The 57,671-nt window shown below is 70.3% G+C and carries 49 protein-coding genes (1 of these 49 running past the window's edge); 24 read left to right on the forward strand and 25 right to left on the reverse strand.

Features of this window, described 5'->3' with window-relative positions; genetic code table 11:
* Both GWK61_RS56280 and GWK61_RS12165 read right to left on the reverse strand, forming a co-directional pair.
* The coding region (locus GWK61_RS56280; RefSeq protein WP_228562183.1) for a hypothetical protein at nt 1-245 on the reverse strand (245 nt) is incomplete at its 3' end.
* A gap of 158 nt (nt 246-403) precedes the next feature.
* Nucleotides 404-1,105 carry a flavodoxin family protein gene (locus tag GWK61_RS12165; RefSeq protein ID WP_194908442.1) on the reverse strand — a complete coding sequence of 234 codons (702 nt, stop codon included), beginning with the start codon at nt 1,103-1,105 and terminating at the stop codon, nt 404-406.
* 73 nt (nt 1,106-1,178) lie between these two features.
* On the opposite strand from GWK61_RS12165, the gene GWK61_RS12170 reads away from it, so the two are divergent.
* Complete coding sequence (locus GWK61_RS12170; RefSeq protein WP_194908443.1) at nt 1,179-2,111, forward strand: hypothetical protein; 933 nt, start codon at nt 1,179-1,181, stop codon at nt 2,109-2,111.
* Between the two features lie 13 nt (nt 2,112-2,124).
* Here the strand turns inward: GWK61_RS12170 and GWK61_RS12175 are convergent, their stop codons facing one another.
* Nucleotides 2,125-6,702: an HAD-IC family P-type ATPase gene (locus GWK61_RS12175; RefSeq protein WP_194908444.1), complete on the reverse strand. Its 4,578-nt coding sequence runs from the start codon at nt 6,700-6,702 to the stop codon at nt 2,125-2,127.
* Between the two features lie 122 nt (nt 6,703-6,824).
* Here GWK61_RS12175 and GWK61_RS12180 point away from each other — a divergent pair, with 122 nt between their 5' ends.
* The gene (locus GWK61_RS12180) at nt 6,825-7,367 is read left to right on the forward strand and encodes a hypothetical protein (RefSeq protein WP_194908445.1); all 543 of its coding nucleotides are present in this window, start codon (nt 6,825-6,827) and stop codon (nt 7,365-7,367) included.
* A 227-nt stretch (nt 7,368-7,594) separates the two neighbouring features.
* Complete coding sequence (locus tag GWK61_RS12185) at nt 7,595-7,798, forward strand: hypothetical protein (RefSeq protein WP_194908446.1); 204 nt, start codon at nt 7,595-7,597, stop codon at nt 7,796-7,798.
* 196 nt (nt 7,799-7,994) lie between these two features.
* Here GWK61_RS12185 and GWK61_RS12190 read toward each other — a convergent pair whose 3' ends face one another.
* Nucleotides 7,995-8,837 (reverse strand): DsbA family protein, encoded by an 843-nt coding sequence (locus GWK61_RS12190; protein ID WP_194908447.1) that lies wholly within the window; start codon nt 8,835-8,837, stop codon nt 7,995-7,997.
* A gap of 644 nt (nt 8,838-9,481) precedes the next feature.
* On the reverse strand, nt 9,482-9,829 hold the full coding sequence (locus tag GWK61_RS12195) for a VOC family protein (RefSeq protein ID WP_194908448.1): 348 nt from the start codon (nt 9,827-9,829) through the stop codon (nt 9,482-9,484).
* A gap of 191 nt (nt 9,830-10,020) precedes the next feature.
* On the opposite strand from GWK61_RS12195, the gene GWK61_RS12200 reads away from it, so the two are divergent.
* The 3 genes from GWK61_RS12200 to GWK61_RS12210 are packed head-to-tail and all read left to right on the forward strand — an operon-like array spanning nt 10,021 to nt 13,364.
* Nucleotides 10,021-11,427: a glycosyltransferase family 4 protein gene (locus GWK61_RS12200; protein ID WP_323747529.1), complete on the forward strand. Its 1,407-nt coding sequence runs from the start codon at nt 10,021-10,023 to the stop codon at nt 11,425-11,427.
* Nucleotides 11,428-12,180 (forward strand): DUF2334 domain-containing protein, encoded by a 753-nt coding sequence (locus tag GWK61_RS12205; protein WP_194908449.1) that lies wholly within the window; start codon nt 11,428-11,430, stop codon nt 12,178-12,180.
* Nucleotides 12,177-13,364, forward strand: coding sequence for a glycosyltransferase (locus GWK61_RS12210; protein ID WP_194908450.1), 1,188 nt, complete (start codon nt 12,177-12,179; stop codon nt 13,362-13,364). The genes GWK61_RS12205 and GWK61_RS12210 overlap by 4 nt, the downstream gene beginning before the upstream one ends.
* A gap of 19 nt (nt 13,365-13,383) precedes the next feature.
* On the opposite strand, the gene GWK61_RS12215 is transcribed toward GWK61_RS12210, so the two are convergent.
* Complete coding sequence (locus GWK61_RS12215; RefSeq protein WP_194908451.1) at nt 13,384-13,962, reverse strand: TetR/AcrR family transcriptional regulator; 579 nt, start codon at nt 13,960-13,962, stop codon at nt 13,384-13,386.
* Nucleotides 13,963-14,168: 206 nt separating this feature from the next.
* Here GWK61_RS12215 and GWK61_RS12220 point away from each other — a divergent pair, with 206 nt between their 5' ends.
* The gene (locus GWK61_RS12220) at nt 14,169-15,095 is read left to right on the forward strand and encodes an alpha/beta hydrolase family protein (RefSeq protein WP_194908452.1); all 927 of its coding nucleotides are present in this window, start codon (nt 14,169-14,171) and stop codon (nt 15,093-15,095) included.
* A 38-nt stretch (nt 15,096-15,133) separates the two neighbouring features.
* Complete coding sequence (locus GWK61_RS12225; RefSeq protein WP_194908453.1) at nt 15,134-16,078, forward strand: alpha/beta hydrolase family protein; 945 nt, start codon at nt 15,134-15,136, stop codon at nt 16,076-16,078.
* 143 nt (nt 16,079-16,221) lie between these two features.
* On the opposite strand, the gene GWK61_RS12230 is transcribed toward GWK61_RS12225, so the two are convergent.
* From GWK61_RS12230 to GWK61_RS12255, 6 genes are all read right to left on the reverse strand, one after another.
* Complete coding sequence (locus GWK61_RS12230; protein ID WP_194908454.1) at nt 16,222-17,448, reverse strand: YncE family protein; 1,227 nt, start codon at nt 17,446-17,448, stop codon at nt 16,222-16,224.
* 114 nt (nt 17,449-17,562) lie between these two features.
* Entirely contained in the window at nt 17,563-18,885 is a 1,323-nt protein-coding gene (locus GWK61_RS12235; protein ID WP_228562184.1) for an extracellular catalytic domain type 1 short-chain-length polyhydroxyalkanoate depolymerase, read from the reverse strand.
* A 104-nt stretch (nt 18,886-18,989) separates the two neighbouring features.
* Entirely contained in the window at nt 18,990-19,682 is a 693-nt protein-coding gene (locus GWK61_RS12240; RefSeq protein ID WP_194908455.1) for an alpha/beta fold hydrolase, read from the reverse strand.
* Between the two features lie 55 nt (nt 19,683-19,737).
* On the reverse strand, nt 19,738-20,577 hold the full coding sequence (locus GWK61_RS12245; protein WP_194908456.1) for an SAM-dependent methyltransferase: 840 nt from the start codon (nt 20,575-20,577) through the stop codon (nt 19,738-19,740).
* Nucleotides 20,578-20,669: 92 nt separating this feature from the next.
* Nucleotides 20,670-21,185: a hypothetical protein gene (locus tag GWK61_RS12250; RefSeq protein WP_194908457.1), complete on the reverse strand. Its 516-nt coding sequence runs from the start codon at nt 21,183-21,185 to the stop codon at nt 20,670-20,672.
* 122 nt (nt 21,186-21,307) lie between these two features.
* Entirely contained in the window at nt 21,308-21,736 is a 429-nt protein-coding gene (locus GWK61_RS12255) for a VOC family protein (protein WP_194908458.1), read from the reverse strand.
* Nucleotides 21,737-21,799: 63 nt separating this feature from the next.
* Here GWK61_RS12255 and GWK61_RS12260 point away from each other — a divergent pair, with 63 nt between their 5' ends.
* Nucleotides 21,800-22,774: a helix-turn-helix transcriptional regulator gene (locus tag GWK61_RS12260; RefSeq protein ID WP_194908459.1), complete on the forward strand. Its 975-nt coding sequence runs from the start codon at nt 21,800-21,802 to the stop codon at nt 22,772-22,774.
* Nucleotides 22,775-22,863: 89 nt separating this feature from the next.
* On the opposite strand, the gene GWK61_RS12265 is transcribed toward GWK61_RS12260, so the two are convergent.
* Entirely contained in the window at nt 22,864-26,184 is a 3,321-nt protein-coding gene (locus GWK61_RS12265) for a discoidin domain-containing protein (protein ID WP_194908460.1), read from the reverse strand.
* 431 nt (nt 26,185-26,615) lie between these two features.
* On the opposite strand from GWK61_RS12265, the gene GWK61_RS12270 reads away from it, so the two are divergent.
* Nucleotides 26,616-28,097, forward strand: coding sequence for an APC family permease (locus tag GWK61_RS12270; protein ID WP_194908461.1), 1,482 nt, complete (start codon nt 26,616-26,618; stop codon nt 28,095-28,097).
* A gap of 55 nt (nt 28,098-28,152) precedes the next feature.
* Nucleotides 28,153-28,878, forward strand: coding sequence for a FadR/GntR family transcriptional regulator (locus GWK61_RS12275; protein ID WP_194908462.1), 726 nt, complete (start codon nt 28,153-28,155; stop codon nt 28,876-28,878).
* On the opposite strand, the gene GWK61_RS12280 is transcribed toward GWK61_RS12275, so the two are convergent.
* Nucleotides 28,875-31,280, reverse strand: coding sequence for a WD40 repeat domain-containing protein (locus GWK61_RS12280; protein ID WP_194908463.1), 2,406 nt, complete (start codon nt 31,278-31,280; stop codon nt 28,875-28,877). The two genes, GWK61_RS12275 and GWK61_RS12280, sit on opposite strands and share 4 nt — an antisense overlap.
* Nucleotides 31,281-31,291: 11 nt before the next feature.
* The gene (locus GWK61_RS12285) at nt 31,292-32,230 is read right to left on the reverse strand and encodes a hypothetical protein (RefSeq protein WP_194908464.1); all 939 of its coding nucleotides are present in this window, start codon (nt 32,228-32,230) and stop codon (nt 31,292-31,294) included.
* A 613-nt stretch (nt 32,231-32,843) separates the two neighbouring features.
* On the opposite strand from GWK61_RS12285, the gene GWK61_RS12290 reads away from it, so the two are divergent.
* Nucleotides 32,844-34,310, forward strand: a complete 1,467-nt coding sequence (locus GWK61_RS12290) for an APC family permease (protein ID WP_369125580.1) — start codon at nt 32,844-32,846, stop codon at nt 34,308-34,310.
* An 89-nt stretch (nt 34,311-34,399) separates the two neighbouring features.
* Here GWK61_RS12290 and GWK61_RS12295 read toward each other — a convergent pair whose 3' ends face one another.
* The 7 genes from GWK61_RS12295 to GWK61_RS12320 form a co-directional block, all read right to left on the reverse strand.
* Entirely contained in the window at nt 34,400-34,903 is a 504-nt protein-coding gene (locus GWK61_RS12295; RefSeq protein ID WP_194908466.1) for a flavin reductase family protein, read from the reverse strand.
* A complete protein-coding gene (locus GWK61_RS12300; protein ID WP_194908467.1) occupies nt 34,900-36,042 on the reverse strand; it encodes an LLM class flavin-dependent oxidoreductase in 1,143 nt (380 codons plus the stop codon). Before GWK61_RS12300 ends, GWK61_RS12295 begins: the two co-directional genes overlap by 4 nt.
* Before the next feature lie 5 nt (nt 36,043-36,047).
* On the reverse strand, nt 36,048-37,274 hold the full coding sequence (locus GWK61_RS12305) for an LLM class flavin-dependent oxidoreductase (protein ID WP_194908468.1): 1,227 nt from the start codon (nt 37,272-37,274) through the stop codon (nt 36,048-36,050).
* Nucleotides 37,271-38,710, reverse strand: coding sequence for an NtaA/DmoA family FMN-dependent monooxygenase (locus GWK61_RS12310; protein WP_194908469.1), 1,440 nt, complete (start codon nt 38,708-38,710; stop codon nt 37,271-37,273). Before GWK61_RS12310 ends, GWK61_RS12305 begins: the two co-directional genes overlap by 4 nt.
* Nucleotides 38,711-38,733: 23 nt before the next feature.
* Nucleotides 38,734-39,969 carry an LLM class flavin-dependent oxidoreductase gene (locus GWK61_RS12315; RefSeq protein ID WP_194908470.1) on the reverse strand — a complete coding sequence of 412 codons (1,236 nt, stop codon included), beginning with the start codon at nt 39,967-39,969 and terminating at the stop codon, nt 38,734-38,736.
* A 171-nt stretch (nt 39,970-40,140) separates the two neighbouring features.
* Nucleotides 40,141-40,335: a putative leader peptide gene (locus GWK61_RS60680; RefSeq protein WP_369125579.1), complete on the reverse strand. Its 195-nt coding sequence runs from the start codon at nt 40,333-40,335 to the stop codon at nt 40,141-40,143.
* Nucleotides 40,325-41,044 carry a GNAT family N-acetyltransferase gene (locus GWK61_RS12320; RefSeq protein ID WP_194908471.1) on the reverse strand — a complete coding sequence of 240 codons (720 nt, stop codon included), beginning with the start codon at nt 41,042-41,044 and terminating at the stop codon, nt 40,325-40,327. Before GWK61_RS12320 ends, GWK61_RS60680 begins: the two co-directional genes overlap by 11 nt.
* A gap of 211 nt (nt 41,045-41,255) precedes the next feature.
* Here GWK61_RS12320 and GWK61_RS12325 point away from each other — a divergent pair, with 211 nt between their 5' ends.
* The 8 genes from GWK61_RS12325 (at nt 41,256) to GWK61_RS12360 (ending at nt 50,073) form a co-directional block, all read left to right on the forward strand.
* On the forward strand, nt 41,256-42,272 hold the full coding sequence (locus GWK61_RS12325; protein WP_194908472.1) for an amino acid ABC transporter permease: 1,017 nt from the start codon (nt 41,256-41,258) through the stop codon (nt 42,270-42,272).
* The gene (locus GWK61_RS12330) at nt 42,269-43,045 is read left to right on the forward strand and encodes an amino acid ABC transporter ATP-binding protein (RefSeq protein ID WP_323747530.1); all 777 of its coding nucleotides are present in this window, start codon (nt 42,269-42,271) and stop codon (nt 43,043-43,045) included. Before GWK61_RS12325 ends, GWK61_RS12330 begins: the two co-directional genes overlap by 4 nt.
* A gap of 75 nt (nt 43,046-43,120) precedes the next feature.
* Complete coding sequence (locus GWK61_RS12335; RefSeq protein ID WP_323747531.1) at nt 43,121-44,101, forward strand: transporter substrate-binding domain-containing protein; 981 nt, start codon at nt 43,121-43,123, stop codon at nt 44,099-44,101.
* Nucleotides 44,101-44,988, forward strand: coding sequence for an amino acid ABC transporter permease (locus tag GWK61_RS12340; protein ID WP_194908473.1), 888 nt, complete (start codon nt 44,101-44,103; stop codon nt 44,986-44,988). The genes GWK61_RS12335 and GWK61_RS12340 overlap by 1 nt, the downstream gene beginning before the upstream one ends.
* On the forward strand, nt 44,985-45,755 hold the full coding sequence (locus GWK61_RS12345; RefSeq protein ID WP_194908474.1) for an amino acid ABC transporter ATP-binding protein: 771 nt from the start codon (nt 44,985-44,987) through the stop codon (nt 45,753-45,755). The genes GWK61_RS12340 and GWK61_RS12345 overlap by 4 nt, the downstream gene beginning before the upstream one ends.
* Nucleotides 45,756-45,781: 26 nt before the next feature.
* Nucleotides 45,782-46,792, forward strand: a complete 1,011-nt coding sequence (locus GWK61_RS12350; protein ID WP_194908475.1) for a transporter substrate-binding domain-containing protein — start codon at nt 45,782-45,784, stop codon at nt 46,790-46,792.
* Nucleotides 46,793-46,808: 16 nt separating this feature from the next.
* Nucleotides 46,809-47,936, forward strand: coding sequence for an LLM class flavin-dependent oxidoreductase (locus GWK61_RS12355; protein WP_194908476.1), 1,128 nt, complete (start codon nt 46,809-46,811; stop codon nt 47,934-47,936).
* A 115-nt stretch (nt 47,937-48,051) separates the two neighbouring features.
* Nucleotides 48,052-50,073 carry a LamG-like jellyroll fold domain-containing protein gene (locus GWK61_RS12360; protein WP_194908477.1) on the forward strand — a complete coding sequence of 674 codons (2,022 nt, stop codon included), beginning with the start codon at nt 48,052-48,054 and terminating at the stop codon, nt 50,071-50,073.
* A 65-nt stretch (nt 50,074-50,138) separates the two neighbouring features.
* Here GWK61_RS12360 and GWK61_RS12365 read toward each other — a convergent pair whose 3' ends face one another.
* Complete coding sequence (locus GWK61_RS12365) at nt 50,139-51,125, reverse strand: AraC family transcriptional regulator (RefSeq protein WP_194908478.1); 987 nt, start codon at nt 51,123-51,125, stop codon at nt 50,139-50,141.
* Between the two features lie 69 nt (nt 51,126-51,194).
* Between GWK61_RS12365 and GWK61_RS12370 the strand changes: the two genes are divergently transcribed.
* Entirely contained in the window at nt 51,195-52,202 is a 1,008-nt protein-coding gene (locus GWK61_RS12370; protein WP_194908479.1) for an oxidoreductase, read from the forward strand.
* 37 nt (nt 52,203-52,239) lie between these two features.
* Nucleotides 52,240-52,845 (forward strand): hypothetical protein, encoded by a 606-nt coding sequence (locus GWK61_RS12375; protein WP_228562185.1) that lies wholly within the window; start codon nt 52,240-52,242, stop codon nt 52,843-52,845.
* A gap of 122 nt (nt 52,846-52,967) precedes the next feature.
* Here the strand turns inward: GWK61_RS12375 and GWK61_RS12380 are convergent, their stop codons facing one another.
* Both GWK61_RS12380 and GWK61_RS12385 read right to left on the reverse strand, forming a co-directional pair.
* Nucleotides 52,968-54,575, reverse strand: coding sequence for a Na+/H+ antiporter (locus GWK61_RS12380; protein ID WP_194908481.1), 1,608 nt, complete (start codon nt 54,573-54,575; stop codon nt 52,968-52,970).
* A gap of 101 nt (nt 54,576-54,676) precedes the next feature.
* Entirely contained in the window at nt 54,677-55,594 is a 918-nt protein-coding gene (locus GWK61_RS12385; protein ID WP_194908482.1) for an MBL fold metallo-hydrolase, read from the reverse strand.
* Nucleotides 55,595-55,682: 88 nt separating this feature from the next.
* Between GWK61_RS12385 and GWK61_RS12390 the strand changes: the two genes are divergently transcribed.
* On the forward strand, nt 55,683-56,558 hold the full coding sequence (locus tag GWK61_RS12390; RefSeq protein WP_194908490.1) for a LysR family transcriptional regulator: 876 nt from the start codon (nt 55,683-55,685) through the stop codon (nt 56,556-56,558).
* Between the two features lie 21 nt (nt 56,559-56,579).
* Nucleotides 56,580-57,671: the 5' portion of a hypothetical protein gene (locus GWK61_RS12395; protein WP_194908483.1), read on the forward strand. The gene runs 36 nt beyond the window's last position; only the first 1,092 of its 1,128 coding nucleotides appear in the window; the start codon lies at nt 56,580-56,582; its stop codon lies off the right edge, out of view.

Raw genomic sequence — 57,671 nt, forward strand, 5'->3', positions numbered from 1 at the left:
ATGGGTGCGCTGCGCCTGTACCTGCTGGTCTCGATGGTCATGTGCGTGTGGAAGCTCGTCGAGATGATGCTCGGACACTGACCGTCCGACCCTTCCCAGAGCTGTCCTTCGCACCATAAGGAGGCGACTGATTCTACTTCGGCCGACTCTGCCACCTCAGATTCCGTCGTCTCGGGCGGGGTCTTCTCAGACGCGGTCGGATCGGGCACGGTCGTCGGCTGCCCCGGCTCGGGGTCGGCGTTCATAACAGTTCCCTTACTTCCCCCGCCGCACACGGGCACATGGTCGACGAACAGATCGGAGCGGATCTGAGCTCATGGCACTGGCAACCCTATCGCCCATCGGGGGGTTTCGGGTTCGCGGTCCGTTTGCGCGCCGGGCGCCCGGCCGACCACGTCGCGTCCTACCGGTACTCGGGGTTCTCGAAGTCGAACCGCGCCCCGGCGTCCCACGCCGAGCGCTGGTTCCCGTACGCCGGGACCCCGCCGCCGTCCTTCAGCATGCGCGCCAGGTGCATCAGGTTCCACGTCATGAACGTGGTGTTCCGGTTGGTGAAGTCGTTCCGCGGCCCGCCGGAGTCGGGGTCCAGGTAGGAGGGTCCGGGACCGGCCTCGCCGATCCAGCCGGCGTCGGCCTGCGGGGGGATGGTGTAGCCGAGGTGTTGCAGGCTGTAGAGGATGTTCATGGCGCAGTGCTTGACCCCGTCCTCGTTGCCGGTGATCAGACAGCCCCCGACGCGTCCGTAGTACGCATACTGCCCGGCGGGGTTGAGGATCCCGGAACTGCCGTAGAGGCGCTCGATGACGCGCTTGGTGACCGAGCTGTTGTCACCGAGCCAGATCGGACCCGCGAGCACCAGGATGTCGGCGGCCATCACCTGCTCCTGGATGCCCGGCCAGGCGTCCGACGCCCAGCCGTGCGCGGTCATGTCGGGCCACACACCGGTGGCGATGTCGTGGTCGACGGCGCGCACGTGGGAGACGGCCACGCCGTGCTTCTCCATAATGCGCGCGCTGACGTCGATCAGCCCCTGAGTGTGACTGAGTTCGGGGGAGCGCTTGAGCGTGCAGTTGATGAACAGGGCCCGGAGGTCGTCGAATCGCATGCGGTTCCGTGTCGCCGTACCCTCCTGGCGTTACACGGGACCTCCTCGATGACCAGGCCCATATCATCTGCTGGTGCGGAATATCGAGGAAGCCCTGAACGAGTACGCCGACGACCGGACCGTCGTCACCGAGCTGGTCGTGCTCGCCGCTTCGCCATGGGCTCACAAGGGTCCGCTCGGTCGCGCAGGTATGGACGCGCTGGTCGAGCGCTACGGCCTGGAGCAGATCCTCGCCGACGTCGGTGAGCAGAGTCCTGAGGCGCGCATCGCTCGGGTGCGCTTGCAGGCCGCCGCCTGGCTGGACGTCAGCTATGCACTGGCCGACGAGGACCGCGCTGTCGCGCACACGGCCCAGGCGCTGATCGACGACGTCGCCCGACTCCGCTCCTACCGCGACGAGGCGCCGACGGACGAAGCGAAGCTCTGGGCCGCCTACCGCCTCCACCAGCTGACGGAGGATCTGGATGAGGTCCGCGCGCTCTACGAGGAGCTGGGCCGTCCCCGCGTTGAGGTTCCGGGGCTGGACGAGGACATGCGCCGCGTGATCGTGCGCGAGTACGTCGGCCGCTCCCAGCGCCACACCGACCCGCGGTGGCGCGTCGAGTTGATCTGCGCTGAGGCGCCGCCGAAACTCGACGAGGCCGAGGAAGCCGAGGAAGCCGAGGATCTGAGCCGCGCCCTCGCAGCGCTGACGGCGGCCGGTCTCGACCCGCAGCCGCTGGTCAGCGCCGGTCAGCACCATCACCAGGGCGAGGGGACGTACCACGTCGTCACCGTCGGCAACGGTGACAGCAGCGGCAACCTGGCCATCAGCACCCTGGGCCCCTACGCGACCGAGTACTCGGGCGATCCCGATCCGACGGCCCAGACAGCCCTGGAAGCCGCGGGCTTCCAGTGGATCGACGCCGACGTCGCCTCGATCCGGGTCACGGACCTGTGCGTGTACTACTTCGGCCAGCGCAGCGATCTGACAGTGAACGACCTGCTGTTCTACTGGCAGGACTAGCTTTCCGCTCGCCCTACGCCTTCCACCCCACCCGCTCCAGCACCCGCGGCGCCACGACACCGGCAGCCGTCGCGGTAGCAGCCGAAGCCAGCACCGTCCCCCAGGCCACCGGCCCGAGCGGCGTGCAGCCGAAGAACTGGCTCACGCCTGGCGTCTCCACTACTGCGACCAGCGCCACCGCCGAGACCGCCGCCGTGGCGATCACCAGCGGGCTGTGCCGGGCCGCCAGCAGTGTCTGCCCCAGCTGCGTCCCGACCAGCGCGCCGAGCCCCATCGTCTCCGCGCGGCGCGGACGCCCCGACGCGCGGCCGATGCCCCAGGCCAGTCCGGCTCCGAGCGCGGTCGCGCCGCCGCGGACCGCCAGCGTGCGCTGGAAGTCCGAGTCCCACAGGTTGCTCACCGGGCCCGAGGCCAGCGGGTCCTCGCCGTTGTTCGGGCGGGCCGGCGCCAGCGCGACGGCCAGCGCCGGGAGCATGTCCGTCAGCATGTTGACCAGCAGCAGTTGCCTGGTGCCCAGCGGCGCGCGGCCCGAGATCGCGGTGCCCAGGACGGTGAACGCCACCTCGCCGGCGTTGCCGCCGACCAGGATCGACGCCGCGTCGCGCACGTTCCCCCACAGCGTGCGCCCCTCGCGCAGCGCGTCGGTGATGCGCGCCGGGTCCGGTTCGGCCAGGACCAGGTCGGCGGCGGCGCGGGCGGCGGCCGAGCCGTGGCCCGCGATGGCGATGCCGACGTCGGCCAGCCGGATCGCCGCGGCGTCGTTGGCGCCGTCGCCGGTCATCGCCACGATGCGGCCGGCTTCGCGCAGCGCCTGGACCACGCGCACCTTCTGCTCCGGCGACACCCGCGCGAACACCGTGGTGTGCGCGACGCGCTCGGCGCGTTCGCGCTTGCTCAGCCGGTCGAACTCCGGGCCGGTGAGGACCAGGTGCGCGTCCGGGATGCCCAGCTGCTCGGCGATGGCGGTCGCGGTGTTCGGGTGGTCGCCGGTGATCATGGTGATGCGCACGCCGGCCGCGGTCAGGTCCGTGATCGCCTGCGCCGAGGTGGGACGCGGGGTGTCGGCGATGGCCACGAAGCCGATCAGCGTCAGCTCGGTGACCAGGGCCGCGACGTCGAGCTCGGCCAGGTCCTCGACCACCGGGTGTGCTTCGGCGACGGCCAGCACGCGCAGCCCCTTGCCGGTCAGCCGCGCGGTCGCCGCCACCGCGTCGCGACGGCGCGCGGCAGTCAGGGGGCTGATACCGCCGTCCCGCGAGCGTACCTGCGTGCAGACGTCCAGGATCGTCTCCGGCGCGCCCTTGACCGCCAGCGTCAGCCGCGTGCTGTTGGTCCCGATCGAGGCCGCATAGCCGCGCGTGGTCTCGAACGGCAGCTCCGAGATGAGGTTCCACTGCTCGTCCCGGCCTATGTACTGGTGCGCGGCCTCCACGACCGCGCCGTCGGTGGCGTGCGCGAGCCGGCGCGCCGCACCCTCCTCGACCGCCGGGCAGGCGCGCGCCGCGTAGCGCAGCAGCCGGCCGCCCTCCTCGCCGGCCAGCGGCAGGTCGCCGTCGAGGTCCGCGAGCCGCGTGACCGACAGCCGGCCCTGCGTCAGGGTCCCGGTCTTGTCGAAGCAGACCGTGTCCACGCGGCCCAGCGCCTCCAGCGTGCGCGACGAGCGCACCAGCACCCCGCGCTGCGACAGCCGGCGCGCGGCGGCCAGCTGCGCCACCGTCGCCACCAGCGGGAGGCCCTCGGGCACCGCCGCGACCGCGACCGCCACCCCGGAGGCCACGGCGCGCGGCAGCGGCACGCCGCGCAGCGCGGACAGCCCGGTCACCGCGATCCCGCCGATCCCGGCCGCCGGCAACGCGATCCGCGTCAGCTCGGCCAACCGGGCCTGGATGCCGGCCGGCGGCGGGGCCGAGCCCGCGACGGCCGCCGCGCGCCCCGCCTCAGTGTCCTGACCCACGGCTACGACCAGCGCGAAGCAGCTGCCGGCCAGGATCGTGCAGCCCTCGTAGAGCATGCACGCGCGCTCGTCGAGGTCCGCGCCCGGCGTCGCGGCCGGGAGCTTGGCGACCGGCAGCGACTCGCCGTTGAGGCTGGACTCGTCGGCTTCCAGGTCCTGGGACGTCAACAGGCGCACGTCGGCCGGTACGACGTCGGTCGGGCCGAGCCGGATGATGTCGCCGACCCGGAGTCCGTCGGCTGGCACGTCGAGGATCGGGGCGTCGTCGAGGCCTGCGAGCCACAGGTCGGAAGCAGTGGTATCAGAAGGCTGCCACTCGACGCGGTGTGCCACGATCTGCTCACCGATCAACAGCCGCCGTAGCGCCTGCTCGGCGCGCATCCGCTGCCCTCCGCTGATCACCGCGTTCCCGGCCATCACGCCGGTCACCAGCAGCGCGTCCACGCCGGACCCGACTATCGCCGAGGCCGCAGCGCCCAGCGCCAGCACTGGGGTCAGCGGGTCGCGCAACTCCTCGGCGACCGCGCCAACCAATTGAGTGGTCTGCGATGCCAGCGGCAGGCTGCCGAGCAGGCGCACTGTTTCGCGTCCGGCGTCGGTGAGTGCGGTGACGCGTCCGCGTGGTACCAACTCGGTCGACTGGTGTGATCGGGCTTGCTCTATGCGGTCGAACGCCTCGCGCCCCGTCAGATCGTGCCAGTTTCCGCGCACCGACGGCTCGGGCGGCGAGAGACGCGCCACGCGCAGCGCACTCAACGTCCCGCCGAATATCGCCGCCGCCATCGCGCTGTGCACCGGGCTCAGCGTCAGCGGGCGCGTCGGGCGCCGCCGTCCGGTCACCGCCAGCAGCGCGCCGAGCGCGGACCCGCCGACCGCCAGGCGCGCCGAGCGTTCGCTGACCTGCCGCGCGGTCTGCACCGAGCGCAGCACGCGCCACGGCTGGCTCAGACCCGGTCCGCACAACAACTCCGCCGACCAGCACACCGGCCGGCCTTCGGCGACGACCGCGACGCCGATGTCGGCGGCGTGCAGGGCGTCGTCGTCGTGCCCTGATATCACCAGCACGCCGCTGCCGCCGAGCTGCATCAGCCGGATGTAGTCCACCAGCGGCGCGCCGGGCGCCACGACCTCGTCGGCCCAGGGGAGCAGGTCCCCGACGCTGTCGTGGTCGGTGAGCACCACGTGCGTGGCGGCGTCGCGTGCGGCGGCCAGCAGCGCGTCGGCGAGCGGGTCGGTCTCGACGCCGACGCGGACCCGGCCGCGGCGCGCGCCGTCGGGGGTCAGGACGTCCAGGGTCAGCGCGACCGGGCCGCCGATGGCGCCGTCGAGGGCGTCGTGCGGCTTCTCGAAGCGCCACTCGCCGATGCTCCACGGGCCGGCGCCGGTGAAGCGCGGCGCGTCGGGGGAGGTGAAATCGGGGGAAGTGAGGTCGGGGGAGGTGAGGGCCTGTTCGGCGGCGGCCCAGATCTGCCGGTCGGTGGTCGCCGGGTCGGTCGCCACGGCGCTCAGGATGCGCGGGCGGTCGGTGCACAGGGCCGAGGAATCGATGGCCACCAACGAGATCCGGTCCAGGCGGCGCAGGCTGGAGACGTCCATCGGGACCACGCCGTGCCGGGACAGCTCCCAGTCCAGCATCGAGGCGAACGCCTCGCGGCCCAGGCGGGCCGCCTTCGGCATCGTGGCCAGCATCAGGTCCCCGGCGCGGCCCGGGTCGCGGGTGGCGGCCAGGACGCCGGCGGCGCCCATCAGCGAGGCCAGGGCCGCGCGGTCGCCGAGCTTCTCGACGGGGCCCTCGGGGTAGGGCGCGGGGCGCTCGGAGCGGCGGCGGACCTCGGTCGGCAGGCCGGAGCCGTCGCCGACCAGCTCGCGTTCGCGGCGGCGCCAGACCGCCTGCCGGGCGCGGGCCTCGGCGAAGCGCAGGGCGTGGTGCGTGCTGTCGATGAGGATCGGCTCAGGGCCCTGGGTCAGCGCGTTGAGGGTGCTGTTGCTGACCGCGAAGAGGGCCTCGGTATGGGTGCGGCCGATGCGCTCCTCGACGGCGTGCCGGATGCGCGGCGTGGTCTCGGCGATGAGCAGCGGCACGCGCAGCGCCTGCGGGACGGCCGGCAGGCGCATGACGCGGCCGGCGACGGCGACGGTCAGGCCGACGGCGTCTGCCGCCAGGGAGATGATCGCGAGGTTGACCGGCGCGTCGGCCGAGGGGTGCTCGGGCTTGGTGCGGGAGAAGGTCTCCTCGTCGGTGTCGTGCGCTTCCTCGGCCGCTTCGATGACCTCGATGATGCCCTCGACGTCGAGCTCCTGCTCGTCGAAGTCGATCAGGATGTGCTGGGTCACCGCGTTGATCTCGGCCCAGCGCACGCCCTTGAGCTCGCGCAGGGTGCCGGTGAGATGCTCGCGCAGGCGGTGGTGCTGGTCGCCGGCGCCGGTCAGGCCCTTGACCTCGATGTGGGCCCGGCCGTCCTCGGCCCAGATCCGGCGGCGTGCGCGGCGCGGACCGGTCTCGGCCAGCCCGCGGACGGCCTCGACCGCCCCGCGCGGCCCGCCGGCCAGGGACCCGACCGCGTCGACCGCGCCCATGGTGGAGGCGGCGGCTATGCGGGCGGCGCCTGTGGCGACCCGTCCTAGACCGAACAGCATCTCAACTCCCTTTTTCGTCACACGGTTTTCACCCTAACGTTGGGCTGCGTACGAAGTGCCTATAACTTGGTGAGTCTACGGCTCGTTCGGAGCCCGACTGAGAAGGGGTGAATGTAGTGGCGGTGGCGAAGAAGGCGGCTGCGGGGGCGGTTGGGCCGCGTAGCCGGGCGGCTAGGGCGGCTGCGGTTAGCAGCACGAGCGGTGCGACTACCGACAAAGCCGAGGCGGCGACGACCGATACGAGCGACACGAGCACCACGACGGACACGAGCGACACGACAAAGGCGGAGGCCGAAAAGCCCGTGCAGTCCTCACAGAAAACTGAGCAGAAGGCCGAGCAGAAGGACCAGAAGGCCGAGCAGAAGGCCGAAGAGCCTGGCCACCGCATCTCGGTGACGATCCCGCTGGACTCCGCTGCCGTCGGCCTGGCGGTCAAGGCCGCGACGCTGCCGGTGACCGCGGTGAAGAAGGTCGCGCAGAACAGGAACGGTATCCCGGCTTACATTGCCGTCGGCGGCCTGGCGGTTATCGGTGCTGTGGAGTGGCCGGTTGCGGCGGTTGGCGGGTTGAGCCTGGCGGCTTTGCGGCGTTGGGGTCCGTTGAAGCCGGCGCCGGAATCGGGGTCGAAGCCGGAATCGAAGCAGGAGTCGAAGAAGAGCGCTTAGTTCGCCGCTTCCGCACCCCCACGGCGGAAGCGACTCATCGTTTGTGTCATCTGTTCGTCTGCCATTCGCCTGTGTCATCGCCGTTTCCGACATCAAACATCGGCGGCGATGTCGATTTGGTCGATCGGCGCTGGAGATCTGGCCCACCAACGTTCACCCGCAGCTGGTGGCCGCCACGCGCCGGTGCGTCTGTACTGCTTCGTAGAACAGCGAAGCGGAGAGGACGCATGTCGATCACATTCACCTTTCCGGCCACGATCGGTGACGCGACCCGCCTCGTTTCCGCCCTGGCCGAGCCTTGTCTGGTCGCCGCGGCGGCACTGGCCGGTGCCGGCCCGCTGGGGCAGGTGCTCGTCGCGGGCGCGGTCCGGGTGGTGCGTGGTGTGGATGTCGAGATGCGTGATGGGGAGATGCGGATCTCGTTTGGGTGAGTGGTGGGTGCTGGCTGGTGCTGGTGACTGCTGCTGAGTGCTTGCTGGTTGCTGGCTGGTGACTACTTGCTTGCTGATGACTGCTGGCTAGTGATTGCTTGCTGGGTGCTTGGGTGCTTGGGTGCTTGGGTGCTTGGGTGCTTGGGTGCTTGGGTGCTTGGGTGCTGGGTGCTGGGTGCTGCGAGTTGCGGCTTCCCTACGGAAGCCCTGCGGTCTGAAGCACCTGCTTGAGCACTGCGGGATTGGACCCGACCACCTGCGTGCCGTCGGCCGAGAGCTTGTACAGCGAGGCCGGCAGGTTCAGCTGCTTGCCGTCGAGCATCAGGGTCGGCGTGCCGCCGAGTCGCAGGGTGTTGAAGTCCGCCATGTTCTGTTGGACCAGGCCTTTGTAGGTGCCTGACGTGACGCAGGACTCGAAAGCTGGGCTGTCCAGCCCCGGGACCTGCTTCGCGACGGCGATCAGCTTCGCGGGGTCGCGGTAGCCGTCGTTCGATTCGTCGGGCTGGTTGGCGTAGAGGGCGTCGTGGTACTCGTCGAACTTGCCGACGGTCGCCGCGCACACCGAGGCCGCGCCGGACCACAACGAGCCGCTGCCGTTGCTGTTGGCGTCGATCAGCGTCACGGGGTGGAACAGGACGCGCAGGGTGCCGGCGGCGGCGTACGCCTTGTAGACCGATGACGAATCCGTTTCCAGCCCCTTGCAATAGGGACACCGGAAGTCCTCATAGATGGTCAGCGTGTGCGGCGCGGAGGCGGGGCCGAAGGCCAGAGCCGTCGGCTTGTTCGACGGATCGGCGTACTTGTCGACGACCACCGTCCCGTTCGACGGCACGCTGTACGCCTGCGGCTTGCTCGACGACGCGCTGACCGCGACCCCGACCCCGGTCGCGACGCCGAGCACCACCAGCACCGCGGCCAGGATGCCGAGGCGGCGGCGTTGGCGGAGGCGGAGGCGCTGGGCTTGCTGTTCGGCGGCTACGCGTTCGCGTGCGGACTGCTTGTTGGTTGTTTTGTTCTGAGCTGCGCTCTTCTGGCTCATCGCCCACCCTGCTTTGATCGCGGTACGAAACACCTCACAAAACGACAGAACCTACGGTTCGGCTCGGGAGGTTGCATGGCGCGATCAGGCTCGCTGTGGGGGCGCTGGTGTCGGGCTTGGGGTTCAGTGCGCTGCCGGGTGCGGTTGGTTTGTGGGTTTACGGGCGATTATTACGGCTTCGCGCATGGTTGGATGGCCTCGCAGGGGACGCAGTTCGGTTGAGCGCAGCGGGTTGCGCTGGCGGCTGGCGGTTTTCGCGTGCAAGACCGCGCCTCGGTCCGAGTCACTGCGCACGCGTTTGGTCTGGCGGGTGGCGGCCGCGTTTGGTGGGTGCGTTGAGGCCTCTGGCGGGCCTCCTCGACGAGGGGGCGACCCGTGCGTCGGGCTTGATGGCGGCGGTCCGCGACTGTTCGGCTTCTCATCCGCTGTTGCCTGCGCCGCGTTGTTTGGCGGCGGTGCTGCTTGTGGTCGCCGAGGTTCTGGGTCCCTCGCCCGCTGACGCGGCGAGGGACCCAGAACCAAACCCCCGCATGGTCCTTCGGACCCCCTCACCACATGGTCGGCCACGCGCGGCCCGTCACGATCAGCTGCCGCCATGGCAGCGGATCTCATCGGGGGCGCCAGCCTGGCAGCTGCCGCTCCGCTCACTTCTTGTAGAACAGCACCAGCCGGTAGCCGTCCGGGTCGGCCAGCTCGAACTCCAAGCCGCCGCCGGCGCGCTTCGCCGGCTCGCCTGCCGACTTGTATCCCGCTGCGACGACCTCGGCGTGGGCCTCCTGGATGTCGTCGACCTTGATGTGGACTGCTGTGGCCGTGCCCGGGGCGATCGGGCCGTCGGTGGCCGCGAACGTGACCCAGAACCAGTTCACGTACAGCGTTACCTGGTTGTCTTCGCGCTTGCCGATGCGGAATCCGAGGGTTTCGTAGAAGGCGACCGTGCGGTCCAGGTCGGCGGATTGGCAGGTGAGGCCGGAGATGCTGGCGAGCTTCATGGTGGATCCTTGTCGATGTGGTGTCTGTGTTCGGCGCTCCGTTCGGGTCGCTGTCACACTGACGCCGGGCGCGCTGCGGATGTGACAGCGGTGCCGGAGGGTGGGCGCGGCCCCTATCTTTCACCTCAGGTTGTGCGTGTCCTCGCGTTATTAATATCCGCGTTCCATCTGGCGCCCTCATCGTGAGCAGCGTGCGTATAGCCGTCATCACCGAATCGTTCCTGCCCCGGGTGAACGGGGTCACGAACTCGGTCTGCCGCGTCCTGGAACAGTTCGCCGCACGAGGGCACGAAGCGCTCGTCATCGCGGCCAAGCCGGGGCCAGAGCGGTACGCCGGGCATGAGGTCGTCTCCGTTGGGGGGTTCGCGTTGCCGGGGTACCGGTCGTTCGTCGTCGGGATGCCGATGGCGCGGCTGGTCGGGAAGTTGCGCGAGTTCCAGCCCGACGTCGTGTACCTCGCCTCGCCGTTCAGCCTCGGGTCGGCTGGGGCCACTGCTGCGCGGAAGCTGGACATTCCGTGCGTTGCGGTGTTCCAGACCGACATCGCGGGCTTCGTCAAGCGCTATGGGCTGCGCGGTACCGACAAGGTGATCTGGTCGTGGCTGCGGCGGATCCACTCGCAGGCCGACCTCACCCTCGTGCCGTCGACAGCGACACTGAAGGCGTTGGACGAGCACGGGATCCCGCGCCTGGCGCTGTGGCGGCGGGGGGTCGACGCCGAGCGCTTCCATCCGCGCTACCGGGACGAGATGCTGCGGCACGAGGTCGCGCCGGACCGGGAGACCGTCGTCGGGTACGTCGGCCGGCTCGCTCCGGAGAAGCGGGTCGAGTTGCTGGCGAACCTCAGCGGGCTGCCCGGTGTGCGGCTGCTGGTCGTGGGCGACGGGCCGGCCGAGGGCAAGCTGCGGGAGGCGCTGCCGACCGCGACGTTCACCGGGTTCCTGGACGGCCACGAGCTGTCGCGGGCCTACGCGAGCCTGGACGTGTTCATCCACACCGGTGCCGACGAGACGTTCTGCCAGTCGGTGCAGGAGGCGATGGCCAGCGGGGTCCCGGTGGTGGCACCGGCCGCGGGCGGTCCGCTGGACCTGGTCACGCCGGGCCGCACCGGGGTGTTGTACGACCCTGATTCGGTCTCCGAGCTGCGGGCCGCCGTGATGCGGCTGGCTGCGAACCGCGAGCTGCGGAACGAGTACGGGGCCAATGCCCGCGCCGAGGTCGAGTCCCGTACTTGGGACACGGTCAGCGACCAGTTGATGGGGCATCTGGAGTCGGTGGTCAGCAGCCGTAGTCGGGTCGCGGCAGCGCCGGAGGCCGGGATGATCACGACCACGGTCGAGGCCAACGCCGCCGCCGGCAAGCTCGGCGCGCGTAAGGCGGTCGCGGGCAAGCTCGGCATCGGCAGGGCTGCCGCAAGGATGGCGCCTGTTGAGAGCAAGGCTGCCGCAAGTGTGGCTGCCGCAGGCATGGCGCCTGCGGAGAGCAAGGCCGTCGCCGGCAAGGCTGCCGCTGCGAGCAACGTCGGCGCGGGCAACGGCGCCGCCGCCAAGCCCGCCAAGGACTCCGCGTCGCCGGCCGGCCTCGAAACGGCGGCGTGAATGCCCCGCCCGCAATTACTCGTCTCCATCCACGACATCGCCCCGGCCAGCGCTTCGGCCACCGAGCGCTGGCTGGCCGACCTCGACGCCCGCGGCGTCCCGGCCACCCTGCTGGTGATCCCGGGACCGTGGCGCGGCTCCCGGCTGAGCCAGAGTCCTGATCTGGTCGCCGCGCTGCACGACGCCGAGTCCCGGGGCCACGAGCTGGCGCTGCACGGCTGGGCGCACAAGGCCGGGCCGACCGGGCCGCCGCTGCGTCGTGCCGCTGCGCAGCTCCTCGCGCGCGGCGCGGGCGAGTTCGCGGCGCTGGACGTCGTCGATGCCACCGCGCGGCTGTCGGCCGGGTTGGCGGAGCTCGCCGCCCTCGGCATCGAACCGGTGGGCTTCCACCCGCCGGGCTGGCTCGCCTCTCCCGGGGCGTACCAGGCGCTGCGGCGCGTCGGGCTGCGGTATTCGTCGTCGCACCTGTTCGTCCGCGACCTGATCACCGAACGGCGCTACACGCTCCCGGCGCTCTCGCACCGTCCCGGCGGCGCCGGCGAGGTCTTCGGCGCGCGCCTGATGCACAAGTCGGCCGCCGCGATGGCCCGGCGCGGCCGGTCCTTCCGGGTCGCGCTGCACCCGGACGACCTGCTGCACCCCGGGCTGCGCGCGACCACGCTCGCCGTCATCGACGAGGCACTGGCCGCCGGCTATCGGGCCGGCACCTATTCCGGCCTCGTGATGCGCGGTGCGGCGGTTCCGATCCCGTGAGGATCGTCCAGCTCGCCAACGCCTACAGCCCCACGTCGGGCGGCCTGCGTACGGTGGTCGACGCGCTGGGCCGGGGGTACATGGCGGCGGGGCACGAGCGGGTGCTGGTCATCCCGGGCCAGCGCCACTCGCGGGAAGAGGGCGAGTCAGGGCTCGTGGTCACGCTGCCCAGCCTGCCGGTCAGCGGCGGGTACCGGATGATCCCGCGGTTCTCGCCGGTGAAGGACCTGCTGGAGGAACTGCAGCCGGACTCGGTCGAGGTCTCGGACAAGGCGACGCTGTCCGCCGCCGGCCCCTGGGCCCGCAAGCGCGGCGTCGGCGCGGTGCTGATCTCGCACGAGCGGCTGGACGCCGTCGCCGCTGCCCGCTTTCCGCACGCCTGGGCCGCCAGCCACCGCGCGCTGCAACCCGCGTTGCACCGGCGCTCGCGGCGCCTGGCGACCCGGTTCGACGCGATCGTGGTCGCCTCGGCCTTCGCCGGGCGCGAGTTCGACGGCTTCGCCGGACTGCTGCGCGAGATCCCGCTCGGCGTGGATCTGGACACCTTCCGGCCCTGCCGGGTCCCGAGTCCGGAACGCTCCGAGGTGCCCCGGGGCACCGGAGAGCACCCCTGGCAGCTGGTCTACAGCGGACGGTTGTCGACCGAGAAGAACCCGATCGCGGCCATCGCCGCCGTCAAAGCCCTGGTCGCCGACAACCTCGCGGTCCACCTCGACATCTACGGCTCCGGTAGCCAGCGCCAGCAACTGGAACGCTTCGCCGCCGACCTGCCGGTCACGTTCCACGGCCACATGTCCGACCGTGTCGAGCTGGCCGAGCGCATCGCGGCGGCCGACGTCGTCATCGCGCCGGGTCCGGCGGAGACGTTCGGCCTCACCGTCCTGGAGTCGCTGGCCTGCGGCACGCCGGTGGTCACGGCGGATACCGGCGGTGCTGGCGAGCTGCTGGCGGCCGGTGCTGGACTGACGGCTGCGTGCACCGGGGAGGACATGGCGCGTGCCGTGGCGGGGATCCTGGCCTGGCCGGAGGCGGAGCGGCGGGCTGCCGCACGGCGCCGGGCCGAGCAGTTTCCGTGGTCGGCGACTGTTGCCTCGATGCTGGACGTTCACGCTTCGCTGGCCGCGCGGGAGCGGAACCTGAGTCGGTTGAAGCGCCGGGGGCTGCGACGGCGCCGGGGCGTTTGAGGCGGTTCTCGCACTGGAGCTACACAGGCGTCTGCAAACCGTTCAGCAGCACCGCGATCAGCCGTCGCGGCTCGTAACGCGGGTCGAGATCCCGCCCGACGCACAGGTTCCCGACCCCGCGCATCAGCTCGTAGGCGCCGATGTCCGAGCGGATGTCGCCGGCGGCGACGGCGGCCTCGATCAGCGTCGTGGCGACGGGTCCGAGGCGGTCGAGGAAGTACGTGTGCAGCGCGGTGAAGGTGCCGGCGTCCGAGCGCAGGGCGTCGGCCAGGCCGTGCTTGGTGACCAGGAAGTCGGTGAACATGTCGATCCACCGGCGCAGCGCCTCGAAGGGCCTGTCGGCCTCGGCCAGCAGGGTCGGGCCGGCCGCGGCGCACTCCTCGATCTGGTGCCGGTAGACGGCGGTGATGAGGTCGGCGCGGGTCGGGAAGTGCCGGTAGAACGTGCCGACGCCCACGCCGGCCTTGGCCGCGATCTGCCGGATCGGGGCGTCCACGCCCGAGGCGACGAAGACCTCCGCGGCTGCTGCGAGCAGCGTCTGCTCGTTGCGTGCGGCGTCGGAGCGCTTGCTGCGGGGCTCCGGCTGCGTAGGAGTCACCGGCGGCTCAGTGGACTCAGTGGACTCAGTGGACTCAGTGGACTCAGTGGACTCAGTGGACTCACGGGGCACAGCGGGCTCAGTGGGCACAGGGTTCCTTCCGACGCGCGTTGACAAAGCGGAACGCGGTTCCGGATACTAACCGGAGAAGCGTTCCGTTTCAGCTTAGCCGAGCTGAACGGCAGCGCGTAGAAGGGAGTCTTCTCATGAGCGCGTTCCCCGTCCTGTCCTACAGCCCGGTGGCGCTGCCCGTCCCCGGGCGTCCGGTCGATCTCGAACTCCGCGCCTCGGCGCCCGCCGTCGGGACCGGGCTGCCGGTGATCCTGCTGTCCCACGGGCACGGCGGATCCAACAACCTGTCCTCGCTCAACGGCTACGGACCGCTCGCCAACGCCTGGGCGGCGCAGGGCTTCGTAGTCATCCAGCCGACGCACCTCAGTTCCAGGACCCTGAGTCACCGGGTCGCCGACCTGCCCGACGGGCCGCTGTTCTGGCGGTCGCGGGCCGAGGACATGACGCACATCCTCGACCGGCTGGACGTCATCGAGCAGGCCGTGCCCCAGCTGGCCGGGCGGCTCGACGCGGAAAAGGTCGCCGTCGCAGGGCATTCGCTCGGCGGCTTCACGGCCAGTGTGTTGCTGGGGGCTCAGGTCGATCCCGGCACCGGGGAGGTGGTGGATCTTACCGAGCCGCGGATCAAGGCCGGAGTGCTGCTGGCCGCTCCGGGGCGGGGCGGTGACGCGCTGAACGGTCCGCGGGCGTCCATCGTGCCGTTCTTCCGCTCGGTCGACTTCGCGACGATGACCACGCCGGCGCTGGTCGTCGCCGGGGACAAGGACGACTCGCAGCACTTCACGGACATCGGCCCGCAGTGGCACGTCGATCCGTACACCCTTGCCCCCGGTCCGAAGAGCCTGCTCACGCTCTTCGGCGCCGAGCACGGCCTCGGTGGCATCGCCGGCTACGACGCGGCCGAGACCACCGATGAGAACCCTGAGATGGTCGGGGCGGTTGTCCGGCTGACGGGTGCTTACCTGCGTTCGCAGCTGTTCCCGGGCGACGACGCGTGGCGGGTGGCGAGTGAGGCGCTGACGGTCGGTCCGGACGCGTTCGGGCACGTCGACAGCAAGTAATTCAGTCCTGATCAACCCTGAGAAAGGTTTCTATAGCCATGTCAACGACATCAAGCACATCGAATCTGGATTCTGCGATCGGTGCGGCCACTTCCATCGTCTCGGTCAAGCCGGTCGTGCTCGCCGCGCCGGAGCGTGGCGACGACCTCCAGGTGCGGGTGTCCGCGCCGGTGAGTGGCAGCGCGCTGCCGGTCGTGGTGTTCTCGCACGGCTTCGGCGGATCGCTGGACAAGTACGCGCCCTTGGCTGATTTCTGGGCCTCGCACGGCTTCGTGGTCGTGCAGCCTACGCACTTGGACTCCCGGACGCTGGCCGTCACGCCGGACGATCCGCGGTACGCGAACATCTGGCGCGTGCGGATCGACGACCTGACGCGGGTCATTGACGAGCTCGGCACGTTGGTGGCGGCCGTGCCCGGATTGGCGGGTCGTGTTGATATCGATCGCATCGCCGTCGCCGGCCACTCGTGGGGTGCGCAGACGGCAAGCACGCTGCTCGGCGCCGGTGTCCTCGACGCTTCGGGCGTTCCGGGCGAGGACTTCGCCGACAAGCGTGTGACGGCAGGCGTGTTGCTGTCGCTGACCGGAACCGGCGAGAGCCTGTCCCCGTTCGCGGCGGAGAACTTCTCCTTCATGCACCCGGATTTCAGTGATCTGACCACGCCGGCGCTCATCGTCACCGGCGACAGCGACCAGTCGCAGCTGTCCACCCGCGGCCCGGACTGGTTCACGGACGCCTACTTCATGAGCCCCGGCGCCCAGCACCTGCTGACGCTGTTCGGCGGCGAGCACTCGCTCGGCGGCATCGTCGGCTACAGCTCGGCCGAGACCACCGACGAGAACCCCGAGCGCGTCGCGCTCATCCAGCGCATCACGACCGCCTACCTGCGCACGGCGCTCGGCGTGGACGCGGGGAGCTTTGCGGCGGCCAGCGCGGCGACGACTCAGGATGCTGATGCAGTCGGGCGAATCGATTCGAAGTAGCGGGGAAATCGGTGGCGGGACCGGGTGCCACACCCGGTCCCGCCACCGTTGCTGCCTGAGGCGATGCGGATCCTCTTGGGATCCGTCGCCGGTTTCAATCGCTGCTGAGCGAGCGTGGGTTTCTCGTTCAGCAGCGGATGTGTTCAGCCCGCAGCCGGATCCAGCGCGCTGACCGCAGCCGGCGCCATCTGCGAGATCCGCTCACGCTGCGGGAACGTGCCGACCGGCACGCGTGCGACCTCCGTCGCGGTGGCGTAGTCGACCACTGACACCTGGCCGAGGTGGCTCAGCGAGACGAAGCAGTACTGGCCGTCGGCACTGGTCTGGCCCCAGTACGGCAGCGCGCCGCTGGGGTAGTTCACCATGCCGCTGGTGCTCAGGTCCGAGGTGGAGACGATCGCGGTGTAGTCGTCGATGGTGCCGACGTCGCAGAGCTTTGATCCGTCGCCGTTCAGTGCGAGCCCGTGGTGGGCCGAGTTCTTCGGGTAGTCGTCCGGCTTCATCGTCGTTCCGCCGCTGGCGTACGGCATCTGGACCGTGTTCAGGATCTTCGAGGTGTTCAGGTCGTACTTCACGAAGCCGTTCAGGTACGACAGGTCCGCGTAGAACGTGTGGCCGTCGGGCGCGATCTCGTTCGGGCGGATCCCGTGCGGGAACGTCCAGGTCTTCACGACCTGCAGCGTGCTGGCGTCCACCTTGGTCAGCTGGAACGAGCCCTTGGCCCACTCCAGGGACTGCGGCAGCGAGACGGTGCCGATGCTGGAGTTGTAGATGTACTTGCCGTCGGCGCTGTAGTCGTTCTGGTGCGGGTAGGTGCCGGTGGCGAACGTGCCCACGACGGTCCCGGTCGCGGTGTTGAAGACTTCCGCCTCCTGCGCGGTGGTCGCGGACACGACGTAGCGGGTGCCGTCGGGGGAGAGCGCGGCGTGGTCGGCGTGGAAGCCGTCGAGCCGGGTGTGCCAGAGCTCGGCGTGCGTGGTCAGGTCGAAGGCGGCGACGTCGTCCAGGTTGCCGCGCGAGACGTAGAGCGTGCGGCCGTCGGGGGAGACCGTGGCGTCGTCGACGTAGCGGTCGCCGCCCTCGACCGCGCGCACGATTTCGTAGCCGGCCAGCCAGATCGGGTTGATGTAGATCTCGAACATGCGCTGCGACAGGTCCGGGATGACGTTGATCGAGCCGAGGTTGGCGAAGGTGTGGCCGTCGATCACGCTGACCGTGCCGGCCTGGCTGTTGCCGACCACGAGCACGTCGCGCAGGCCGGTGTCGGCGGACGCGCCCGGGGCGGCGGTCAGCGAGGTGGCCGTCAGGCCGGCCGCGGTGAGGCCCGCCGCGGCGAGGATCCGGGTGAGTCGCTGGAGTCTTCGTGGCATGATTTGCTCCCAAGATCGTACTGTGGGGTAATATCGGGGCCTTGAGAACATAGAGTCGTTGCGCGGAAGAGTCCATGGCGACGCCGGATCCTGTCGCGGCGTGGCAAAAAAGCGCTAACAGCCGCTGTCGGCGATGACGTAGTAGCCCGGGCTGGTCTCCTTCAGGGTGTGGGTGACGAAGACGTTCCACAGGCCCATGTTCTGGTTGGAGCCGTCGGCGTAGGTGTAGCCGCCGGATTGGTAGGCGCGGCCGGCGACGGTCTGCGCGTAGTTGTTCGCCGTGAAGCACGCGGCTGGCGCAGAGGATGTCGGTGGCGTGGAAGGCGTAGTCGAAGGCGTGGTCGGCGGTGTCGTCGAGGGCGTGGTCGAAGGCGTCGATGTGGGAGGCGTCCCAGAGTTCAGCCCCCAGAACGTCGCCGTGTAGTACGTCGAGCAGATGTAGCTCAGGAAGTACGCGCCGGTGGACCCGCACTGCGCGGTCCCGGAACCCGGGTCAACCGCCAGCCCGTGTCCCATCCCGCTGATCGAGTACATCTCGACGGCCGGTTTCCCGTTGCCGTCGTTGTACACCGATTCCGTGGTCCCGCCGCTCAAGGTCTGCGTGCTCGACGCGGTCTGGCCGATGCCCCACGCGTTGGTCCACTGGTCGCGCAGCTCGGTGGCGTTGACCGGATAGACCGTGTAGTCCGCGGACCCCTGCCAGATCGCGACGCGCGGCCACGGCCCGTTGTATCCGGGGTCTGAGTTGCGGACCTTGTCGCCCCACTGTGCCGGCGTGAGGTTCTGGCTACTGTTCTGACACGACGAAGCGGCGGACTGCGTCGTCGCGCACTGTGCCGGCAGCCCGGAGTCGATCGCCCCGCCGGCGAACACGTCCGGATAGTCGGCGAGCAGGTCGGCGGTGAGCCCGGCGCCGGCGGACAGTCCGGTGACGTAGATCCGGTGCGGATCCGAGCCGTAGTGGCTCTCGGCGTACGACACCATCGCCGCGACGGACGCGGCTTCGCCGTTGCCGCGCGTGTCCTTCGTCGAGTCGAACCAGCTGAAGCAGGACAGTGAGTTGTTCGCGCTGGAGGTCTGCGGGAACACCACCGTGAAGCCCCACTGGTCGGCGAACTGTGACCAGCCGGAGTGGCCGTAGTAGTCGGTGGCGGTCTGCGTGCAGCCGTGCAGGGCCACGACCAGCGGGGCGCCCTGCGGCAGACTTTGCGGGACGTAGCTGTACATCGCCAGGTTGCCCGGGTTGGACCCGAAGTTCGTGACCTGATTCAGGGATGAGGCGGCGTGCGCGGGCGAGGCGCCGGAGGGGGAGAGGGTCAGGGCTGAGGCGGCCAGGGTCAGGAGTGCGGCTGCGAGCGAGGCCAGGGCGCCGCGGCGGCGGCCGGACGTTCGGGGTGTGGGGGTGCAGAGTGTGCGGGTGCGGGACGTGCGGGGCATTGCGAAACCTCCCGTTCACCGTTGGGGTGACCGGACCGTACTGCCGCTGATGCCTCCGTACGATGTCTGCGGGCCCCATATTCACGGGGCGTGCAGTGGGAACGTCAAAGGGCTGCGTCGAGGAGGATCTGCGCCAGCTCGCGCGGCTTGGAGAACATCGGCCAGTGGCCGGTGTCCAGCTCGACCAGCTGCCAGTTCCCGCGGGTGATCAGCTCGGCCAGGTCCTCGTCGAGCTCGTCTTCGGGGAAGCATTTGACGTAGGTCGCCGGGAGGTTGGCGACCGAGCGTGCCAGCACGGCGGGCTCGGTCAGGGTGGCGCCCGGGTGCGGCGTCGCGCCGGCCACGATCCGGGCGATCTGCTCCTCGGTGAGATCGTGTTCCTCGAAGTTCGCGGCCGGCATGACTGGCCAGAAACCGGCGTTCTCGGCGAGCGTCGCCTTCAGTGCCGTGCCGCCGTCCGGCATGATCGAGACGAACGGCTCGCCGTCGACGGGGACCGCGGAGTCGACGAAGACGACGCGGGCCAGCCGGTCGCCGATCCGTTCCGCAGCCTGGCCGACCGGGATGCCGGAGTAGCTGTGGCCGACCAGGACCACGTCGTGCAGGTCCTCACCCTCGACCAGGTCGACGATGTCCTGGACGTGGGTCTGTTGCCCGGCCGGGACGCCCTGCTTCTCCGCCAGGCCGGACAAGGTCAGCGGGTGCGCGCCGTGGCCGGCCGCGCGCAGGTGGGGCGTCACGTCGTCCCAGGCCCACGCGCCGAGCCGGGCTCCTGCGACCAGAACGAAATCTGCCATGGCTGCACGGTATCGGAGCGGCTGGGGCTCCTGGCGACCGGTTTTACGACAGGCCTTAGGCGCGCTTGCGGCCGACTGCGGCGTAGGTGATCTCCTGGCGGTCCTCGGGGACCGGGCCGTCGGGACGCCACTCGGCCAGCAGTACCAGGCCCGGCTCCACCAGCTCCACGCCGCGGAGCAGGGTCATGACCTCGGTCGAGGTCCGCACCCGGCACGGCATCGACGAGGCCTGATACGCGGCCTGCACGGCGTCCCCGATCTCCGGGGCGAAGTCCGGCGTGCCGTGGCTGATCGCCAGGTAGCTGCCTTCGGGCACGGCGTCGAGCAGGGTGCTGATGAGCTCGGCGGGGTTCTCGTTGTCCGGCATGAAGTGCAGGATCCCGATCAGCAGGACCGCCACCGGCCGGGTGAAGTCGATGACGTCGGTCAGCGTCGGGTCGGCCAGGAGCTTGCCGGGCTCGCGGGCGTCGGCGTGGATGAAGACGGTGCGGCCGTGGTCCTGGTCGGCCATCAGGACCCTGGCATGCGCCAGCACGATCGGGTCGTTGTCTATGTAGGCGACCCGGGAGTCCGGGGACACCTTCTGCGCTACCTCGTGGGTGTTCTCCTGCGTCGGCAGGCCGGTCCCGATGTCGATGAACTGCCGGATGCCGGACTCGGCGAGGAAGCGGACCGCGCGCCGCAGGTACTCGCGCTGCTCCCGACACGTGTCGCGCATCCCCGGGTTCCCCTTGAGGATCCGCGCCGCGGCCTCGCGGTCCGCCGGGAAGTTGTCCTTGCCACCGAGGAAGAAGTCGTATACCCGAGCGATGTGCGCCACGGACGTGTCGATGGTGGTCGGCAGCCAGTGCCCGACCCCTTCGACACCGTCCTGACGCTGGCCGTTCTCAGACATGCGAACCTCCACCTCGGCGGCCGGCCCCGTACGCGGCGGCCCGTTGGAGAGCCAGGATACTGTGCGCCGCATCACGTCGCCGGAGGCGGTGCCTACGGCTTGGCGACCTCGGCAGCGAGCTGGTCGACGCTGCCGGTGAACTGCACGGTCTCCGAGTTGAACGGCTTCACCGCGGCGACGCCCGCGCTCTTGGCGTTCGCGCCGGGAGTCTCGAACCTGCCGTTCGGGCCGCCGACCACGTAGAAGTGGCCCGGCGAGTATTGATGGAGGAAGAGCACCGTCGCCTCGCCGACCTTGAACAGCGGGTCATCCTCCGTCGAGACCGGCGTGCCGTCCGACATCGATCCACCGGTCTGGTGGATCGTGATGGCCGAACCCGCCACGGTGGTCTTCGCCTTGTCGGCGAGTACTTTCGAGACGGCGAACGTGAAATCTGTGGACGGGCTATCGCCCGACGTCGTCTGCTTCGCGACCGCGGTGAAGGAGCCTGCGACCACGAGGTTGCTGTGGGCTGTCAGGTCATGGATGTCGTTGTAGTGCTCCGCCCACGAGACCGCAGACTGTTGGTGACTCGCCGACGACGAACACGCTGCGAGGAGGGACCCCATGATGATGATCCCTGAAGCGGCGAGAGCCTGGCTGCACCTGGACATGGCCTGAACCCCCTTGGCTGCGTTCGAGCATGGTGGGGCTCAGGGCGCATGTCAATGCTCTAAGTTTCTTCCTCAGATCACTCTGCGGGCGCGCCGCCGGCGGCGACGTCGACCACCCACGTGACGCCGAACCGGTCGGTGAGCATTCCGTAGGCCGGGGCCCATGGCGAGGGCTCCAGCTTCTGCAGGATGGTGGCGCCGTCGGCCAGCTTCTCCCAGACCGAGGTCACGTCGTCGACGGTCTCGCCGCGGACGGACTCGAAGAAGGGGGTGACGCCCTTGTCGTAGGGGCGGTCGGCCGGGACGTCGAAGGCCATGATGGCGAAGCCGCTGGGGGCTGTGACCTGGCCCCACATGATCAGTTCTGCCTCCTCGGGGGTCTGGGCGGCGTGCATGGCGCCGTAGGTGATGACGGTCAGTTCGCCGTCGAAGACGTCGCGGTAGAACTCCAGCGCTGCTCGGGCGTCGCCGCGGAAATTGACGTGGGTTGTGGATTTGATGCTCATGGCAGGAACTTTTGCAGCAGTAGCGGCCAGGTTGTGTCCTCTACTCGCGGCATGATGGAAGACATGCCGAAGACCTCCGCACGGTTGTTGTCCCTGTTGTCCCTGTTGCAGGCGCGCCGGGATTGGCCGGGTGCGGACCTGGCCTCGCGGTTGGAGGTGAGTGCGCGGACGGTGCGGCGCGACGTCGACCGGCTGCGGGAGCTCGGGTATCCGATCGCGACGGTGAAGGGGCCGGACGGCGGCTACCGGCTGGGCGCCGGGTCGGAGCTGCCGCCGCTGCTGTTCGACGACGACCAGGCCGTCGCGCTGGCCGCCGCATTGCAAAGCGCGGTGGTCGGCGGCGGCGGGATGGAGGAGGCCGCGATGCGCGCGCTGAACACCGTGCGGCAGGTGATGCCTTCGCGGCTGCGGCGGCGGGTCGACATGTTCCAGGTGACGGCGATCGGCACGGCGGCGGCCGCGGTCGGCGTGGAAGTGCTGATGACGCTCAGCGCTGCGGTCCACGCCCGCGAGGTGCTGCGCTTCGACTACGCCGACGCCCCACGAAAGGCCGAGCCGCACCACCTCGTGACACGCGGCGGCCGCTGGTACCTTGTGGCGTGGGACCTCGACCGCGACGACTGGCGCGTCTTCCGCGCCGACCACATCAGCCCGCGCACCCCGAACGGCCCGCGCTTCACCCCGCGCGAGGTGCCAGGCGGCGACGTGGCCGCGTTCGTCACCAGCCGGTTCCAGGGCAATGACGGTACAGGCGGCGCTGGCGGTACCGACGGCACAGGCGGCGTCGGCGGCTGGCCCTGCCGCGGCGAAGTGATCCTCCACGCGCCGATCGCCGCCGTGGCCCCGTTCGCCCCCTTCGCCCACGACGCCGTCGTCGAGGAGCTGGACTCGGAACGCTGCCGACTCGTGCTGGGATCGTGGTCCTGGCCCGCACTGGCCGCGGCGATCGGCGTGTTCGACGCCGACGTCGAGGTCGTCGGGCCGCCGGAGCTGAAGGCCGCGTTCGCCTTGCTGGCACGCCGATACGCCGCGGCTTAGCCCGGAAACCGGAAAGCAGCGAGGCCCGGCCGGCGAACCGCCGACCGGACCCCACTAGCGTCAACATTCAGAAAAGCGCAGCTGTCGATCTACTGTGAGAACACCTCCAATTCCGAGAGCTGACCGGCCGGCCAGCCGGTGTTCGCGGTGAACGTCAGCTTCACGTACCGCACGTTCGCGGCCGTGAACGTGGCGCTCGCCGTGTTCCCCGTGCCGGGGTCGAAGGTGTAGCCCGCCGACGGCGCGAGCGTCGTGTAGTTCGTGCCGTCGGTGCTGCCCTGGATCAGGATCGTCTGCGTGCGGGTGCCCCACGCCGAGGACGGCGGGAGGTCCATCACGACGCGGCTGACGCTGTGCGAGGCGCCGAGGTCCACCTGGAACCACTGCGGGAAGGCGTTGTCGGTGCTCTCCCAGTAGGAGCTGGTGTTGCCGTCGACCGCGTTGGCGGGCCCGTAGTTCTGCGTGGTGCCGCTCGCGGTCGCCGGCTGGTTCAGCGCCAGGTTGGCGTTGCCGCTGGTGGTGCCGGTGCCCGACAGCGCCACCGTCAGGGGGCTGCTGGGGGCGTTGCTGGCCACCGACAGGGTGCCGTTCGCGGCGCCGGACGCGGTCGGGGTGAAGGTCACCTGGACCGCACAGGAGGCGCCGGCGGCCAGGGAGCTGCCGCAGTTGTTGGTCTGTGCGAACGGTCCCGTGACGCCGACCGAGGAGACGGCCGCCGCGACGCTGCCCGGGTTGGTCACCGTCACGGTCTGCGCGCCGCTGGTCGAGCCGACCGCCTGGTTGCCGAACGACACGCTCGACGGGCTCGCCGTCAGGGCGCTGGGGTTGCCGGTCGAGGAGCCGCCGGGGAAGATCTGGAACTCGGACAGCTGCGCCGCGCTCCAGCCGGTGTTGGCGGTGAAGCTCAGCCGCACGTACCGGGCGCTGGTCCCGGACGGCAGCGCGATGGTGACCGTGTTGCCGGACGACGGGTTGAACGTGTACCCGGCCGAGCCGACGATCTGGCTGTAGTTCGTCCCGTCGGTGCTGCCCAGCACGGACAGCGTCTCGGTGCGGGTGTTCCACGCCGAGGACGGCGGCAGGTTCAGCGTCGTCGAGCCGATCGGCTGCGTCGAGCCCAGGTCCACCGTGATGGTCTGCGGGTAGCCCGCGCCGTCCTGGCTCTCCCAGTAGCTGCTGGTGTTGCCGTCGGTCACATTGGACGCCACGAACGAGGTCTGCGTGCTGCTCGCGGTGGCCGGCTGCCCCTGCGCCAGGTTGGTCGAGGAGGTGATGCCGCGCCCGGACAGCGCGACGCTCAGCGGCCCGCCGGGAGCGCTGGTCGAGACGGTCAGCGTGCCGGTGGCATTGCCGCCGGTGGTCGGCTTGAACGTCACCTGCGCGGTGCAGGAGGCGCCGGCGGCCAGCGAGCCGCCGCAGTTGTTGGTCTGCGTGAACGGCCCGGTGGCGCTGATCCCGGACAGCGCCGCGGCGCTGGTGCCCGGGTTGTTGATGGTCACCGACTGCGGCGCGCTGGTCGAGCCGGAGTTCACGTCGCCGAAGTTCAGGCTGCTCGGCGTGGCGTGCAGGGCGCCGGGCTGCACCGGGTCCGGGAACGTGGTGAGCACCGGGGTGGTGCTCCAGCCGGAGTTCCCGCTGCCGAGGTTGAAGGTGTAGGCGCCCGCGACGTTGCCCGGGTAGCTGTTGTTGTAGGTGCCCGCGACGCCGATCCCGCTCGCGGTCACGCCGCTCACGCTCGCCGCGCCGCCGGTCTCGGCCTGGAACACCGTGGTGCCGGTGTTCTGCACGTTCACGTTGCTGATGTTCAGGCCGTTGGCGAGGTGGCCGGTGCCGTCGCCGCCGACGATCTCGAAGGCCTCATAAGGGCTGTCCAGGATCGCGCCGCCGCTGTAGTTGATCGTGACGTTGCTGAAGTCCGAGTTGTACGGGTCGAACTGGACGGCGCCCATCACGTGGCTCCAGTTCGGGTTGTACGCGCCGGCCCGGATCAGGTAGTTGCCGGAGACGGTGATGGTCCCGGACAACGGGGAGAACGGCTGGAGGAACGCCTCGTTGGAGATGGCCAGGCCGCTGCCCAACGCGTTGTCGTCGGCGATCACGTTGTTGGAGATGGTGTTGTTGGAGCCGCCGTAGTCGGCGATCCCGTTCGCCAGCGTGGGCGCCACGATCGTGTTGTTGCTGAACGTGATGCCGGAGTCGGCGGTCGGGTAGGACCAGATCGCCAGCCCGTCGTCGCCGGTGCCGCGGATGAAGTTGTTCTTCACGGTGTTGTTCGTGGCGTTGCCGTTGAAGTTCAGCCCGTCGGCGTCCGTGGACTCGATCACGCTGTTCTCGACGGTGCCGTTGCTGTTGCCGTACTGGAGCCAGAACCCGACGTTGGTGTCCTGGATCCACAGCCCGTTCACGGTGAAGCCGCTGCCCAGCGAGCCGTCGATGCCGTTCGCCGAGCTGTCGTCATGGCGTCCGACGGTGTTGCCGAGGATCGCGAAGCCGCTGAGGTTCACCGGCCCGGAGACCGACGAGCTGTTGTGGATGAACATGTTCGTCTTGATCTGCGAGTACCAGTTGCCGGCCCCGGCGATCGTCGCCTTCTGGGTCTGGATCGCGTTGTTCACCAGGTAGGTGCCCGGCGGGATCCACACCGAGGTGTTCGCGTTGTTCGCGGCGGTGATCGCGGTGTTGAAGGCGTTGCTGGAGTCGGCGGCGCCGGTGGGGTCGGCGCCCTCGCTGGTCACGGATATCGAGCCGGACGGCTGGGTCGCCGCCGCCGGGGCGTTCCAGAAGTCCGCGACGTCGATCGTGTAGGGCACCGCGGTGTCGGTCGAGTCGACCTGCAGCTTCACGACCGTGCCCTGCGGCAGGGTCTGGCCGAACATCATCCGCGCGTCGTCGAAGAACTTGTGCGTCTTGCTGCCGGTGATGCCGCCGGTGCTGATGTAGCTGTACGCCGAGGTGAGCGAGAGCTCCTTGCTCTGCTTGGTGCCGTTGACGTACACCGACAGCGAGCCGGACGCGCCCTGGTTGAGGTTGTAGTGCACGTCGATGGCGTTGGCGGCGCTGGACAGCGTGAACTGCACGTACTGGCCGGACCCGGTCAGCTGCACGGCCTCCCGGCCGGAGGCCTCGCTGGCGACGGTGCCCTGGGCGAAGCTGGGGCCGAGCAGGGAGCCGGTGTTGGTCGAGGCCTCGGCCTCGTACTCGGTGAACGGCAGGCTCACGCCGGTGCCGCTGGGCACGCTGAAGGGGGACTGGGCCCAGTACGGCGGCGTGCCGGGGCCGTTCATGGCGTGCGCGGGCCCGGCGCCGACCAGCAGGGTCATGCCGGCGACGGCGCTCGCCGCGGCCGTGGCCAGCGCGGTCAGCCGTCTGCGCAGGGGTGGGGCGGAGATGCGGTGTCCGATGACACTCATGCGTCCTCCAGGGCGATTGGTGGATGTGCCTTGTGGGGTGGATCGCACGGCACATCGTTGCAAGGGCGACAGGTGATTGCAAGACTCTGACAGCTCCACGAAATATCACGTTCATTCAACGGAACTCGTGGATCATCGAGTGGAAACGCTGGCCTGCGGGGAGAACGGCGGTCGGGCGCCGGGGCGATGGCGGGCTCGGTGTTCGACCCGGCGATGAAACAAAGCCCGGGCGCCGAGCGGGGCGCTGCGTGACAGGCCCGCGAGGGGGTCCCCGGCGGTCACGCGAGGGCGTCTCGGCTGGGGCTACTTGCCGAACTGCTCGCCACGAACTATTTTCGCGGCCACCAGTGACCACCGCCGACGCCAGCCCACCGCCGACGCCAGCCCACCACCGAAGACAGACGACCCCCACAGCCGGCGAGGAGCCGCGCATGTCCGTAGTCTCGCCGCCGCCTCCCGTCCGGGCCCGGCTGGAGCAGCAGCGCCTGCGCGGCGGCGCTTTGGGGCTGCTGGACATCGCCGGGTCGACGATGGCCAACATCGGGCCGGCGATGAGCTTCTACTTCAGCTTCGGGTTCCTGGCCACGGCCTCCGGCGTCGCCTCGCCGCTGACGATCATCGCGGCCGGCGTCGCCGTCGCGCTGCTGGGGAACACGCTGGCGCAGTTCTCGCGTGCGCATCCCTCCGCGGGCAGCTTCATCACCTTTGTCGGGACCACGTTCGGCGGTGCGAGCGCCGTGGCGACCGCGCTGCTGGCCGCGCTCGGCTACATCATCGGGATCTCGGCGGTGATCGCGGTGTCCGGCGGGTTCCTGGCCACCACGCTGGAGTTCTACGCGGGGTGGAGTCCGCCGTGGGTGGTGTGGACGCTGGTACTGACCGCGGCCTCGGCGGCGCTGATCGTGCGCGGGATCGTGCTGTCGACGAAGGTCGCAGGGTTCTTCTTCGCGGTCGAGTTGGTCATGCTGCTCGTGGTGTCGGTCGCGGCGATCGTCAAGCACGGCGGCCATCTGTCGGCGGCGCCGTTTCTGCCCAGCCACATCAAGGGCGGGATGTCGGGGCTTGCTGAGGGTTTCCCGCTGGCGGTGTACCTGTTCATCGGGTGGGAGAACTCGGCGGCGCTGGCCGAGGAGAGCGAGAATCCGCGGCGGGACGTGGGGCGTGCGGTGTTCTCCTCGGTCGCGGTGATGTCGCTGAGCTACGTGCTGTTCGCGTACGCGACGGTCACCGGGTTCGGATACGACGTGCACAAGGTCGGTGCGGCGGACGTGCCGTTCATCGTGGTGGCACGCGGGACGCTGGGGGTTCTGGCGTTCCTGGCGTACCTCGCGGGGCTCACCTCGACGGTCGGCTCGCTCATTGCCGGCGCCAACTCGCAGACCCGGCTGCTGTTCAACGCCGGGCGGGAGCGGCTGTTCCCGGCGTTCCTGGGGTACGTGCACCCGACGCGGCGCACGCCGACGAACGCCATCCTCACGTTCATCGCCGCCGCGTTGGTGATCATCGGCGGCTGGGGGCTGGGGCACCTGATCGGAGGCGGCGGGGGAGCAGGGCACGGGGGACCGATGGACGCCACCGTGTTCTTCGCCGAGGCCTCGTCGATGGGATCGATCCTGATCCTGCTGGTGTACCTGGCGGCGAACGTCGCGCTGCCGTTCTACTACCGCAGGTACCGGCCCACGGAGTTCCGGGTGGTACGGCACGTCGTGCTGCCGGCGCTCGGCGCGGCGGTGATCGTCGTGCCGCTGTACTTCCTGGTGAAGCCGGGGCAGCCCGCGCCGTACAGTTGGTTCCCGTATGTCTCGCTCGCCCTGCTGGTCGCCTCGGTGGCGTACGCGGTCGTGCTGACGCGGCGCGACCCGGCGCTGGGCGAGCGGGTCGGGGCGGTCGTCGCCGACGGTTATGAGGAATGAGTGAGCGTTTCGACCTGCGCGGCTACCGCTCGCCCCGCGATTTAGAGTGTCTAGCGTGGCGAACTCTGCGGGTAAGTTCGGGCCCTACCCGGCGCCGGCCTCGGCGGCGCCGGCCCGCGGCGCGACCACCGCCCGGCTCCCGGTCCGGCAGCAGACCGGCGCCGAGCTGATCCGCTCCCGGATAGCACTGCGGGTGCGACTCGGGGTGCTCGCTCCCGGCGAGCGCCTGCCGGACACCGGCGTCATCGCCGAGGAACTCGGCATGAGCGAGATGACGGTGCGCCGCGCCCTGGAGACGATGTGCCAGGACGGCCTGCTGGACCGCCGGCGCGGGCGCGTCGGCGGCACGTTCGTCGCGTCGAACTGGGACGAGATCGCCGCGGCCTTCCGCGACGAGGAGCAGGCGGCGTCACTGGAGGACTTCCATCTGCTGCTGGAGTGCGGGCTGGTCGCGCGCTCGGCGGACGAGCTGCCGCCGGACTGGGATTCCGGGCTGCTGGCCGTGGTCGACGAGATGAACGCCGCGGACGACCATGCGGAGCTGCTGCGCTTGGAGACGTGCTTCCATCTCGGGTTGGCCGAGGCGCTGGGGAACGGGATGGCCGGCGAGGAAGTGGCGGATCTGCTCGGGCGGCTGTGTTTGTTGGCGGCGGTGCCGGCGGCGGAGCTGCTGCAGGAGCGGAACAAGCATCATGCTGATTTGCTCGCCGCGCTGGAGCTGGGGCGGTTGGACGCTGCGGTGGGGGCGGTGAAGGCGCATAGCGGGGCAGGCGGGGTCTAACCTCCCGCCGGCGCCCACACGACGTCATCCGTCGCCGGCAAGGTGGTGACGGTCTGCGCGCCGTGCACCAACGTTGTCGAGGTCATGGTCGCCGTCCGGCTGTAAACGTCCACCGTGCCGACGCGCTGGGCCACCCAGCCGTCCGGTCCATAGTCGGCCTGCAGGATGCCGGTGCCGATGCTGACCCAGTGCCCTGACTGAAGTCGGCACACGATCGGCGCGATGCTCGCCGAGGCTGAGGCCGAGGCTGAGGCCGAGGGGCTCGGGGTGGGCTGGTTCGGTATGGCGCCCGGGCAGCTCGACGCGTTCGGCGTCAGCGACGCGTACGCGGTGCCCGACGTATCGAACCAGAGTCCTTCGGTCCAGTATCCGTATGGGCCGCCGCCGGTCGGCACCTGCGGCAGGGCGACCGCGCCGGTGGTGGCGTCCACGACGACGGCGGTCTCCATGCCGCCGCACGCGCCGGCCCTGAGGTACTGCGAGAAGGCCAGCCGGCGGCCGGTGGGGTCGCTGCCGTAGAGGCGCAGGGCGCCGTCGATCTGGCTCTGAGTCTGGGGTGTCGAGCGGCTGAGGTCTGCGTTGCCCAGTTCGGTCGCCTGGAACTCGGCGTTGACGCGGTACAGCACTTGGGGTCCGCCCCCGTCGCTCCCGCCCGCGTTCCCGTACGAGACCACGAGTCCGGTCGGCGAGACCGCCCCCAGCAGCAGGAAGTCGGTGTCGATTCCGATGGAGGGGATGCCGGTGACCGGCCGGGACGCGGGTGCGCCGAGACCGGAGGCCGGGAACACGATCAGGCGCGGCGTCGCAGTGCCCTGCTGGCCCCCGGCGTCCGCGGCGGCCACCGAGGCCGCGTGCCCGCCGACGAACGCGATGCCGGCGCAGCCCGGGCAGCCGAAGACCCGCAGGACATGGGACGCGGGCTGGAACACCTCGACCGCGTCCGAGGTCAGCCAGGCCAGCTGGGTCCCGTCCGGCGACCACACCAGGTCGGTGACCGGGTGATCGCCGGCGAGGGCGGGCGCCAGGCTGGACGGGGCGTCGTCGCCGCAGCGCAGATACACCGCGGAGCCGACCGAGTAGGCCAGCGCGGGACTCGTCGCGCTCTTGGCGCTCTCGGTATTCCCGGTGTTCCCGGCGCACGGGGTGGGCACGAGGCGCTCGATGCTGTAAATGCTCCACAGCTCGATGAGGCTGGTGTTCGCGGCACCGCCGGATCCCGTCAAGGCCGGCTCCGGCGTGGTCAGGGCCAGGAACCGGCCGTTCGGGCTGAACGCGATCGAGGACACCGCGGTACCGGCCTGCGGGTAGAGGAAGGCAGCCGTCTTCCGGGTGTGCGGATCCAGCAACGCGAGGCCTTCGTCTTCGTTGGCCACCGCCATCAGGTTGCCGGCCGGGCTGAACGTGCCCAGGTAGTTGTTCCGGTTGCTGTCGGACAGGTTCACTCCCAGCTCGGTGAAGGTCTCGGTCGACGAGTCCCACAGCCAGGCCGCGGGGTAGGTGACTGGATAGTTGCTGGTGGTGTCCGCGCTGGAGCCGAACGACGGGTACTCGGTGATCTGCCCGGCGAGAAGGAGATGCGATCCGTCGGAGTCGAACGATGCCGAGGACACGTAGGCGTTCAGGCCTGTGGTCCCGTTCGGCAGCGTCGGGACGATCGTGAGGGTCCTGGTGATCCGCATCGAGCGGACATCCCAGAGCTTGGCCACGCCGTTGTTGTCGGCCACCGCCAGGGTCGTGCCGTTGCCGGAGTAGGTCACGAACCGGGCGTCTCCCCCGAACTCGGCTTGGTCGTCCGCGACGTAGACCGAGGCGTGGGTCGCCGTGTCCATCAGCACGAAGTTCTTCAGGCCGGCGACGGCCAAGGTCTTTCCGTCTGGGCTGTACGCGAGGCTTCGCACTCCGTTGGTGGTCAGCGGGAAGGAGCCGGTCACCGTGCGCGTGGCGGGATCCACGAACCCGATCTCGGTGACTTCTTCTCGGGCCTCCGTCTGCTGGTAGCCCACGGCGAGGGTCCGGCCGTCGGGGCTGAACGCCAGGGCGAGGGCGTTGATGGGCTGTGGGTTTTGAGGGGCGGGTTCCAGCGTCGCGCTCACCGTGCCGGTGGCGGCATCGCGTAGTTCGACCTTGTCGTTGTTCAGGATGTCGGCCAGCGTCTTGCCGTCCGGGCTGTAGGTCAGGGCGGCGACCGTGCCGTTGGCGGTGGCCCGGGCGACAGTGCTCGGCGAGATCGTCGTCGACACCGCGGCCACGGTGGCCGGTTTCTCGCTGCCCGAAGCAGGCCCGGACGTCCCGCGTCCCGCGGAGTGGCCGGTGACGACGATGGCGACGGCTGCGGCCGCGAGGGCGACGACGGTCAGGCCCGCGGCCAGAGTCCGCCCTCTTAACCCACTGATACGCACCATGGCGGTTCCCCTCAATGAGCCCAGTCCGCCGGGAAGGTCGGCGACGTCACCCGGGTGAAGGTCGTGCCGTAGACGCCGCCGGTGTACCAGGGCAGGCCGGCCGAGCCGACGATGTGGAAGTCCCGGCCGTTGTCCGTCAGCACCTCCGAGGCCTCATGGCCGTCCGTCTGCCAGCTCACCTTGACGTCGAAGGTGCAGTCGCAGCCGGAATCGCGGACGGCAAGCAGCAGGACCGCCGGGTTGGTGTTGGTGACGTAGTAGTACTGCGGCGGACCGCCCGCCGAGTTCTGCCCGCCGCCGGGGGAGAACGGCACGGTCACCGGTGCTGCGGAGTCGAGGTCCGTCTCGTACTGGCTGACCGTCCCGCTGCCCTGGCCGCCGAGCGCGAGGATCCCGATCACGCCGGTCGTGACGTTAGGTTTCCGGCTGCGCATGATGACCTGTGGCGCGCTGACGGTGATCGCGTCGATCCCGGTGGTCTGCAACGGGATCTCCACGATGGCCACGCCGGCCGGGGTCAGACTTGTCCGGTGCGTCACGGCCGCCGTCAGGTCGGCCGCCGACCCCGGCACGTAGTAGCCGACGGAAGACGTGACGACGGCCACGCGGCAGCACCACCCGGCGGTCGCCTCGAGAGTCTCCGGCGCCGGCTTGGCCGGCGAAGACGGTGCCGCGTGGTCGGAGCCGGTGCTGGACGAGGTGTGCCAGAACTTCTGCGACAAGAGCGAGTCGCCGGGCGCGACCATGGCGACGACGAGGTTCCCTAATGCCGTCATCACGAGCACACCCGTGGCGGTGCGCAGCGCGATCCGCATTCTGCGGCTCCGCGTCGGTACCGGGTTGCCGTCGGCGTCCCTCTTGGTGCGCTTGGCGGTGAGCAGCCGTCGCCATTCCTCTTCATCGGGCGGCACATTGCCTTGCCCCGACAGATTCGTCAGTGCCTTGGCCACGCGCATCAGTCTCTGGATATCTTCGGGTTTGCGCGTTCCGTCGAACCAGGCTTCGAATTCCTCTTCCGGAACTTCGGATGCGACGGCGAGCAGCGAGCGATCATAAGGCGTCGGCGCGCTCCTGAGATGATCGATCGCCTGGCTCTCGAGCTGCTGTAGGGAATCGGTGAACTCGGACGTCTTCGCGCCGACCCGGCCGCGCCAGTGGATCACTGTCCCCCCTCGAGACGTGTCTTCCACACATTACTCGGGTCCAGTGTGGGGCAATAGTGATTCCATTTCTGCGGTCGATGTTTTTTTGTGACAAAGGGTGATCGGTTGTCTGGCGGGCATCTTTTCGGCGACAATGCCGTGCGATGGTGATGACACGTCGTTGAAGCACCATCGCCCGGTCTTGGCGGTCCGCCCGCTGCCGATTCGCCCCGCGCGGCCCGCCGAGCCCTTGCCCGGCGCCGGAAGCTGCCCGCACGCGACCCGGCGCCGCCGATATTTGCTCACGCCGACCCATTACCCCTTGTTTATCTGCTCCCTGTGAGCTAATTTCTCGGCAAGACCGCGGCCCCGCTCTGAATCCCCCTCATCCGCCTGCCGTCGAGGAGCAGCCATGTCCACCATGGATCCCCCGTCCACCGCGCCCGCGCCGTCGGCCGCCGAGTCCGAGCCGGGTGGTGACCGCCTGCGCGGCGGTTCGCTGGGTTTGCTCGACATCGCCAGTTCCACCATGGCCAACATCGGGCCGGCGATGAGCTTCTACTTCGGGTTCGGGCTGCTGGCCACCACGGCCGGGGTGGCCTCGCCGCTGACCATCGTCGTCGCCGGGATCACCGTCGCGCTGCTGGGGAACACGCTGGCGCAGTTCTCGCGGGCGCATCCCTCGGCCGGCGGGTTCATCACGTTCGTGGGCAAGACTTTTGGGCCGACCAGTGCGGTCACCACCGCGCTGCTCATCACCGCCGGGTACATCATCGCGATATCGTCGGTCATCGCGATCTCCGGCGGGTTCCTGGAGAACACGCTGCACTACTACTTCCACTGGAACGTGCCGTGGATCCTGTTCACGGTCGTGCTCACCGGGCTCGCGGTGCTGCTGATGATCCGGGGCGTCGGGGTCTCCACCAAGCTCGCCGGGTACTTCTTCGCCATAGAGATGCTGGTGCTGGTCGTGGTGTCGGTGTGGACCATCGCCAAGCACGGGGCGCACCTGTCGCTCAAGCCCTTCGAACCGAGTCACGTCAAGGGCGGCATGTCAGGGCTCGCCGAGGGCTTCCCGCTGGCGATCTACATGTTCGTCGGGTGGGAGAACTCCGCGGCGCTCGCCGAGGAGACCGACAATCCGCGCCGCAATGTCGGGCGGGCCGTGTTCTCCTCCATCGGGATCATGTCGGTGGGATACGTGGTCTTCGCCTATGCCACCGTCACCGGCTTCGGGTACGACGTCGACAAGGTCGGTGCCTCCGATGTGCCGTTCATAGACGTCGCGCACGGGACGCTGGGCATCCTGGCCTTCTTCGCGTACATCGCGGGCCTGACCTCCACCCTCGGCTCGCTCATCTCCGGCACGAACTCCCAGACCCGCCTGCTGTTCAACGCCGGACGTGAGCGCCTGTTGCCGGCCTTCCTCGGCCGCGTGCACCCGGCGCGGCGCACGCCGCTGAACGCGATCGTCGTCTTCGTCTCGGCGGGCATGCTGATCATCGGCGGCTGGGGCCTGCTGCACATCATCGGCGGCAAGGGGACGATGAACCCGGTGAACTTCTTCGGCGAGTCCTCGACCATGGGCACCATTCTGATCCTGCTGGTGTATCTGGCCTCGAACCTCGCGCTGCCGTTCTACTACCGCAAGTACCGGCGCGAGGAGTTCCACGTCGTCAAGCATGCGGTGCTGCCGCTGATCGGGGCCGCGGCGATCGTCGTGCCGCTGTACTACCTGGCCAAGCCGGGGCAGGCCACGCCGTACGACTGGTTCCCGTACCTGGCGCTCGGCATGTTGGTGCTGGCGCTGGTCTACGCGGTGATCCTGGTCCGACGCGATCCGGGCCTGGGAGAACGGGTCGGGTCGATCGTCGCCGACGCGGAGTGACCGGCGAGGAGTGAAGAAGGTGAACAAGCCGGGCGGCACCTCCCCCGAGGAGTGCCGCCCGGGCTCATGGCCTCATGGCCTCATGGCCGTCAGGTGGCCAGGCGCTGGAACTTGCTGGCGTGGAAGACCAACGGGGGCACCGTCCCGTCGGCGTCCAGGTCGAGGACCCGGAACAGGATGATGTCGTGGTCCCCGCCCGGGTGCACGGACTCGATCTCGCACTCCAGCCAGGCGCTCGCGCCCTCGACGAAGACCGCGCCGTCCGCGCTCGTGCGGTAGTCCAGCGAAGCGAAGCGGTCCCCGCTCTTCGACGACAGTTGGCGGACCGCCGTCTCCTGGTGCGCGCCCAGGACGCTGATGCCGAGGCGCGGCAGCGTGCGCAGCAGCGGCCAGGTCGTCGAGCGGACGTCGGCGCACACCGAGACCAGCGCGGGCGCCAGCGACACCGTGTTGAACGAGCTCGCGGCCAAGCCCACCGGGACGCCGTCCACGAGGGCGGCTATCGCGGTCACGCCGGTCGGGAACGCGCCGTAGACGCGTCGCAGTTCCTTGGGATGGTGGGAGGCGGCGGTGGTGAGGTCCTGGACAGTCATCGGTTCTCCCGTCTCGCCCACTCCTCGGCCAGCAGCCGGTAGGAGGCGACGCGGTCGGCGTGGTCGTGGGTGATGGTGGTGACGATCAGCTCGTCCGCGCCGACCGCGTCGCGCAGCACCTCCAGCTGGTCCGCGACCTGCGCCGCGGTCCCGACGAACTGGGTCTCGACCCGGTCGGCGACCAGCTCGCGGTCGGCCTCGCTCCAGGGCAGGGCGCGCGCCTCCCGCGGCGTCGGGAACTGGATCGCGCCCTCGGCGGTGCGGATGCTGCGCACCCACGGGCCGTAGCCGGCGGCCAGTTCCCGCGCCTGCTCCGCGCTTTCGGCCACGACGACGTCGGCCGAGACGGCGATGTGCGGCTGGTCGAGCTCGTCCGAGGGCTTGAACGCGGCGCGGTAGCCCTCGGCCGCCTCCAGCACGGTCGCCGGGCTCACGTGGTAGTTGGTCGCGAAGCGCAGCCCGTTGCCGCCGGCCACCTCGGCGCTGGCCCCGCCGCTGCTGCCCAGGATCCAGATCTGCACGTCGGCGCCCTCGCCGGGCACGACGTGCGCCTCCTGGCCGTTGCCGTCGACGTAGGTGCCGGCCAGCAGCGCGAGGATGTCGGCGATCTGGTCCACGTACTCGGGGGTCTGGGCGCCCGGCTGCTGGAGCAGGACCTTGTGCAGCGCGAAGCGCGGCGACTTCAGCAGCGGCGCGAAGTCGAAGCGCGGCGGGATGCGCAGGCCGTTGGCGGTGTGGCCGTCGACGACGGACGCCGGGCCGACCAGCGCGGGCTGCGGCGACGTGCCGGGCGTGCGGCTGCCGCCGGAGCGGCCGAGCCCGAGGTCGAAGCGCCCCGGGAAGGCGGCGTCGAGCAGGCCGAACTCCTCGACGGTGTTCAGCGGCGTCCGGTGGCCGAGCAGCACGGCGCCGGAGCCGAGCCGGATGGTCGAGGTCGCGGCGGCGGTGAGGGCGAGCACGACGGCGGGACTGGTGCCGGCCACACCGGGATTGAGGTGGTGCTCGGCGAACCAGTAGCGCGCGTAGCCGAAGCTCTCGGTCTGCTTGGCGAGGTCGATGCTGTTGCGCAACGCCTCGGAGGCGGTGGATCCGGAGCTGATCGGGACCAGGTCCAGGACGCCGAGGGGAGTGGTGGACATCGGGATCAGGCTCCTTGGGGGGACGGGACGAGGTGCGGCGGCCAGAGGGAGGACGGCTCGGCGGCGGGGCCGACCGTTGCGGCGGCTGCCGGGATTCCGGGCGCGGCGTCGGCGAGGAAAGCGGCGCGGGCGTCGGCGGTCGGGTCCGCGGCCGGTGCGACGGAAGCCGCGTCGGCGTCCGGCCGGGCGTCCCAGTCCCACGGCGGGTCGGGGATCTCCCGCCGCAGCACCGGCGCGATCTCCGCCTGGAACCGCTCCAGCGAGGCCCGGTGCTCGGCGGCGCTCAGGCCCGAGGGCTCGGCCTGCAGGTGCATGACCGTGTGCCCGAACTGCTCGTGGTACCGGTGCACCTTCTCCAGGATCTGCTGCGGGCTCCCGATCAGCGCGGAGCTGCGCGTCACGAAGTCCTCCAGGGTCGGGAACACCGGCTCGACGCCCAGCCGCTTGCACATCGCCAGATGCCCGGCGAACACCGGCGCGTAGCCGCGCAGCGCCTCCTGCGACGTCGCCGCCGCGTAGAAGCCGGCGGTTCCGGCGCCGACCGCGGCCTTCGCCGGGTCGTGGCCGTGGAACGCCCAGCGTTCGCGGTAGTAGCGGATCAGCTCGGCGTAGGGCTCGATCGGGTTCGTCACGTTCGCCGAGAAGAGCGGGTCGCCGTAGTGCGCGGCGAGGTCGACCGACTCCTTCGACGTCGCGCTGCCGTGCCAGACCCGGATCGGCTGCTGGAACGGCCGCGGCCAGACCTCGGCGTCGGTGAGCGCCGGCCGGAACTTCGGCGTGGCCGTCACCTTGTCCTGGCGCCAGATCCGCCGGAACAGTTCATACGCCTCGGCGTTGCGCTCCCACTGGTCTTCGGGGGTCACGTGAAAGAGCTCGCGTTGCGCCGAGCCATTGCCCTTACCGATGATCAGCTCCAGCCTGCCCCCCGACAGGTGGTCGAGCGTCGCATAGTCCTCATACGCACGGACCGGATCCAGCAGGCTCAGCGTCGTGACCGCGGTGAAGAGCTTGATCCGGCTGGTCTTCGCCGCGATGTGGCTCAGCACGACCGTCGGCGAGGAGGAGATGAACGGCCGCTCGTGCCGCTCGCCGACGCCGAACCCGTCGAAGCCCAGCTCCTCGGCGAGCACCGCGGCGTCGACGACCTGCCGGAACCGCTCGTTCGCCGAGGCCTGCACGCCGGTGGTCGGATCCGGGGCGTGCACGATCAGCGAGATGGTCAGGAACTTCATCGACCGGCTCCCGCCGCGCCCGCTCCCACCACACCGGCCTCCGCCGCGACAACTTCCGTCGCCGCAGAACCCACAGCCGCCGACGGAGTCTTGCGCGGCTTGGCCAACCCCAAGTGCTCGCGCAGCGTCGTGCCCTCGTACTCCGTACGGAACCGCCCCCGCTCCTGCAGCAGCGGCACCACGGTGTCGGCGAACGTGTCGAACCCACCCGGCGTGATGTGCGGCACCAGGATGAACCCGTCCGCCGCGTCGGCCTGCACCAGCTCGTCGATCTGCGTCGCGACGGTCTCGGCCGACCCGATGAACGACTGCCGCGAGGTCTTCTCGATCATCAGCTCCCTGATCGACAGCCCCTTGGTCTCGGCCTCCTCCCGGTACTCACGTGCGGCGGCGATCCGGTCCCGGTACATCCGGTCCGCGGCCCGGCCCTTGGAGATCGAATCGCCGCTGACATCGGGATCGATCTCCGGCAGGGGCCCGTCGGGGTCGTACGCGCTCAGGTCCCGGTTCCACAGCTGCTCCAGGAACTTGATCGCGGTCTGCCCGCTGACCTGCGCGCGCCGCACCTCGACCGCCAGCTCCGCGGCCTCGGCGTCGGTGTCGCCGAGCACGAACGTCGCCGCGGGCAGGATCAGCAGGTCCTCATGCGTGCGGCCGTACTTCGCCAGCCGGCCCTTGACGTCGGCGTAGAACGCCTTGCCCGGCTCCAGCTGGCTGTGCCGCCCGAAGATCGCGTCGGCGGCGGCCGCGGCGAACTCCCGGCCGCCGTCGGAGTCGCCGGCCTGGAAGATGACCGGCCGCTCCTGCGGCGAGGTCGGCACGTTGAACCGCCCGGCTATGTCGAAGTGCCGGTCCCGGTGCTCGAAGGTGCCGGCCTTCGGGTCGGAGAGGAAGACCCCTGATTCCTTGTCCGCCTCGATCCGGTAGCCGTCCCAGGAGTCGAACAGCTCCCACGCCGTGCGCAGGAACGTCTGCGCGCGGTCGTACCGGTCCTCCTCGGCGAGGTAGCCGCCGCGCCGGAAGTTCTCGCCGGTGAAGGCGTCCCACGAGGTCACGACGTTCCACGCCGCGCGCCCCTCGGACAGGTGGTCCAGCGACGCGAACTGCCGCGCCACCTCGTAGGGCTCGTTGAACGTGGAGTTGATGGTCCCGGTCAGGCCGATCCGGTCGGTGACGGCGGCCAGCGCCGAGAGCACCGTGAAGGTGTCCGGGCGCCCGACCACGTCCAGGTCGTAGATCTGCTCGCCCTGCTCGCGCAGCCGCAGACCCTCGGCCAGGAAGAAGAAGTCGAACTTCGCGCGCTCGGCGGTCTGCACGAAGTGTTTGAACGAGGCGAAATCGATGTGGCTGCCGGCGGCCGGGTCGCTCCACACCGTGGTGTTGTTGACGCCGGGGAAGTGCGCGGCCAGATGGATCTGCTTCACGGGCTTGCTCATGCTTAAGCTCTTTCTCTGCTTCGCTAGACCGCGGCCAGCGCGGGATCGGAGGCGGCTGCGGCGTAGCGGTTGGCGGGGCGCGAAAGGCCCAGGTGCCCGCGCAACGTCGTGGTCTGATACGCGGTGCGGAACAGGCCGCGGGCCTGGAGTTCCGGCACCAGACTGCGGGTGATCTGCGTCAGATCGTGCGGCAGCGTGGCCGGGCGCAGCCGGTAGCCGGTGAGCCCGGCGTGCCGCCAGTCGGCCAGCAGATCGGCGAGCTCCGACGGCGTCCCGGCGAAGATGTGCGCGTCGCTGGTGAACGGCGTGCCGGCCAGCTCGTCCAGGCGCGCCCGGCGCTCCTCGGCGGCCTGGGTGCTCTCGTCGAGGAAGACCACGAGATCGCCGAACACGTGCAGGGTGTCCGACGCGCGGCCGACGGACTCCTGCTCGCGCCGGATCTCCGCGACGATCGCGGCCGCGCCCGCCCGGTCGTGCGGGGTGACGAAGCCGACGTCGGCGGAGCGCGCGATGAGCTGGTAGGGGATGGTCGCGTGGCCCAGGGCCGTGACGATCGGCTGGCCCTGCGGCGGGCGCGGGGTGATCGACGGGCCCCGCACGTCGAACCAGTCGCCCTCGAAGTCGATGTGGTGCAGCTTGTCCCGGTCGACGAAGCGGCCGGTGGCGGCGTCGCGGATCTCGGCGTCGTCCTCCCAGCTGTCCCACAGGCGTCGCAGTACCTCGACATAGTCGCCGGCCTCGCTGAAACGTTCCGCTATCTGCGCCTGGACCTCATCGGTGTCGATGTCGGCCAGCCGGACCGGCTCGGTGGTGCGGCGCCCGAACAGCGCGAACTCGTACGGCTTGGCCGATATCTGGATCCGCAGACCGGCCCGGCCGATCGAGGCGTAGTCCAGCGTGGCGATCGCCTTCGACAGGTGGAACGGCTCGGAGTGGGTGGCCACGACGGTCGGCACGATCCCGACGTGCGAGGTCGCCGGTGCCGTCCGGGCCGCGGTCAGCACCGCGTCCAGACGGCCCCGGACCTGGTCGACGCGGTCGTCGACGTCGTTGAAGTCAGTGCTCTGCTGCCCGAAGGAGTCCTCGATGGTGACGAAGTCGAGCAGGCCCTCCTCGGCCTCGGCGACCAGGTCGGTCCAGTAGCGGCCGCGGAACAGCTCGTCGGGGCGGGCGTCCGGCTCGCGCCAGGCGGCCGGGTGCCAGCCCGCGCCGTCCAGGGCGACGGCCAGGTGGATCAAGGAGGGGAGGTCTGGGGACATGCGGAATCGCTTTCTGCGCACCGGTGCGCCGCGGTGGTCGGGCCGCCGTCGTGATGGGACGGCGGCCGGGCGGGACGCGCGGGGTGCACGTGAAGAGAGGGATGGAGAACAAGGAATCGCCCCGGGCGCCGTAGGCGCGGGCTGGTGCAGGTGAGGCGGGGAAGAGCTCGTTCAGACGCGCCGGTGCGCGGGACACAGGGCGCTGGCGATGCGCTGCAGGTCGATGTGGCGCCGCGAGTAATAGCCGGTGGCGGTGGGCAACGCCTTCACCTCCCTCGCTGTTCTGGTCGGAATCCCTATTGAGATACTGGGGATAGTAGAGCACGTCCTGAGTTCGTCAAGAAGATCGTCGTTCTCAGTCCGCATCGTGGACGGGCACCTGGTAGGCGCCGAACACCACGTGCCGGCGCAGCACGAATCCGAGCTGCTCGTACAGCCGGATCGCGGTGTGGTTCTCGGCGCTGGTGTGCAGGAACGGGATCTCGCCGCGTTCGCGGATCCCGTGCGCCACCGCGTGCACCAGACGCGTGGCCAGCCCCTGCCCGCGGAAGTCGGCGCGCGTGCACACCGCGCTGATCTCGGTCCAGCCCGGCGGGTGCAGGCGCTCGCCGGCCATCGCGATCAGCCGCCCCTCGTGCCGCAGGCCCAGATAGGTGCCCAGCTCGACGGTCCGCGGCCGGAACGGCCCGGGGTTGGCGTGCTCGACCAGCGCGGTCATCTCCGGAACGTCGTCGGCGCCGAGCCGGACGACGTCGGGATCGGCCGCGCCGAAGAAGTCCTCGCCGGTCATCTGGACGCCGGGGATCCGCATCACCTGCTCCCAACCCGGTGGCGTGGACGGTTCGTTGCCGCCGGTGGGCAGCACGCCGCCGGGGCCGAGCAGCTTGGCGGCGTCGCGCCAGTCCTGCTCGCCGGGGTTCGGCGGCAGCGAGACGAAGATCGAGACGTCCGGGTGGTAGCGGAGCACCGCGCCGACCGATTCGGCGAACCGCGCGTGCGCGCCGAGCAGCGAGGCGCGGGCCGGATCGTCCAGAACGTGAGACGGGGCTGACGGATCAGTGGGCTTTGTTGGCATGCTGATGACCGTACCCAATCTCCAGTAGTTCGATAGGCATGGTCTTGACGAAGCGAGGTGTGGCCCGTATGCAGTCTTTGTATTCCCAGCTCCGGGTCATCCGGCGCCATGTCGACCTGCTGCGTGTCAACAGTGCGCTGTGTCCGGGTGACGCTCCGGTCCGCTGACCGGCCGTCCTGTCTCGTCCCGACCCGCCTCGAAGGCACTCACCATGACTGACGTAACGGAGCGGATACCGCTCCTGTCCGCTCCTGCCGACGATCCGATTCCCGCCGACGAACACCTGCTGGCGGCCCGCCTGGTGGCACCGCGCCGCCCGGGCCTGTGGGTCTCGGCCGCGCTGCTGCTGGTGCTGGCCGCGATGCTGGTCCACACGCTGGTGACCAACAAACGCTTCCAATGGCCCGTGGTCCGCGGCTACTTCTTCGAGCACTCCATCCTGCACGGCCTGGAGCTCACGATCTGGCTGACCGCCGCGGTCCTGGTCACCGGCTACCTCCTGGGCACCGCGGTGGCCGCCGCGCGGCTGTCGAAGAACCCGATCCTGAAGTCCCTCGGGTTCGGCTTCGTCTGGCTCATCCGCTCGGTGCCGATGCTGGTCCAGCTGCTCTTCTGGTACGAGCTCGCGTCGCTGTACCCCAAGCTGTCGCTGGGGATCCCGTTCGGTCCGGAGTTCGCCACCTTCAAGACCGCGCACCTGTTCGGCGGGATCCTGGCCGCGTTCGTCGCACTGAGCCTGGACGTCGCCGCGTTCTCCGCCGAGATCGTCCGCGGCGGCATCCTGGCCGTCCCGGCCGGCCAGGTCGAGGCCGCGCAGGCGCTGGGCCTGGGCCGCGGCCGGATCTTCCGGCGGATCGTGCTGCCGCAGGCGATGCCGGCGATCGTGCCGGCCTCGGGCAACCTGCTGATCGGGATGCTGAAGGCGACCTCGATCGTCAGCGTCATCGCGGTGCAGGACCTGCTGTACTCCTCGCAGCTCATCTACAACGAGAACTTCCAGATCATCCCGCTGCTGCTGGTCGCGACGCTGTGGTACATCGTCTTGACGACCCTGCTGTCCATCGGGCAGTACTTCGTCGAACGGCGCTACGCACGCGGGACGAACCGGCGCGGTGACGGCTTCGGCACGTTGTTCCGGCGCAACCTGCCGTTGTTCGGCCGGGGCGGACTGGCCACCGGAGCCACCGGAGGCACCGGAGCTACCGGGGCCACCGGGAGCGGGTCGTGACCGCCGACGGGGCGCGGCCCCTGGTCCGGGTCAGGGGTCTGCGGAAGAGCTTCGGCGCGCACCGCGTGCTCGACGGCGTCGACCTGGACGTCGCCGAGGGCTCGGTGACGGTGTTGCTCGGCCCGTCGGGCTCGGGCAAGTCCACCCTGCTGCGCTGCGTGAACCACCTGGAGCGGCCGGACGCCGGCTTCGTCGAGGTGGCCGGCGAGGTCGTCGGCTACCGCTACCGCGACGGCCGGCTGCACGAACTGCCGGCCCGCGAGATCACCCGGCAGCGCACCCAGGTCGGCATGGTCTTCCAGCAGTTCAACCTGTTCCCGCATCTCACGGTGCTGGAAAACCTCGTCGAGGCGCCGGTGGCGGTGCGCGGCGTGCCGAAGTCCGAGGCGGCTTCCAAGGCGGGGGAACTGCTGGCCCGGGTCGGCCTGGCCGGCCGGGAAGGCGCCTACCCCCGCGAGCTGTCCGGCGGCCAGCAGCAGCGCGTGGCCATCGCGCGGGCGCTGGCGATGGAGCCGCGGCTGCTGCTGTTCGACGAGCCGACCTCGGCGCTGGACCCCGAGCTGGTCGGCGAGGTGCTGGGCGTGATCCGGGACCTCGCGGTCGGCGGCATGACGATGATCATCGTCACCCACGAGATCGGGTTCGCCCGGGAGGTCGCCGATCAGGCGGTGTTCCTGGACGGCGGCCGGATCGTCGAGTCCGGCGCGCCCTCCGACGTGCTGGACCGGCCGGGCAACGAGCGCGCGCGGGCCTTCCTGTCCGCAGTCCTCTGATCCACTCCGGCATCCACTCCGGCATCAGATCTCTGACTTTCACCCCTCATATTCCATCCCGAAGGGACCACTTCCGTGACGACCCCCGGCCGTCCAGGCCGTCGATCGCCCCTTGCCGCTTTTGTCGGCACAGCGCTGGCGGCAGCCACTGTCCTGCTGGCCACGGCCTGCGGCTCGACCTCCAAGCCGGTCGCCGGCGCGCCGGTCGCGGCCGCGGGCAGCGCTTCGGCGTCGCTCCCGACCCAGGACGTGGTCTCCGGCGTGCAGACCGATCCCAAGCTGAAGTCCGAACTGCCGGCATCCGTCGCCTCTCGCGGCACGCTGCTGCTGGGGACCACGCAGCCCACCGGCCTGTCCGGGCTGCCGCACGACGGCGTGGACGCCGCAGGCAAGGAGGTCGGCCTGGACGTCGACCTGCGCAACGCCATCGCCAAGAAGCTCGGCGTCACCTGGGACACCCAGTACGGCACGTTCCAGACCATCATCCCGGGCACCCAGAACGGCAAGTTCGACGTCGGCTGGGGCAACTTCGGCGTCACCAAGGCCCGCGAGCAGATCGTGGACTTCGCCACGTACCTCACCGACGGCCAGTCGTTCCTCGGCGCGTCGAGCGTGTCCGCGGACAAGATCAGCACCCTGGCGGACCTGTGCGGCTACACCGTCGCGACCAGCCCCGGCTCGACGTTCCAGCAGATCCTCACCAACGGTGCGTCGCAGTGCTCTGCGGCCGGCAAGAAGCCGTACCAGGTCCAGTACTTCTCCGACAGCGCCCCGATCTTCCTGGGCCTGGCCAACGGGAAGATCGACGTGCTGTTCGGCCCGACGCTGAGCGTGAAGTACGACGCGCTGCACGTGCCGAACACGAAGTTCCTCGGCCAGATCAGCACCACACCGGTCGGTGTGGTGACGGCCAAGGGCTCGCCGCTGACCAAGCCGCTGTCCGACGCGGTGAACGCGCTGATCGCCGACGGCAGCTACGCGAAGATCTTCGCCAAGTGGGGCGTCCCCGACACCGAGGTGAAGACCTCGCAGGTCAACCCGGATCCGGGCTTCTGATGAGCATCTCCGCAGAACCCGCTGAGGGCGTCGGGATCGCTGAGCGACCGCACCTGGAACTGAGCACGCAGCGCGTGATCCCGCTACGCCATCCCGGCCGGTGGATCGCGACCATCGCAGTCCTCGTACTGGCCGCGCAGTTCGTCCACGGCCTGGCCACCAACCCCTTCTACCAGTGGGGCCGGTTCGGCTACTGGTTCGCGCGGCCGGTCATCCTGCGCGGCCTGTGGGTCACGCTGGAGGTCACCGCGCTGTCGGCGGTGCTCGGGCTGCTCTTCGGCGTGGTGCTGGCGCTGGCGCGGTTGTCGCACAATCCGGTGTTGCGGACGATCAGCTGGGTCTACATCTGGCTGTTCCGCTCGGTGCCGCTGATCGTGGTGCTGCTGATCCTGTTCAACTTCAGCGCGCTCTACAAGACGCTGAGCCTGGGCGTGCCGTTCGGGCCGAGCTTCTTCCGCTTCGACGAGAACAAGCTGGCCACGGAACTCGTGGTGGCGACGATCGGGCTGAGCCTGAACGAGGCCGCCTACGCCGCCGAGGTGGTGCGCGGCGGGATCCTGTCGGTGGGACGCGGGCAGCGGGAGGCTGCGGCGGCGCTCGGGCTGCCGCGGTGGTACCAGTTCCGGCGGATCGTGCTGCCGCAGGCGCTGCGGGCGATCGTGCCGGCGTATGTCAACCAACTGATCGGGCTGATCAAGGGCACGTCGCTGGTGTTCTACGTCTCGCTGCTGGACCTGTTCGGGCAGGTGCAGACGATGAGCAGCACCTATCCCGGCGACGTGGTGCCGCTGCTGCTGGTCGCGACGGCCTGGTACGTGATCCTGACCAGCCTGGTGTCGGCGGCGCAGTACTGGATCGAGCGTCGGCTGCGGGCGGGGGAGCGATGAGCGCGCTCGCCGCCGCGGTGGAGGTCCGCGGAGCCAGCAAGTCGTTCGGGGCGCACAAGGTGCTCGACGACGTCGATCTGACGGTGTGCCCGGGGCACGTCACGGTCATCATCGGCCCATCCGGGGCGGGGAAGTCGACGCTGCTGCGGGCCATCAACCACCTGGAGAAGCTGGACGCCGGACACGTGTCGGTGAACGGTGTCCTGATCGGGGTGCGGCAGCACGGGACCCGGCTGAAGGAGCTCAGCGAGCGCGCGATCCTGGCTCAGCGGGCTGACATCGGGTTCGTGTTCCAGGACTTCAACCTGTTCCCGCATCTGACGGTGGTGGAGAACGTCGCCGCGGCACCGGTGGCGACCGGCCGGGCGACGAAGGCCGAGGCGCGGAAGCGCGCCCTGGAGCTGCTGGCCTCGGTGGGGCTGGCCGAGAAGGCCGACGCCTATCCGTCGCAGTTGTCGGGCGGGCAGCAGCAGCGGGTCGCGATCGCGCGGGCGCTGGCGCTGCGGCCCGGGGTGGTCCTGTTCGACGAGCCGACCTCGGCACTGGATCCGGAGCTGGTCGGCGAGGTGCTGGCCGCGATGAAGGATCTGGCCGGGACCGGGACGACGCTGATCGTGGTCACACACGAGATCGGGTTCGCGCGGGAGGCCGCGGACCGGGTCGTGTTCATGGACGGCGGCCGGATCGTCGAGGAGGGGTCGCCGGAGGAAGTGCTGGAGCGGCCCCGGCATCCGCGGACTCGTGAGTTTCTGAGCAAGGTCCTTTAACAGCTTTCTGTATTGGAGATACATCCATGACTGGCAAGACACTCAGATTTGCCGTGCCGATATTCACTGTGGCGTTGCTGGCGTCGGCGTGCTCCAGCAGTGCCTCGGGCTCGAAGACCCCGAGCGCCCCGGCCGCCGCCGGATCGACGGTGGTCCAGGTCGGCGCGGTGTCCAACGGCGCCGCCACCGAGACCGACCTGACCGTCGCGCAGCAGGACTCGATCCGTGCCGAGCTTCCGGCGGCGATCCGCGACGGCGGCACGCTCAAGATCGCCATCGGGGCGCTGCCGGCCGGATCGGCGCCGCTGGCCTTCGTCGGGAGCGACCAGAAGACCCTCACCGGCTCCGAGCCGGACCTGGGCCGGCTCGTCGCCGCGGTGCTCGGGCTCAAGCCGACGCTCGACAACGCCACGTGGGACAACATGTTCGTGGGGATCGACAGCGGCAAGGACGCGGTCGGGTTCTCCAACATCACCGACACCGAGCAGCGCAAGCAGAAGTACGACTTCGCCAGCTATCGCGACGACAACCTCGGGTTCGAGACGTTGAAGTCGAGCACGTGGACGTTCGGCGGCGACTACCACACGCTGGCCGGCAAGACGGTCGCGGTCTCGTCCGGGACCAACCAGGAGAAGATCCTGCTGGAGTGGCAGACCAAGCTGCGCGGCGAGGGCAAGGACGTGTCCATCAAGTACTACCCGGACGCCAACGGGGTGTCGCTGGCGCTGGCGTCGGGGAAGATCGACATCTTCCTCGGGCCGAACCCCGAGGTCGCGTACGACGTGACGGCGAAGGCGAAGACGCCGAACCCGGTGCGGATCGCCGGCGAGTACTCGGGGGCCGGTGCGACGTTGCAGGGCCTGATCGCGGCGACGACGAAGAAGGACAGTGGGCTGGCCAAGCCGCTCGCCGACGCCATCAATTATCTGATTCAGAACGGCGACTACGGCAAGTGGCTGGCGGCGTGGAACCTCAGCAGCGAGGCGGTGCCGACGTCGTTGGTGAACCCGCCCGGGCTCCCGGCCAGCAACTCCTGAGCGGCGGCGCGAGGTTATGAACTTTCACTGGTTTCTGCCTACTGGCGGGGACGCACGACAGCTGAGCTCGTCGGTGCACGGCGCCGGGATCGGCGGGGCTTCGGGGCCGCTGCCGGTGCCCGACGGTTCCGACCGTTCTCATGCCGATCCGGGTCCCGCTCCGGCCGGCACGCGTCCGGCGACCTTGGCCTATCTGACACAGCTCGCGCGGGCCGCCGACGATCTCGGGTTCGACGGCGTCCTCACCCCGACCGGGGCGCACTGTGAGGACGCGTGGATCGTGACCGCCGCGCTGATCGCCGCGACCCGGCGGCTGCGGTTCCTGGTGGCGTTCCGGCCGGGGCTGGTGAGCCCGGTGCTGGCGGCGCAGATGGCGGCGACGTTCCAGCGGCTGTCCGAGGGGCGGCTGCTGCTGAACGTCGTCACCGGCGGCAGCGACGCCGAGCAGCGCGGGTACGGCGACGTGCTGGACCACGACCAGCGCTACGACCGCGCCGAGGAGTTCCTGGACGTCGTGCGCGCGGCGTGGTCCGGCAAGCCGTTCGACTACCTCGGCGGCTACCACGAGATCCGCGGCGGCCAGCTGCGCGAACCACCCGTGCCGACGCCGCGGATCTATTTCGGTGGCTCGTCGGATCCGGCGCTGGACGTCGCGGCCAAGCACGCGGACACGTACCTGACGTGGGGCGAGCCGGTGCCGCAGGTGGCCGAGAAGGTCGAGCGGGTGCGCGAGCGCGCGGCGAAGCTCGGGCGCGAACTCCGCTTCGGGCTGCGGATCCACGTGCTGAGCCGGGACACGTCCGAGGAGGCGTGGCGAGCTGCCGACCGGCTCATCGCCGGGCTCGACGACGCGACCGTCGCCGCCGGCCAGCAGCGGTTGCGCGCGCTGGAGTCGGAGGGGCAGCGCCGCATGCTGGCCCTGCACGGCGGCGACCGCTCGCGGCTGCTGGTGGCGCCGAACCTGTGGGCCGGGATCGGGCTGGTGCGCGGCGGCGCGGGGACGGCGCTGGTCGGGAGCCACGAGGAGGTGGCCGAGCGGATCCGGGAGTACCAGGACGCGGGGATCGAGGAGTTCGTGCTGTCCGGGTATCCGCACTTGGAGGAGGCTTACACGTTCGCGGAGTGCGTGCGGCCGCTTTTGTGAGGCCGCGCAACTAACGCGTTCCACCGATGTTCGACCGGCCTTGGTTCGAGAGATCCTCGCCGGACGCGGCGCGGCGCATACGGTACCGGCGGAATCCTCACCCCACGGAGCCGTTATGAACCACGAGCACGAAGACGCTCACTGCCAGTGTCCCCGCACCGCCGACTTCGACTCCGCCGGCCCGGCTGCGACCGGCCGGCGGTCCTTCCTGCGCAACGCGGGGCTGCTGGGCGCCGGCGCGACCGCGCTGGCGTCCGGCGCCACCGTGTTCGGGCCGGCCGCGTCCGCCTCGGCCGCGACCGGTGACGCCGCCGGTGCCGCCGGTGCCGCCGGCGCTTCGACCGACGCCAAGCACGGCGGAGCGGGCGTCTACGACATCACGAAGATCGACACGAGCGCCCCGGGCGCCCACTGGGACCCGGACCCCGACAACCCGGTGTTCACGCTGGTCGTCATGCCGGACACGCAGTACATGTTCGACGAGGACCGCATCCACCCGGCGCCGATGGAGGCGTCGTTCCGCTACATCCTCAGCGGCGATGAGGACGCGAACATCGTCTTCATGGCGCACCTCGGCGACATCACGCAGAACGGGCAGGCGGGCGAGTTCGCCGCCGCCGGTTCGGTGTTCGAGATGCTGGACCGCAAGAAGGTCGCCTACAGCGTCGTCGCCGGCAACCACGACGTGCACGGCACCGACCAGCGCGGCGCCACGCCGTACTCGGCCACGTTCACCAAGGACCGCGCGGCCAAGTCCAAGACCTACGGCGGCTCGAGCCCCGACGGCTACAACACCTTCCACGTCTTCCGCGGCGGCGGCCGCGACTGGCTGCTGCTGGGCCTGGACTGGCGGCTGTCGCCGGCCGGGTTCGCCTGGGCCAACCAGGTGATCGCCGACCACCCGACGCTGCCGGTGATCGTCACCACGCACGAGATCGCCTACGCCGACGACGGCGGCACCGCCTACCTGTCGGACTACGGGCAGCAGCTCTGGGACGGCCTGATCAAGAACCACGACCAGGTGTTCCTGACCCTCAACGGCCACTACTGGCCGCCCGGGTCCACGACGCTGAGCAACACCGCGGGCAACGACGTGCACGTGCACATCACGAACTACCAGGACCGCTACTACGGCGGCTCGGCGATGATCCGCACGTACCGCTTCGACATGCGGCGCAACACGATCGACGTGTCGACGTTCTCGCCGTTCTTCCGCAGCCTGCCCACCAGCGAGGTGAACGAGCTCGCCGGGCAGGAGATCGAGCTGACCTCCTCGGTCGACCGCTTCTCCATGTCGGTCGACTTCGACCAGCGGTTCAAGGGTTTCGCGCCGGTCCCGACACGTCCTGCGCGCCCGGCGAACAAGATGCTGATCCGCGGCACCCTGGCCTACTGGCGCTTCGACGGCGGCGGCGCCGACGGCTCGGCGGTCGGCGACCAGCAGGTCATCCGCGACCTGTCCGGCAAGGGCAACGACCTGGTGAAGGAGAACGTCCCCGGCACCACGGGCACGCCCCTGAGCTGGTCCACCTCCGAGTTCCACCCGGACCAGCCGAGCCACGGCTCGCTGCGCTTCGCCGGCCAGGGCCACCCGGTCCAGGGCGCCTGGCTGCAGACGGTCCCCAACGCCCCGCTGAACGCCGAGACCTTCCAGCACGGCTACACCTTCGAGGCGTTCTTCAAGCTGCCCGCGAACTGGGACTCCTCGCAGAGCGCCTGGAGCGGCCTGCTCAGCCGCTGGGGCATCGCCAGCGAGGCCGGCAAGTCCGGCGGCAACACGGACCCGCAGGAGCCCATCGCGACCCTGAGCCTGTCCGGCGGCTCCGAGCTCCAGTGGAACGTCTACCCGCTGAACCAGCCCGGCGCCTCGACCACCTGGAGCCACCTGCTGCCCCTGGGCGAGTGGTGGCACGTCGCGATGGTCAACGACGGCAAGGTGAACCGCATGTACGTCAACGGCTGCGAAGAGGGCCGCAACCCCGCGACCCCGGCCATCGGCATCACGACGCTGAACCACTCCTGGCTCCTCGGCGGCTACGAGTACAACGGCAGCATCAACCAGATCCACAACGGCTGGCTCGGCGATGTCCGCATCACCAACCGGCCGCTCCGCATCGACGAGTTCATGAACGCCTGACCTCGGGGCGTTTTCGTCGGTGGTAGAGGGCGCCGGGCCGCGTGCTTCCGCGGCTCGGCGCCCTGTTACCCGCCTGCGGTCGCCGCCGCCACCCCAAGCGAGTGCCGGTAGTTCCGCGGCGAAGTCCCCATCGCGCGCTTGAACGCGTTGCTGAACGCACTCTCCGACCCGTACCCGACCTCGCGCGCCAGCACCGCGACCGGCGTCCCGTCGCGCCGCAGGGCTCGCGCGGCCAGGTTCATGCGCCAGGTGAGCAGGTATGTCAGGGGTGGAACGCCCACGGTTTCGCGGAACCTCACCGCGAACGCTGTCCGCGACAGCGATGCCGCACGCGCCAGTTCCTCCAGCTGCCAGGGCCGCGCGGGCTCGCCGTGCATCAGTCGCAGTGCCGGGGCGATGCGTTCGTCGGCGAGGCCGCGGAGCCAGCCGGGTGGGAGGCTCGTGGTGTCGGCGAGGCTGATGCGGAGGACCTGCAGGAACAGCAGTTGGGCGATGTGGTCCATCGCCACTGTCGCGCCCGGGCGCCGGCCGGTCATCTCGTCGAGGAGCTGCTCGGTCAGGCGGCGGAGGGTGGCTGCCTCGGGCGCGTCGCCGCGGACGTGGACCAGCGGGGGCAGGGCGTCGCGCAGGAGGCTGCCGCCGTCGCGGTTCAGGTCGACGTGGCCTGCGACGCACAGGACGTCCGCGCCGTCGCCGATGGTCCGCAGGCCCGTGCGCGGGTCGACGGGGAGTTGGCCGCCTGCCATCGGGGTGACGCCCGGGTCGCTGCACATGATGTACGGCAGCGCGCCGTCGGAGACGATCACGTCGCCCGCCGCCAGCTGAACCTGTTCGCCGGTGTCCGAGCGCACCAGCAGGCAGCCGCCGCGCACGACGCAGTTCACCTTCAGCCGGTCGGGAGCGTGCAGCCGGAGGGCCCAGGGGCCGCCTGCGGCGAAGCCGCCGGACATCGCGGCGCGGGCGTCGGCGATCGCGAGGGCGTCGCCGAGGGGGTCGTCGGCGGGGCCGTCGGGGGCAGCTGGTGAACTCTCGCGCAAGTTTTGCGAACTCACAAGTATTCATCGTACATCGCCACCGACTTACCGTGGTCCTGAAGGCACCACCAGAAGGGACCGCACACCATGACGCAAACCACGACCACCACCCCGCAACGCCCCCTCCCGTCCGGCTTCGGCTCCACCTCCACGGCTGACGAAGTGATCAAGGGCATCGACCTCACCGGCAAGACCGCGATCGTCACCGGCGGCTACGGCGGCATCGGGCTGGCCACCGTTCGTACTCTTCGGGATGCGGGCGCGCAGGTCGTCGTGCCGGCCCGGAACACTGAGGGTGCCCGGGCGGCCTTGAAGGATCTCGACGGCGTGCGGGTCGAGGAGCTCGACCTGGTCGAGCCCGCGTCCGTCGACGCCTTCGCCGAGCGCTTCCTCGCCGAGGGCCGTCCGCTGCACCTGCTGATCAACAACGCCGGCGTCATGGCCACGCCGCTGACCCGGGACGCGCGCGGCAACGAGCTGCAGTTCGCCGTCAACCACCTCGGGCACTTCCGGCTGACCACGCGGTTGTGGCCGGCGCTTGCCGCGGCTGGTGGGGCGCGCGTGGTCGCGCTGTCGTCCCGTGGTCACCGGTACTCGTCGGTGGTGTTCGAGGACCTGAACTTCGAGCACCGGACGTATGAGCCGTTCCTGGCCTACGGCCAGTCCAAGACCGCCAACTCCCTGTTCGCCGTCGAGCTCGACCGGCGCGGCCGCGCCGAGGGCATCCGCGCCTTCGCCGTGCACCCCGGCGCGATCCTCGACACGGCCCTGACCCGGCACCTCGACGACGACGCGCTGCGCGCCGCCGGGGTCGTGGACGTCGACGGCCGCCGCGTCCTGAACACCGGCCGCCAGGTGAAGACCGTCGAGCAGGGCGCCGCGACCACGGTGTGGTGCGCGACCAGCCCGGCGCTGGACGGCCTGGGCGGCGTGTACTGCGAGGACGCCGACATCAGCCCGGTCATCACCGCCGAGGAACTGGCGGCGTTGGACGGACCGCTGGACAGTGTCGGCGTGCTGCCGTACGCCGTCGATCAGGATGCTGCGACGCGCCTGTGGGAGGTCAGCGAGCGGTTGATGGAGGCGAGCGGCTGATGTAGGCGGGCGCGGCCGCATGGGTAGATTGATGGCCATGAAAGACCGGCAACGGGCACAAGTGGATCTCTCCCGGTTACCCACCGACATCGCGAACCTCATCGCGGGCCTGGCACCCGGTGGCACGCTGGAGATCACGCGCGCTGGCGAGCCGGTCGCGACGATCACCGCCGCCGGGCACGCCCCGTTGGAGGGCACGGTCATCCGGGCCCGCCCCGCCTCGGACGCAGGTGATTCGGGCACAAGCGCTGCCGAGGGCGTGACAGTCGTCGCCACCGCGATGAAACTCTCCGACGCCGCACGGAGCAAGCTCTCCGCCGAGCTCGGCGACAACTACATCGTCCTGGACATGTGGGACGCGCCCAAGACCGCCGATGTGCTCCTCATCCCCGCGATCAGCCTGAAGCTGCTGGCCAACCTGCGCGGGATGTTCCCGTCGGCGCGCGTCGTCATCGCCGAACTCGACGATCCGGAGCTCGGCATCAGCTACCCGAGTCCGGTGCGACGGCTGCTCGACGCCGGAGCCGACCTCTACCTCGCGACGACGACCGTGCCCAGCCTGGCGCGGCAGCTCGGCGAGGCGGTGGCCGGTGCCCGAGGCGAGCTCGGTGCGGCGCGGCGGCCGCGGTTGGAGCTGGAGTAGCGGCGTCTCGGTACTGGTCGGCATCGCTCGGCCGGACCAGGTCGCTGATTCGGCGCCGAACAGGGCTGCCGCCCCGGCCTCACTCGACGAGCAACCGGCTCTGCCTCACTCGACAATCTGCCTCACTCCACAATCTGCGTCTGACTGAGCCGCACCTCCTCGATGTCCAGCCGCGCCTGGATCTGCCGCACCACCGCGTCGTCGATCTGGTGCTCGTGCCGCAGCCGCAGCACCGTGGCGCGCTTGGAGTCCAGCAGCGCCAGGCGCAGCACGCGGTACTGCTCGTCGAACTGGCGGAGGCGCTCGGCCGCGTCGTCGTCGATGTCGTCCGAGTCGTCGTCGGGGTTGCCGGCCTGGATGACGCGCATGCGTTTCTCGTACTCGCGGCGCGTCATGTCCACGATCTCCGGGGCGGTGCCCAGGGCCGCGGCGATGTGGGGCATCGCCGCCAGGGCCTCCTCGGAGGCCGTGCGGTTGGCCATGCGGCGTTCGGAGTCGATGACCGTGTCCTCCGGGAGATTGACCCAGCGGACCACCGGCGGCAGCGCGAAGGACTGGAGCATCAGGGCCGCGATGACGCCGGCCGTGACGAACACGATGACGTCGCGGTCGGGCAGCGGCAGGCCGTTGTCCAGGGTGTTCGGGACGGCGAGCGCGGCGGCCAGCGAGACCGCGCCGCGGAAGCCCGCCAGGCCGGTGATCACCCGGAAGCCGTGGCTGACCCGGCGGGCCTGCTGGGAGGGGCGGCGGTCCAGGGCCCGGATGACGTAGATGACGATGAACTGGAAGGCCATGCGGACCGCGATCAGGATCCCGCACACCGCCGCCACCAGGGACAGCGCCCGCGCCAGGTCGAAGCTGGTCAGGTTGCGGACCGCGGACTGGGACTGCAGGCCGACCAGGACGAACAGGGCGCCGTTGAGGACGTAGGTGCCGATCGTCCAGAAGCCCTGGGACAGCAGCCGGACCGCCGGGGTGCCGACCTTCGGCCCGAGCTGGCCCATGATCAGCCCGCACGCCACCACCGCCAGCACGCCGGAGGCCTGGACCGCCTCGGCGAGGAGGAAGGCGGTGAAGGGGATGAGGAGGATCGCGACGTTCTCCAGCAGCGGGTCCGTCAGGCGCGCGCGGAGCTGGCCGCCGACGAACGCGACCGCGACGCCGGCCGCGGCCCCGCCGACGTAGGAGCGGATCAGGAGCCAGCCGACGTGCACGGCGCTGAAGTGCTCGGTCCCGACCGTGACCGACACCGCCACGGCGTAGACGACCAGCGCCGTCCCGTCGTTGATCAGGCTCTCGGCCTGCAGCAGGTTCATCGCCTGCCGCGGCAGCACCCGGCCCAGCGCCGCGACCGCGGTGGCATCCGTCGGCGCCAGCGCCCCGCCGAGGATCCAGGCCGGGCCCCACGGGACGCCGAACGCGTGCGCGACCACCGCCACCATCGCCGCCGTGACGATCACGAGCAGCGTGGTCATCAGCACCAGCCCGCGCAGGGTGCGCCGGATCCAGCGCAGCGAGGCGTTGAGGCTCTCCCAGTAGAGCAGCGCCGGCAGGAAGACCAGCAGCACGGTGTCCGGCGGCAGGTTCACCCCCCGCAGCCGTGGCACGAAGCCCACCAGCACCCCGGCGGCCAGCATCAACACCGGCGGTGCGACGCCGAGGCGGTTGCCCACGATGCCGCTGGCCAGCACGCAGGCGCCGATCACGACGATCACCGTGAGCGCGAGCACGCGGGCCTCCTGGCGGTGGGGCGGCCGCCGGTCGGCGGGGTGGGTCCCTGGATGAGGTGATCTCCATCCGGAGGCGGCTCACACCGGGACGGCGGCGTACGTTACCAGCGGCCCTCCGCCGAGTCCCCCGCTGCATGCTCCGCGCACAAGCACCCGACCCCGCGCTCGATCCACTCCCGCATCCGCCACTCCGGATGCCGCTCCACCATCAGCGCCCTGACCTCCTCGACCACCGTCTCCTCGGCCACCGCTGCGTCCCGGCGGCGCCAGGTCTCGTCGCGCAGCTCCCTGAGGTAGTCGCGGACCTCGGCGAGCAGCGCCGCGTCGCCGATCGCGCCGTGGCCGGGGACCACCACGCGGTGCTGCTCGGCGGCCAGGCCCTCCATCACGCGGATCCAGCGCAGTCCGGACACGTCGGTGTCGTGCGGGGGGAACCACGGGAAGATGGCGAACTGGCCGGCCTCGGCGAGGTCGCCGGTGAACAGCACGCCGGCGTCCGGGACCGTCACGATCTGGTCGCCGCGGCTGTGCGCGCGGCCGGTCGGGCGCAGGTGCACGGTGCGGCCGCCGAGGTCCAGGGCGTAGCCGTCGTCGAAGACGACGTCCGGCGTCGGGAGCTCCGTGCCGTCGAGCTCGCGCGCGACCGGGGCGCCGAGCTGCGTGAACATCGCCAGGTAGCCCGCGCCCTTCTGCGACAGGTCGTCAGCCTGTGCGCGGTTGACCACGTACGTCGCCTCGTCGGCGAACGCCTGCGCGCCGAAGGCGTGCTCCGGGTGGAAGTGCGTGGTGGTCAGGTAGAGCTTGCGGCCCTTGGCGTAGTCGCGGGCGAAGTCCAGGACGTCGCGCGCGTTGCGCGGCCCGAGCCCGGTGTCCACCACCAGGACCGAGTGCGTGCCGCCGATCACGCCGATGTTCGGCACCAGGTCCACGTCGTGGTTGGGCAGGACGACCAGGTCGCGGGCGATTTCCTGGGCGCCGGAGGTCTCGACGACGGGGTCGGGGAAGGGGTAGTCAGCCATGCTTCGAGTGCAACACCGGCGCGGGAGGGGCGTCCAAGTCCGATCCGGCACGGGCGATACCGCGCGGGTATCGTCGCCTGTGATGGACATGGAACTGCGCTCGCTCCGCTACTTCGCCGCCGTCGCCGAGGAGCTGCACTTCGGGCGGGCGGCGCGCCGGCTGCACATGACGCAGCCGCCGCTGAGCCGCGCCATCCGGCAGCTGGAGACCGACCTCGGCGTGGCGCTGTTCGAGCGCTCGCCGTCCGGTGTCGTGCTCACCGAGACCGGCGCCTGGTTCTACCGCGATGCCCGCGCGCTGCTCGACCAGGCCGACCGGTTGCAGGCCAAGGTCGCGGCGTCGGCCGGGGCCGCGACCCTGACCGTCGGCATGCTGTCCGACGCCGCCGACCCGGCCGCGGCCCATCTCGTGAAGGCCTTCCGCGAGCGCCATCCGCACGTGGACGTCCACATCCGCGAGGCCGACTTCACCGACCCGACCTCCGGCCTGCGCGCCGGCCAGGTGGACGTCGTGCTCACCTACGCGCCCTTCGACGAGACCGGTATCGGCGTCCGCCGGCTCCGGGTCGATCCGGTCGGCGCCGTGCTGCGCACCGACGACCCGCTGGCCGACCGCGAGGTCCTGCGTCTGGCCGAGCTCGCCGACCGGCGCTGGTTCCGCTTCCCGGAGACCGCCGACCCGATCTGGCGCGCCTTCTGGAACGCCACCACGCCGGCCGGCCCGCCGCGCGAGGGCCCGGTGGTGCGGACCGTGCACGAGTGCTTGCAAGCCGTCCTGTGGAACGGCACGATCGGACTGGCGCCGCGGGTCGGGGTGCTGCCCGAAGGCCTCACCTTCGTGCCGCTGGCCGACGCGCCGCCGAGCGTGCTGGTCGTCGCATGGTCCGACGCGCGGGACGATCCGCTGGTCCGGTCGTTCGTCCGGGTCGCCGCGCAGTCCTACGGCGCCGTGCCAGGGGGCTGAGACTGTCAAGGGGGATGGATGATGGCTGGGCGCACACGGCGGTTCGCCAGAGCGGCCGCGGCCGTCTCGGCGCTGGCGGTGGCGATGGGTTCGGCGGCGGCGTGCTCGAGCAGCGGGTCGTCCGGGGGAGGCGGCGGCGGAGGCGGTTCGGGCGCGTTCGCGGACGCGCTCAAGAACGTCCACGACACCGCGCAGACCAGCGGCTCCATCGAGTTCGGCGACACCGCGCAGCTGGCCAAGCTCAACGGCGGCACCACCCCGGCGTCGAACGGCCCCTTCGGCCGCCTCGTCGGCACCGGCTCGGACCAGCTGACGCAGTACGCCTCGGTCCTGCCCCCGCTGACCGGCTTCGACTCGACCACCGCGACCAGCGCGATCAGCCTGGGCCTGCCGCCGGACCAGGTCGGGGTCCTGTACGGGTCCTTCGACCCGACGGCGATCGGCACGAAGCTCGCCGCCTGGGGCTACCACAAGTCGGACCGCGGCGGCGGGGTCACCGCGTGGGTCTTCCAGGACAACCACCAGATGGACCTGACCAAGCTGGACGCGAACGGCATCGGGCCGGGGATGACCGGCTGGCTGAACGTGATCTGGGTGTCGAAGTCGAGCATCGCCTACGGCTCCGCGACCTCCGACCTGGCTGCCGCGCTGCCGGCGCAGTCCAAACCGCTGTCCGGCGACGCCATGGTGGGTTCGCTGGCCGACTGCCTGGGCTCGACCCTGATCGCATACGTGAACACCGACGCCAAGCAGATCAACAACAGCGGCATCTCGGCGATCGCCTTCGGCGTCACCGCGACCGGCACGTCCGACATCCGCGAGGAGATCTGCGCCGCCGCTCCCAGCGCGTCGGCCGCGCAGGGGTTCGCCACCGGGTTCACCAAGGCGGTCGGCAGCGGCCTGGACTACGTCCGGAACCAGCCGTGGTCGGCGCTGTTGACGGACCCGCAGACGAAGGTGATCGGCGGCTCGAAGAACGTGGTCCGGCTGACCGCCAAGCCGGTGGCTCCGCAGGGCGCCGCGCTGGTGGTCAACCTGGTCGTGCAGAACGACTTCGCGGGGCTGCTCGGGCTGCCGCAGGTGATCAGCAAGGTCGGGGTTCCGGGCGGGTCG

Source organism: Catenulispora rubra, assembly GCF_015356825.1.
GTDB classification, from domain to species: domain Bacteria; phylum Actinomycetota; class Actinomycetes; order Streptomycetales; family Catenulisporaceae; genus Catenulispora; species Catenulispora rubra.

Coding starts and splice junctions, on each gene's coding strand:
- GWK61_RS12355 (WP_194908476.1), top strand. CDS start 46,809: ATGAACTTTCACTGGTTTCTGCCTACTGGCGGGGACGCACGACAGCTG.
- GWK61_RS12320 (WP_194908471.1), bottom strand. CDS start 41,044: ATGCCAACAAAGCCCACTGATCCGTCAGCCCCGTCTCACGTTCTGGAC.
- GWK61_RS12270 (WP_194908461.1), top strand. CDS start 26,616: ATGTCCGTAGTCTCGCCGCCGCCTCCCGTCCGGGCCCGGCTGGAGCAG.
- GWK61_RS12225 (WP_194908453.1), top strand. CDS start 15,134: ATGTCAACGACATCAAGCACATCGAATCTGGATTCTGCGATCGGTGCG.
- GWK61_RS12175 (WP_194908444.1), bottom strand. CDS start 6,702: ATGCTGTTCGGTCTAGGACGGGTCGCCACAGGCGCCGCCCGCATAGCC.
- GWK61_RS12230 (WP_194908454.1), bottom strand. CDS start 17,448: ATGCCACGAAGACTCCAGCGACTCACCCGGATCCTCGCCGCGGCGGGC.
- GWK61_RS12185 (WP_194908446.1), top strand. CDS start 7,595: ATGTCGATCACATTCACCTTTCCGGCCACGATCGGTGACGCGACCCGC.
- GWK61_RS12240 (WP_194908455.1), bottom strand. CDS start 19,682: ATGGCAGATTTCGTTCTGGTCGCAGGAGCCCGGCTCGGCGCGTGGGCC.
- GWK61_RS12265 (WP_194908460.1), bottom strand. CDS start 26,184: ATGAGTGTCATCGGACACCGCATCTCCGCCCCACCCCTGCGCAGACGG.
- GWK61_RS12385 (WP_194908482.1), bottom strand. CDS start 55,594: ATGGCTGACTACCCCTTCCCCGACCCCGTCGTCGAGACCTCCGGCGCC.
- GWK61_RS12195 (WP_194908448.1), bottom strand. CDS start 9,829: ATGAAGCTCGCCAGCATCTCCGGCCTCACCTGCCAATCCGCCGACCTG.
- GWK61_RS12360 (WP_194908477.1), top strand. CDS start 48,052: ATGAACCACGAGCACGAAGACGCTCACTGCCAGTGTCCCCGCACCGCC.
- GWK61_RS12190 (WP_194908447.1), bottom strand. CDS start 8,837: ATGAGCCAGAAGAGCGCAGCTCAGAACAAAACAACCAACAAGCAGTCC.
- GWK61_RS12305 (WP_194908468.1), bottom strand. CDS start 37,274: ATGAAGTTCCTGACCATCTCGCTGATCGTGCACGCCCCGGATCCGACC.
- GWK61_RS12350 (WP_194908475.1), top strand. CDS start 45,782: ATGACTGGCAAGACACTCAGATTTGCCGTGCCGATATTCACTGTGGCG.
- GWK61_RS60680 (WP_369125579.1), bottom strand. CDS start 40,335: ATGCGGACTGAGAACGACGATCTTCTTGACGAACTCAGGACGTGCTCT.
- GWK61_RS12390 (WP_194908490.1), top strand. CDS start 55,683: ATGGAACTGCGCTCGCTCCGCTACTTCGCCGCCGTCGCCGAGGAGCTG.
- GWK61_RS12205 (WP_194908449.1), top strand. CDS start 11,428: ATGCCCCGCCCGCAATTACTCGTCTCCATCCACGACATCGCCCCGGCC.
- GWK61_RS12245 (WP_194908456.1), bottom strand. CDS start 20,577: ATGTCTGAGAACGGCCAGCGTCAGGACGGTGTCGAAGGGGTCGGGCAC.
- GWK61_RS12260 (WP_194908459.1), top strand. CDS start 21,800: ATGCCGAAGACCTCCGCACGGTTGTTGTCCCTGTTGTCCCTGTTGCAG.
- GWK61_RS12295 (WP_194908466.1), bottom strand. CDS start 34,903: ATGACTGTCCAGGACCTCACCACCGCCGCCTCCCACCATCCCAAGGAA.
- GWK61_RS12290 (WP_369125580.1), top strand. CDS start 32,844: ATGGATCCCCCGTCCACCGCGCCCGCGCCGTCGGCCGCCGAGTCCGAG.
- GWK61_RS12310 (WP_194908469.1), bottom strand. CDS start 38,710: ATGAGCAAGCCCGTGAAGCAGATCCATCTGGCCGCGCACTTCCCCGGC.
- GWK61_RS12325 (WP_194908472.1), top strand. CDS start 41,256: ATGACTGACGTAACGGAGCGGATACCGCTCCTGTCCGCTCCTGCCGAC.
- GWK61_RS12220 (WP_194908452.1), top strand. CDS start 14,169: ATGAGCGCGTTCCCCGTCCTGTCCTACAGCCCGGTGGCGCTGCCCGTC.
- GWK61_RS12375 (WP_228562185.1), top strand. CDS start 52,240: ATGAAAGACCGGCAACGGGCACAAGTGGATCTCTCCCGGTTACCCACC.
- GWK61_RS12315 (WP_194908470.1), bottom strand. CDS start 39,969: ATGTCCCCAGACCTCCCCTCCTTGATCCACCTGGCCGTCGCCCTGGAC.
- GWK61_RS12345 (WP_194908474.1), top strand. CDS start 44,985: ATGAGCGCGCTCGCCGCCGCGGTGGAGGTCCGCGGAGCCAGCAAGTCG.
- GWK61_RS12255 (WP_194908458.1), bottom strand. CDS start 21,736: ATGAGCATCAAATCCACAACCCACGTCAATTTCCGCGGCGACGCCCGA.
- GWK61_RS12340 (WP_194908473.1), top strand. CDS start 44,101: ATGAGCATCTCCGCAGAACCCGCTGAGGGCGTCGGGATCGCTGAGCGA.
- GWK61_RS12250 (WP_194908457.1), bottom strand. CDS start 21,185: ATGGGGTCCCTCCTCGCAGCGTGTTCGTCGTCGGCGAGTCACCAACAG.
- GWK61_RS12370 (WP_194908479.1), top strand. CDS start 51,195: ATGACGCAAACCACGACCACCACCCCGCAACGCCCCCTCCCGTCCGGC.
- GWK61_RS12280 (WP_194908463.1), bottom strand. CDS start 31,280: ATGGTGCGTATCAGTGGGTTAAGAGGGCGGACTCTGGCCGCGGGCCTG.
- GWK61_RS12300 (WP_194908467.1), bottom strand. CDS start 36,042: ATGTCCACCACTCCCCTCGGCGTCCTGGACCTGGTCCCGATCAGCTCC.
- GWK61_RS12235 (WP_228562184.1), bottom strand. CDS start 18,885: ATGCCCCGCACGTCCCGCACCCGCACACTCTGCACCCCCACACCCCGA.
- GWK61_RS12165 (WP_194908442.1), bottom strand. CDS start 1,105: ATGCGATTCGACGACCTCCGGGCCCTGTTCATCAACTGCACGCTCAAG.